This is a genomic window from Amycolatopsis sp. VS8301801F10, assembly GCF_046195355.1.
Lineage (GTDB): Bacteria > Actinomycetota > Actinomycetes > Mycobacteriales > Pseudonocardiaceae > Amycolatopsis.
Genome location: NZ_CP176065.1, coordinates 2,431,415 through 2,487,357, shown reverse-complemented (window position 1 = coordinate 2,487,357; position 55,943 = coordinate 2,431,415). Strand labels below are relative to the sequence as shown.

At 68.6% G+C, this 55,943-nt stretch carries 57 protein-coding genes and 1 tRNA gene (1 of these 58 cut by a window edge); 31 read left to right on the top strand and 27 right to left on the bottom strand.

Going from position 1 to position 55,943, the window contains the following annotated elements:
• The first annotated feature begins 13 nt into the window (after nt 1–13).
• Nucleotides 14–490, top strand: a complete 477-nt coding sequence (locus F9C11_RS12120; RefSeq protein ID WP_409184955.1) for a QsdR family transcriptional regulator — start codon at nt 14–16, stop codon at nt 488–490.
• A 9-nt stretch (nt 491–499) separates the two neighbouring features.
• Nucleotides 500–1,627, top strand: coding sequence for a hypothetical protein (locus F9C11_RS12115; RefSeq protein WP_409184954.1), 1,128 nt, complete (start codon nt 500–502; stop codon nt 1,625–1,627).
• A 1-nt stretch (nt 1,628) separates the two neighbouring features.
• On the opposite strand, the gene rsmI is transcribed toward F9C11_RS12115, so the two are convergent.
• On the bottom strand, nt 1,629–2,468 hold the full coding sequence (rsmI, locus tag F9C11_RS12110; protein WP_409184953.1) for a 16S rRNA (cytidine(1402)-2'-O)-methyltransferase: 840 nt from the start codon (nt 2,466–2,468) through the stop codon (nt 1,629–1,631).
• Nucleotides 2,469–2,522: 54 nt separating this feature from the next.
• Here rsmI and F9C11_RS12105 point away from each other — a divergent pair, with 54 nt between their 5' ends.
• Nucleotides 2,523–4,091, top strand: coding sequence for a dolichyl-phosphate-mannose--protein mannosyltransferase (locus F9C11_RS12105; RefSeq protein WP_409184952.1), 1,569 nt, complete (start codon nt 2,523–2,525; stop codon nt 4,089–4,091).
• 315 nt (nt 4,092–4,406) lie between these two features.
• Here the strand turns inward: F9C11_RS12105 and F9C11_RS12100 are convergent, their stop codons facing one another.
• Nucleotides 4,407–5,186: an AraC family transcriptional regulator gene (locus F9C11_RS12100; RefSeq protein WP_409184951.1), complete on the bottom strand. Its 780-nt coding sequence runs from the start codon at nt 5,184–5,186 to the stop codon at nt 4,407–4,409.
• A 55-nt stretch (nt 5,187–5,241) separates the two neighbouring features.
• Here F9C11_RS12100 and F9C11_RS12095 point away from each other — a divergent pair, with 55 nt between their 5' ends.
• Nucleotides 5,242–5,811: a class I SAM-dependent methyltransferase gene (locus tag F9C11_RS12095; protein WP_409184950.1), complete on the top strand. Its 570-nt coding sequence runs from the start codon at nt 5,242–5,244 to the stop codon at nt 5,809–5,811.
• 41 nt (nt 5,812–5,852) lie between these two features.
• Here F9C11_RS12095 and F9C11_RS12090 read toward each other — a convergent pair whose 3' ends face one another.
• Nucleotides 5,853–7,574, bottom strand: coding sequence for a serine/threonine-protein kinase (locus tag F9C11_RS12090; RefSeq protein ID WP_409184949.1), 1,722 nt, complete (start codon nt 7,572–7,574; stop codon nt 5,853–5,855).
• A gap of 217 nt (nt 7,575–7,791) precedes the next feature.
• Here F9C11_RS12090 and F9C11_RS12085 point away from each other — a divergent pair, with 217 nt between their 5' ends.
• Together F9C11_RS12085 and F9C11_RS12080 are read left to right on the top strand one after the other, a co-directional pair.
• A complete protein-coding gene (locus tag F9C11_RS12085) occupies nt 7,792–9,666 on the top strand; it encodes a propionyl-CoA synthetase (RefSeq protein ID WP_409184948.1) in 1,875 nt (624 codons plus the stop codon).
• A 118-nt stretch (nt 9,667–9,784) separates the two neighbouring features.
• Entirely contained in the window at nt 9,785–11,359 is a 1,575-nt protein-coding gene (locus tag F9C11_RS12080) for a beta-N-acetylhexosaminidase (protein WP_409184947.1), read from the top strand.
• Here the strand turns inward: F9C11_RS12080 and F9C11_RS12075 are convergent.
• The 4 genes from F9C11_RS12075 to adh all read right to left on the bottom strand — a co-directional run bounded on the left by F9C11_RS12075 (nt 11,336) and on the right by adh (nt 14,561).
• Nucleotides 11,336–12,025 carry an MOSC domain-containing protein gene (locus tag F9C11_RS12075; RefSeq protein WP_409184946.1) on the bottom strand — a complete coding sequence of 230 codons (690 nt, stop codon included), beginning with the start codon at nt 12,023–12,025 and terminating at the stop codon, nt 11,336–11,338. The two genes, F9C11_RS12080 and F9C11_RS12075, sit on opposite strands and share 24 nt — an antisense overlap.
• A gap of 26 nt (nt 12,026–12,051) precedes the next feature.
• Complete coding sequence (locus tag F9C11_RS12070) at nt 12,052–12,573, bottom strand: hypothetical protein (RefSeq protein ID WP_409184945.1); 522 nt, start codon at nt 12,571–12,573, stop codon at nt 12,052–12,054.
• Nucleotides 12,574–12,666: 93 nt separating this feature from the next.
• The gene (locus F9C11_RS12065) at nt 12,667–13,038 is read right to left on the bottom strand and encodes a DUF779 domain-containing protein (RefSeq protein ID WP_409184944.1); all 372 of its coding nucleotides are present in this window, start codon (nt 13,036–13,038) and stop codon (nt 12,667–12,669) included.
• The gene (gene adh / locus F9C11_RS12060; protein ID WP_409184943.1) at nt 13,038–14,561 is read right to left on the bottom strand and encodes an aldehyde dehydrogenase; all 1,524 of its coding nucleotides are present in this window, start codon (nt 14,559–14,561) and stop codon (nt 13,038–13,040) included. Before adh ends, F9C11_RS12065 begins: the two co-directional genes overlap by 1 nt.
• A 100-nt stretch (nt 14,562–14,661) precedes the next feature.
• Here adh and F9C11_RS12055 point away from each other — a divergent pair, with 100 nt between their 5' ends.
• Entirely contained in the window at nt 14,662–16,140 is a 1,479-nt protein-coding gene (locus tag F9C11_RS12055) for a GAF domain-containing protein (RefSeq protein WP_409184942.1), read from the top strand.
• 3 nt (nt 16,141–16,143) lie between these two features.
• Here F9C11_RS12055 and F9C11_RS12050 read toward each other — a convergent pair whose 3' ends face one another.
• Genes F9C11_RS12050 through F9C11_RS12040 form a run of 3 tightly spaced genes read right to left on the bottom strand, consistent with a single transcriptional unit; the run spans nt 16,144 to nt 18,769 of the window.
• On the bottom strand, nt 16,144–17,055 hold the full coding sequence (locus tag F9C11_RS12050) for an NAD-dependent epimerase/dehydratase family protein (RefSeq protein WP_409184941.1): 912 nt from the start codon (nt 17,053–17,055) through the stop codon (nt 16,144–16,146).
• 25 nt (nt 17,056–17,080) lie between these two features.
• Nucleotides 17,081–17,950, bottom strand: coding sequence for a YwqG family protein (locus F9C11_RS12045; protein ID WP_409184940.1), 870 nt, complete (start codon nt 17,948–17,950; stop codon nt 17,081–17,083).
• 48 nt (nt 17,951–17,998) lie between these two features.
• Complete coding sequence (locus tag F9C11_RS12040) at nt 17,999–18,769, bottom strand: class I SAM-dependent DNA methyltransferase (RefSeq protein ID WP_409186884.1); 771 nt, start codon at nt 18,767–18,769, stop codon at nt 17,999–18,001.
• A 167-nt stretch (nt 18,770–18,936) separates the two neighbouring features.
• Between F9C11_RS12040 and F9C11_RS12035 the strand changes: the two genes are divergently transcribed.
• From F9C11_RS12035 to F9C11_RS12010, 6 genes are all read left to right on the top strand, one after another.
• The gene (locus tag F9C11_RS12035; protein WP_409184939.1) at nt 18,937–19,377 is read left to right on the top strand and encodes a MarR family winged helix-turn-helix transcriptional regulator; all 441 of its coding nucleotides are present in this window, start codon (nt 18,937–18,939) and stop codon (nt 19,375–19,377) included.
• Nucleotides 19,378–19,387: 10 nt separating this feature from the next.
• The gene (locus F9C11_RS12030; protein WP_409184938.1) at nt 19,388–19,795 is read left to right on the top strand and encodes a hypothetical protein; all 408 of its coding nucleotides are present in this window, start codon (nt 19,388–19,390) and stop codon (nt 19,793–19,795) included.
• A 161-nt stretch (nt 19,796–19,956) separates the two neighbouring features.
• On the top strand, nt 19,957–20,742 hold the full coding sequence (locus F9C11_RS12025) for an SGNH/GDSL hydrolase family protein (RefSeq protein ID WP_409184937.1): 786 nt from the start codon (nt 19,957–19,959) through the stop codon (nt 20,740–20,742).
• The gene (locus tag F9C11_RS12020) at nt 20,739–21,308 is read left to right on the top strand and encodes a TetR/AcrR family transcriptional regulator (protein WP_409184936.1); all 570 of its coding nucleotides are present in this window, start codon (nt 20,739–20,741) and stop codon (nt 21,306–21,308) included. The genes F9C11_RS12025 and F9C11_RS12020 overlap by 4 nt, the downstream gene beginning before the upstream one ends.
• A gap of 210 nt (nt 21,309–21,518) precedes the next feature.
• On the top strand, nt 21,519–22,664 hold the full coding sequence (locus F9C11_RS12015) for a sensor histidine kinase (protein ID WP_409184935.1): 1,146 nt from the start codon (nt 21,519–21,521) through the stop codon (nt 22,662–22,664).
• Nucleotides 22,661–23,311, top strand: a complete 651-nt coding sequence (locus F9C11_RS12010) for a response regulator (RefSeq protein ID WP_409184934.1) — start codon at nt 22,661–22,663, stop codon at nt 23,309–23,311. The genes F9C11_RS12015 and F9C11_RS12010 overlap by 4 nt, the downstream gene beginning before the upstream one ends.
• On the opposite strand, the gene F9C11_RS12005 is transcribed toward F9C11_RS12010, so the two are convergent.
• Entirely contained in the window at nt 23,278–24,705 is a 1,428-nt protein-coding gene (locus F9C11_RS12005) for a phytoene desaturase family protein (RefSeq protein ID WP_409184933.1), read from the bottom strand. The genes F9C11_RS12010 and F9C11_RS12005 overlap by 34 nt on opposite strands.
• A 135-nt stretch (nt 24,706–24,840) precedes the next feature.
• Between F9C11_RS12005 and F9C11_RS12000 the strand changes: the two genes are divergently transcribed.
• Nucleotides 24,841–25,572, top strand: a complete 732-nt coding sequence (locus F9C11_RS12000; RefSeq protein ID WP_409184932.1) for a DUF2786 domain-containing protein — start codon at nt 24,841–24,843, stop codon at nt 25,570–25,572.
• A 15-nt stretch (nt 25,573–25,587) separates the two neighbouring features.
• Nucleotides 25,588–26,301, top strand: a complete 714-nt coding sequence (locus F9C11_RS11995; RefSeq protein WP_409186883.1) for a GNAT family N-acetyltransferase — start codon at nt 25,588–25,590, stop codon at nt 26,299–26,301.
• On the opposite strand, the gene F9C11_RS11990 is transcribed toward F9C11_RS11995, so the two are convergent.
• Entirely contained in the window at nt 26,298–27,227 is a 930-nt protein-coding gene (locus tag F9C11_RS11990; RefSeq protein ID WP_409184931.1) for a LysR family transcriptional regulator, read from the bottom strand. The genes F9C11_RS11995 and F9C11_RS11990 overlap by 4 nt on opposite strands.
• Nucleotides 27,228–27,433: 206 nt before the next feature.
• On the opposite strand from F9C11_RS11990, the gene F9C11_RS11985 reads away from it, so the two are divergent.
• Nucleotides 27,434–29,122 (top strand): 2-isopropylmalate synthase, encoded by a 1,689-nt coding sequence (locus tag F9C11_RS11985; RefSeq protein WP_409184930.1) that lies wholly within the window; start codon nt 27,434–27,436, stop codon nt 29,120–29,122.
• A gap of 46 nt (nt 29,123–29,168) precedes the next feature.
• Here the strand turns inward: F9C11_RS11985 and F9C11_RS11980 are convergent, their stop codons facing one another.
• Nucleotides 29,169–29,816, bottom strand: coding sequence for a response regulator (locus F9C11_RS11980; RefSeq protein WP_409186882.1), 648 nt, complete (start codon nt 29,814–29,816; stop codon nt 29,169–29,171).
• Between the two features lie 11 nt (nt 29,817–29,827).
• The gene (locus tag F9C11_RS11975; protein WP_409184929.1) at nt 29,828–31,159 is read right to left on the bottom strand and encodes a sensor histidine kinase; all 1,332 of its coding nucleotides are present in this window, start codon (nt 31,157–31,159) and stop codon (nt 29,828–29,830) included.
• A 169-nt stretch (nt 31,160–31,328) separates the two neighbouring features.
• Here F9C11_RS11975 and F9C11_RS11970 point away from each other — a divergent pair, with 169 nt between their 5' ends.
• The gene (locus F9C11_RS11970; RefSeq protein ID WP_409184928.1) at nt 31,329–32,522 is read left to right on the top strand and encodes an MFS transporter; all 1,194 of its coding nucleotides are present in this window, start codon (nt 31,329–31,331) and stop codon (nt 32,520–32,522) included.
• Here F9C11_RS11970 and F9C11_RS11965 read toward each other — a convergent pair.
• A complete protein-coding gene (locus tag F9C11_RS11965) occupies nt 32,476–33,378 on the bottom strand; it encodes a polysaccharide deacetylase family protein (protein ID WP_409184927.1) in 903 nt (300 codons plus the stop codon). The genes F9C11_RS11970 and F9C11_RS11965 overlap by 47 nt on opposite strands.
• Before the next feature lie 56 nt (nt 33,379–33,434).
• Here F9C11_RS11965 and F9C11_RS11960 point away from each other — a divergent pair, with 56 nt between their 5' ends.
• Genes F9C11_RS11960 through F9C11_RS11950 form a run of 3 tightly spaced genes read left to right on the top strand, consistent with a single transcriptional unit; the run spans nt 33,435 to nt 36,144 of the window.
• Complete coding sequence (locus F9C11_RS11960; protein ID WP_409184926.1) at nt 33,435–34,223, top strand: IclR family transcriptional regulator; 789 nt, start codon at nt 33,435–33,437, stop codon at nt 34,221–34,223.
• 47 nt (nt 34,224–34,270) lie between these two features.
• Nucleotides 34,271–35,362 carry an NADH:flavin oxidoreductase/NADH oxidase gene (locus tag F9C11_RS11955; protein ID WP_409184925.1) on the top strand — a complete coding sequence of 364 codons (1,092 nt, stop codon included), beginning with the start codon at nt 34,271–34,273 and terminating at the stop codon, nt 35,360–35,362.
• 11 nt (nt 35,363–35,373) lie between these two features.
• The gene (locus tag F9C11_RS11950; RefSeq protein WP_409184924.1) at nt 35,374–36,144 is read left to right on the top strand and encodes an alpha/beta fold hydrolase; all 771 of its coding nucleotides are present in this window, start codon (nt 35,374–35,376) and stop codon (nt 36,142–36,144) included.
• Between the two features lie 3 nt (nt 36,145–36,147).
• On the opposite strand, the gene F9C11_RS11945 is transcribed toward F9C11_RS11950, so the two are convergent.
• Nucleotides 36,148–36,879: an SDR family NAD(P)-dependent oxidoreductase gene (locus tag F9C11_RS11945; RefSeq protein WP_409184923.1), complete on the bottom strand. Its 732-nt coding sequence runs from the start codon at nt 36,877–36,879 to the stop codon at nt 36,148–36,150.
• A complete protein-coding gene (locus F9C11_RS11940; RefSeq protein WP_409184922.1) occupies nt 36,876–37,193 on the bottom strand; it encodes a hypothetical protein in 318 nt (105 codons plus the stop codon). The genes F9C11_RS11945 and F9C11_RS11940 overlap by 4 nt, the downstream gene beginning before the upstream one ends.
• Before the next feature lie 70 nt (nt 37,194–37,263).
• Between F9C11_RS11940 and F9C11_RS11935 the strand changes: the two genes are divergently transcribed.
• The 3 genes from F9C11_RS11935 to F9C11_RS11925 all read left to right on the top strand — a co-directional run bounded on the left by F9C11_RS11935 (nt 37,264) and on the right by F9C11_RS11925 (nt 39,766).
• Complete coding sequence (locus tag F9C11_RS11935) at nt 37,264–38,097, top strand: LysR family transcriptional regulator (protein WP_409184921.1); 834 nt, start codon at nt 37,264–37,266, stop codon at nt 38,095–38,097.
• Between the two features lie 52 nt (nt 38,098–38,149).
• The gene (locus F9C11_RS11930) at nt 38,150–38,689 is read left to right on the top strand and encodes a helix-turn-helix domain-containing protein (RefSeq protein WP_409186881.1); all 540 of its coding nucleotides are present in this window, start codon (nt 38,150–38,152) and stop codon (nt 38,687–38,689) included.
• Between the two features lie 189 nt (nt 38,690–38,878).
• Nucleotides 38,879–39,766: a carbohydrate-binding protein gene (locus tag F9C11_RS11925; protein ID WP_409184920.1), complete on the top strand. Its 888-nt coding sequence runs from the start codon at nt 38,879–38,881 to the stop codon at nt 39,764–39,766.
• Here F9C11_RS11925 and F9C11_RS11920 read toward each other — a convergent pair.
• Nucleotides 39,756–40,724 carry a LysR family transcriptional regulator gene (locus F9C11_RS11920; protein WP_409184919.1) on the bottom strand — a complete coding sequence of 323 codons (969 nt, stop codon included), beginning with the start codon at nt 40,722–40,724 and terminating at the stop codon, nt 39,756–39,758. The genes F9C11_RS11925 and F9C11_RS11920 overlap by 11 nt on opposite strands.
• Nucleotides 40,725–40,942: 218 nt before the next feature.
• Here F9C11_RS11920 and F9C11_RS11915 point away from each other — a divergent pair, with 218 nt between their 5' ends.
• From F9C11_RS11915 to F9C11_RS11900, 4 genes are all read left to right on the top strand, one after another.
• Entirely contained in the window at nt 40,943–41,500 is a 558-nt protein-coding gene (locus F9C11_RS11915) for a hypothetical protein (RefSeq protein ID WP_409184918.1), read from the top strand.
• A gap of 94 nt (nt 41,501–41,594) precedes the next feature.
• Nucleotides 41,595–43,355, top strand: coding sequence for a chitinase (locus F9C11_RS11910; RefSeq protein WP_409184917.1), 1,761 nt, complete (start codon nt 41,595–41,597; stop codon nt 43,353–43,355).
• A gap of 368 nt (nt 43,356–43,723) precedes the next feature.
• Nucleotides 43,724–43,981, top strand: coding sequence for a hypothetical protein (locus F9C11_RS11905; protein ID WP_409184916.1), 258 nt, complete (start codon nt 43,724–43,726; stop codon nt 43,979–43,981).
• Between the two features lie 137 nt (nt 43,982–44,118).
• Nucleotides 44,119–44,730 (top strand): hypothetical protein, encoded by a 612-nt coding sequence (locus F9C11_RS11900; RefSeq protein WP_409184915.1) that lies wholly within the window; start codon nt 44,119–44,121, stop codon nt 44,728–44,730.
• Between the two features lie 34 nt (nt 44,731–44,764).
• Here F9C11_RS11900 and F9C11_RS11895 read toward each other — a convergent pair whose 3' ends face one another.
• The 4 genes from F9C11_RS11895 to F9C11_RS11880 all read right to left on the bottom strand — a co-directional run bounded on the left by F9C11_RS11895 (nt 44,765) and on the right by F9C11_RS11880 (nt 48,017).
• A complete protein-coding gene (locus tag F9C11_RS11895) occupies nt 44,765–45,814 on the bottom strand; it encodes a DUF6119 family protein (RefSeq protein ID WP_409184914.1) in 1,050 nt (349 codons plus the stop codon).
• Between the two features lie 225 nt (nt 45,815–46,039).
• Nucleotides 46,040–46,414 (bottom strand): hypothetical protein, encoded by a 375-nt coding sequence (locus F9C11_RS11890; RefSeq protein ID WP_409184913.1) that lies wholly within the window; start codon nt 46,412–46,414, stop codon nt 46,040–46,042.
• The gene (locus F9C11_RS11885) at nt 46,411–46,647 is read right to left on the bottom strand and encodes an N-6 DNA methylase (RefSeq protein ID WP_409184912.1); all 237 of its coding nucleotides are present in this window, start codon (nt 46,645–46,647) and stop codon (nt 46,411–46,413) included. Before F9C11_RS11885 ends, F9C11_RS11890 begins: the two co-directional genes overlap by 4 nt.
• 248 nt (nt 46,648–46,895) lie before the next feature.
• On the bottom strand, nt 46,896–48,017 hold the full coding sequence (locus F9C11_RS11880) for a hypothetical protein (protein ID WP_409184911.1): 1,122 nt from the start codon (nt 48,015–48,017) through the stop codon (nt 46,896–46,898).
• Nucleotides 48,018–48,382: 365 nt separating this feature from the next.
• Here F9C11_RS11880 and F9C11_RS11875 point away from each other — a divergent pair, with 365 nt between their 5' ends.
• From F9C11_RS11875 to F9C11_RS11865, 3 genes are all read left to right on the top strand, one after another.
• The gene (locus F9C11_RS11875) at nt 48,383–49,717 is read left to right on the top strand and encodes a DUF6308 family protein (protein ID WP_409184910.1); all 1,335 of its coding nucleotides are present in this window, start codon (nt 48,383–48,385) and stop codon (nt 49,715–49,717) included.
• A 100-nt stretch (nt 49,718–49,817) separates the two neighbouring features.
• On the top strand, nt 49,818–50,429 hold the full coding sequence (locus tag F9C11_RS11870) for an LppA family lipoprotein (RefSeq protein ID WP_409184909.1): 612 nt from the start codon (nt 49,818–49,820) through the stop codon (nt 50,427–50,429).
• A gap of 652 nt (nt 50,430–51,081) precedes the next feature.
• The gene (locus tag F9C11_RS11865; protein WP_409184908.1) at nt 51,082–51,267 is read left to right on the top strand and encodes a hypothetical protein; all 186 of its coding nucleotides are present in this window, start codon (nt 51,082–51,084) and stop codon (nt 51,265–51,267) included.
• 425 nt (nt 51,268–51,692) lie between these two features.
• On the opposite strand, the gene F9C11_RS11860 is transcribed toward F9C11_RS11865, so the two are convergent.
• The 5 genes from F9C11_RS11860 to F9C11_RS11840 form a co-directional block, all read right to left on the bottom strand.
• Nucleotides 51,693–51,765, bottom strand: a tRNA-Ala gene (locus F9C11_RS11860).
• A 73-nt stretch (nt 51,766–51,838) separates the two neighbouring features.
• Complete coding sequence (gene glpR / locus F9C11_RS11855; protein WP_409184907.1) at nt 51,839–52,657, bottom strand: gephyrin-like molybdotransferase receptor GlpR; 819 nt, start codon at nt 52,655–52,657, stop codon at nt 51,839–51,841.
• Between the two features lie 161 nt (nt 52,658–52,818).
• The gene (locus F9C11_RS11850) at nt 52,819–53,478 is read right to left on the bottom strand and encodes a GNAT family N-acetyltransferase (RefSeq protein ID WP_409184906.1); all 660 of its coding nucleotides are present in this window, start codon (nt 53,476–53,478) and stop codon (nt 52,819–52,821) included.
• 3 nt (nt 53,479–53,481) lie between these two features.
• A complete protein-coding gene (glp, locus tag F9C11_RS11845) occupies nt 53,482–54,834 on the bottom strand; it encodes a gephyrin-like molybdotransferase Glp (RefSeq protein ID WP_409184905.1) in 1,353 nt (450 codons plus the stop codon).
• On the bottom strand, nt 54,831–55,736 hold the full coding sequence (locus F9C11_RS11840) for a UTP--glucose-1-phosphate uridylyltransferase (protein WP_409184904.1): 906 nt from the start codon (nt 55,734–55,736) through the stop codon (nt 54,831–54,833). The genes glp and F9C11_RS11840 overlap by 4 nt, the downstream gene beginning before the upstream one ends.
• A gap of 24 nt (nt 55,737–55,760) precedes the next feature.
• Here F9C11_RS11840 and F9C11_RS11835 point away from each other — a divergent pair, with 24 nt between their 5' ends.
• Nucleotides 55,761–55,943 carry the 5' end (the start) of a 5-formyltetrahydrofolate cyclo-ligase gene (locus tag F9C11_RS11835; protein WP_409184903.1) on the top strand. It continues 417 nt past the right edge of the window, so the window shows 183 of its 600 coding nt (coding positions 1–183); its start codon is at nt 55,761–55,763; its stop codon lies beyond the right edge, outside the window.

The following is a 55,943-nucleotide window of genomic DNA, read 5'->3' as shown; positions in this document are numbered from 1 at the left end:
AGACCGCGTCGACATGCGGGAGTTGGCCAGCGACCTCGGCGTCAGCCGCGCGACCCTGCACCGCTGGGTCGGCAGCCGCGACCACCTGCTGAGCGAAATCCTGTGGGCGGAAACGTCGGCGGTGCTGGATAACGTCAGTTATGCGGGCCGCGGCGGGGACGGCATCGCGGAGGCGATCGGGGCGTTCGTGCGGACGGTCAACGCGTCCGCACCGTTCCGCGCGTTCTTGCGCCGGGAACCGGAGCGCGCGCTGCGGTTGTTGACGACTAAGGCGAGCCTGGTGCAGTCGCGCACCATCGAGAAGGTGTGCGCGTTGCTGTCGGACGAGGTGGCGGCGGGGCGGCTGGAGTCTCCGCTGCCGGTGGCGGATCTGGCGTATCTGCTGGTGCGGGTCGGCGAGTCGTTCATCTATACCGACGCGATCACCGGGGACGAGCCGGACGCGGAAAAGGCTTTGGTGGCGGCGAAAATGTTGTTGCGCGGCCGGTAAGGTTCCTTGGTGACCCGCATTCAGTCCAGAATCCCCACAGCTCCGATCGAGCAGCTGGTGTGCCATCCGAATCTGCCTCTCGCAGCCGGGATCGAGCCGGACCGGCCCGCGGTGCACATCTACGACGCCTCGCGGAATCTGCGGGAAATTGGTGCCGTGGGGACGAATTCCGAGGAGTACGGCGAGGAATACCCCTGGAGCCGGAAGGTTCCCGTTCTGGCCTGGCATCCGGAACAACCGGAGCTGCTCGTGTCCGTCGGAAACGAGACCGTGCGCTGGAGCCCGGACGGCACTTCCGAGCTGAGCATCGGCGGCTACCGCTACCTGGCGTTCAGCCCCGACGGCCAGTCATTGTGGGCCTCGCCGGGCGAGCCCGAGGGGCCTTTCGGGATGTGCGTCAACTCAGACGTTATCGACCTCGGCACCGGGGCCAAGACTTCCGGCTGGCTCTGGGACACCGGAGTCGCCAGGCATCCGGCGGGCGGGCTGGTCGCCACGCTGCAGAGCGACCAAGGCGCGACCACGGTCTATTTCTCCCGTGAGGGCACGCGGTTCCGGGTTCTCGACCGAGCGCTCATTCTGGACGTCGACGGCTACCGGCTTCCGGTTTTCAGCTCCGCCGGGCGTTACCTGGCGGTCCGCGGCAACTCGTACGAAAACATGGTCGCGGTGTTCGAGTTCCCCTCGCTGTGCCGGGTCCTGACGACCTCGCTGGGCGGCTCGGTCCAAGGCTGGCCGCAGCACAACCTCGCCTTCGGTGCGCAGCTGTGGATCGGGACGCCGTCCGGATCGCTCATCGAGCTTGACGTCGAGCGCGGGCAAGCCGTGGAGCACGAACTGTTCGGCTCCGCGATTTCCGCGTTGGCGACCACCTCCACGGGAGACCTCCTGGTCGCCACTGGCGGCGAACTCGCGCTGGCGCCGGTCCCCACTGCAGCCGCGGATCCGGCGATCGTCGCCGACTTTCTTGCCAGCACCACGGAAATTCCCGACGACGCCGAGCCGCGCGACCACCTCGTGCAGACCGACGGCGTCCGCACCTGGCGGTCAGGCGATCTGGACGAGGTAACCGAAGCGACCCCGAGCGACCCGACCTGGCTGCAGCTGCAAGCCGTACTCAACGCCCGCAGGCGCTGACTCACTTCCGAGCCGCGAGCACCGCCGCGTAAAGCTCCTTCGTCGACACTCCCGCCGCCCCAGCCACCTCGGCCGCCACGGTCTTCAAGCGCTCCCCCGAGGCCACCCGCTCCGCTACCTCCGGCACCAGCTCCGACACCGATGCCTGCCGAGGCGCCGCGCCCTCCAGCACCACCGAGATCTCGCCGCGCACCCCCTCCGCCGCCCACTCCGCCAGCTCCGCGAGCGTGCCGCGTTTGACCTCTTCGTACGTCTTCGTCAGCTCCCGGCATACCGCGGCTCGCCGCGATCCGCCCAGCGCGGCGGCAGCGTCCGACAGCAGCGAAGCAATCCGGTGCGGCGATTCGAAGAACACGACAGTCCGGCGTTCGTTCACCAACTCCGCGAACCACTTCGTCCGCTCACCGGGTTTGCGCGGTGCGAAGCCCTCGAAGCAGAACCGGTCGCACGGCAAGCCGGACAACGCGAGCGCCGTCGTCACCGCCGAAGGTCCGGGAAGGCAGGTGATCGGCAGGTCCTCTTCGACGCAGGCGGCCACGAGACGGAAGCCCGGATCGGACACGCTCGGCATCCCGGCATCGGTCACCACCAGCACCGTCTCGCCGCCGTGCAGCGCCTCCAGCAGCTTCGGCAGCCGGGCGGTCTCGACGTCCTCGTAGAAACTGACCACCCGGCCGGCGGGCGACACGCCGAGCGCGGAAGCCAGCCCGCGCAGGCGCCGGGTGTCCTCGGCCGCGATCACGTCCGCCGAGCCCAGCGCCTCGATCAGCCGGGCGGACGCGTCGCCGGGGTCGCCCAGCGGGGTGGCGGCGAGGACGAGCCGTCCGGACGCAGAAGTCATGGCAGTCAGCCTAACCAGACGCCACCGGTGGATCAGGCCGTACTATCGGGCCCCGTGACCGCGCTGCTGACCCGTGCCGACGACGAGAGCGTGCGGCCGGACCCGGTCGACGCGCGCCGTCCTCCGACCGACCGCGAAGCCACCCTGCTCGGCCGGGCCATGCCCGCCGACCGGCTGCGCGGCTGGATCGTCACGATCGTGCTGACCGTGCTCGGCGGCGTCGTCCGGCTGCAGAATCTGGGCTTTCCCACTGACCACGACAGTCCCGTCTTCGACGAGAAGCACTACGTGCCCCAGGCCGCGCAGATGCTGCGCAACGGCGGGTACGAGGACAACGCCGGGTACGAGCTGATCGTGCACCCGCCGCTGGCCAAGGACTTCATCGCGCTCGGCGAGTGGCTCTTCGGCTACAACGGCTGGGGCTGGCGGTTCATGTCGGCGGTGGCCGGCACGCTGATCGTGCTGCTCACCGTGCGCATCGCGCGCCGGCTGACCCGCTCGACGCTGCTCGGCGGCATCGCGGGCGTCCTGGTGATCTGCGACGGCGTGCTGCACCTGCAGTCGCGGATGGGGATGCTCGACATCTTCATCGCGTTCTTCGTGCTCGCCGCGTTCGCCTGCGTGCTCTGCGACCGCGACCAGGTGCGGCAGCGGCTGGCCGTCGCGGTGCGCGAGGGATGGGTCAACGAATCGCAGTGGGGGCCGAAACTCGGCTTCCGCTGGTGGCGGTTCGCGGCCGGGCTGATGATCGGCCTGACCTTCGGCGTCAAATGGTCGGCGCTGTACTACATCGCGGCGTTCGGCCTGCTCACCGTGTTCTTCGACGTCGCGGCCCGGCGCGCGGCGGGCGTGCGGCGGCCGTGGGTCGGCACGATCCGGCGAGACGTCGCGCCCGCGCTGTGGGCGATCCTCGTCGTGCCGGTGCTGATGTACCTGGCGGCGTACTGGGCGTGGTTCGCCAGCGAGACCGCGACCGACCGGCACTACACCGAGATCAAGAACCTCGACCCGGGCATGTTCGGCTGGATCCCGCCCGCGCTGCGTTCGCTCGGCAGCTACACCGCGAACGTGCTGCATTTCCACGAAACCCTGGTGACCCCCAAGGACAATCCGCATCCGTGGGAGTCGAAGCCGTGGACGTGGCCGATGGGCCTGCGGCCGATGCTCTACTACTACGACGGCACCGTCACCGGCTGCGGCGAATCGCGCTGCCTCGGCGCGACGATGCTGATCGGCACGCCCGCGATGTGGTGGCTGGCCGTGCCGATGCTCGGCTGGGGCCTGTGGCGCTGGTTCTTCCGCGCGGACTGGCGCTACGCCGCCGTGCTGACCGGCTACTTCGCCGGCTACCTGCCCTGGTTCACCAACATCGACCGGCAGATGTACTTCTTCTACGCCACTCCGATGGCCCCGTTCCTGGTGCTCGGCCTGGTGCTGGCGCTCGGGCAAATCCTCGGCAGCGCTCAACGCGGCTTCGAACGCCGGGGCACCGGGCTGCTCGTCGTGTCGCTTTACGTCGGGCTGGTGGTGGCGAACTTCGCCTGGCTGTGGCCGATCCTCAACGGGGTCCCGATCACGAACGACCATTGGCAGGCGGAAATGTGGCTGCCTTCGTGGCGCTGAAGTAAGCGGAGTTTCTGCACGGAAAGGCGTCAGCCGACCTCGTTCGGAGGTTCCAGTGCGACCTCGGCCTGACGCTTGCCCAAGGCTTCCAGTTCGAGCGCGCGCTCGACCTTGGCCAACCGCTGTTTCATGGACTCGGACCGGGCGGCTTCCCGACCTCGCGCCCAGAATCGCTGAGACCAGGAACCCAGTACCGGAGGCTCCTCGACAGCGATCTCCAGATCGAACTCGCGGCGTGATCCTGTCCAGCGTCCACGTCATGACCGGCTCGGCGCGATCTGCGTGGCCGAACGCGCCACATCATCCAGGTGGAGGTCACGAACGACCATTGGCAGGCGGAAATGTGGCTGCCTTCGTGGCGCTGAAGTAAGCACCCGGCGGCACCCCGACCGCCCGGCGGAAGGCGGCGACGAACGCGCTGGCCGTCGTGTACCCGACCCGGTGCGCGACGGTCGTCATCGGCATTCCCCGCGCCAGCAACGGCAATGCCGCGCGCAGCCGGGCTTGCGTGCGCCAGGTGCCGAACGTCATCCGGCAGTCGCGGGCGAACGCGCGGGCCAGCGTCCGCTCGCTCGCGCCGACCTCCCGGCCCAGTTCGGCCAGGCTGCGCGAGTCGGCGGGGTCGGCGAGCACCGCGTCGGCGACGTCCTTCGCTCTCGGGTCGGTGGGCGCGGGCACGACGATCGGTGCCACGTCCATCGGCTCCAGGAGATCGAACGCGACCGCTTCGGCTCGGCGGCGGGCGTCGTCGCTGATGCCGTCCGAGGACAGGTGCTCCAGCAGTTCCCGCAGCAACGGCCGGACGAGGACGATGCGCGGGGACGGCCAGTCGACCGGGCACTGGTCCGGATGGGCGTAGATCCCGCGCAGCTCGGCGTTTCCGACCGCGCCGGTGCGATGCCGGACGCCGACCGGGATCCAGAGCGCGCGCGTCGACGGCAGCACCCATTGCGCGTCGCCGACCATCACCGCGGCGACCCCGCGCGCGGCCCAGACGAGCTGGTGCGCCGGGTGTTCGTGCCAGGGGAACCAGGCGCCGGCCGCGATCGGGAGGTCGCCGAGCAGCATCGCGCCGGTTTGACCGTACTGCGACATGAGTTGACAGCCTATCGCCTACCGGCCAGTGCGGCTCGTCCCTAGCGTCGGGGCCATGCCGATGAACCTGATGCACCGCAAGCTCTGCAGCTCGGAGAAGTGGGCCGCCATGGTGGCCGGAGTGCTGCCGGATTGGCTCGCCCGCTTCGACCTTGGCGACGACGTGCTGGAAATCGGGCCGGGCTTCGGAGCGACCACGCGGATCCTGGTCGACGCTTTGCCGCGGCTGACCGCGATCGAGATCGACCCCTCGTCAACCCGGCTGTTGCGGGAGAAATACGGCGACCGCGCGGACATCGTGGAGGGCAGCGGCGCGGAAATGCCCTTCGCCGACGACCGGTTCTCCGGGGTCGTGTGCTTCTCGATGCTGCACCACGTGCCGACCGATGCACTGCAGGACCGGATCTTCGCGGAGGCGTTCCGCGTGCTGCGGCCCGGCGGCACTTACTGCGGCGTGGACAGCCAGCTCAGCTTCGGATTCCGGTTGCTGCACATCGGGGACACGATGAACGTCCTCGACGCGAGCACGCTGCCCGGGCGGTTGGCGGCGGCGGGGTTTGAGCAGGTGCGGGTGGAATGCGAGCCGAAGAGGCGGCTGGAGTTTTCCGCGGTGAAACCGTCGTGAGTGCTGATCCCGGTTAGAACCGTGATCAGCACTCACGAGGCTCAACGCGGAGAGCGGCGCGGCACGATCTGGGTGACCGGCCCGTCCAGCGCCTTGCCCTGCCGGCTCAGCCAGCCGTCGACCTCGCGGCGCACCGAGTTCAGCGTCGGACGCCGGCGCGGCTCCGGGTCCAGCGACGCCGCCAGGATCCGCGCGTGCACCGAACGCTGCGGCAGGTGCGTGACCGGATCGGCGCGCGCCGCGGCCATCAGCGCGGCCATCGGCGTCTCGCGGGTGCCGCGCGGCGGCTGGCCGGACAGCGCGTAGCTGACCGTGGCGGCGAGCTGCCAGGCGTCCGACGCCGGGCTCGCCGGGGAGCCCATCGCCTGTTCCGGCGCGACGAAATCGGGCGTGCCGATCATCATCCCGGTGGCGGTCATCTTGGAATCGCCCTGGCTGCGGGCGATGCCGAAGTCGATCAGGTGCGCGATGCCCGCCGGGTCGAGGATGACGTTGGACGGCTTCACGTCGCGGTGCAGCACGCCCCGCTCATGCGCCGCGACCAGCGCGCCCGCCATCGTCGACCACAGCCGTCCGGCGGCGACGTCGTCGATCGGGCCCTGCGCGTCGACCACCTCGGCGAGCGGGCGGCCCTGCAGGTACTCCATGACGAGCGCGAGTCCGTCCGGCTCCTCGACCAGGTCGTACACGCGGACGCAGTTGGGGTGGTTCACCACGGCCAGCGCCCGCGCCTCGCGCTGCATGCGCTCCTCGGTGTCGCGGTCGGGCGCGTGCGCGATCTTGAGCGCGACGGTGCGGTTGAGCTGCGTGTCGACGGCTTCCCAGACCGTGCCGAACCCGCCGTGCCCGAGCTGGCGGACGCGCCGGTACCGGCTGCCGCCCGCGTTGCGCGAACCGGGCGGAGGCGGGATCGCGCCGGGCGCGGCGGCCAGCATCCCGGCGGGCGGCGGCTCCGGAGCGGACGCCAGCGCGGTGGCCGGGTACTGCTTGTTCTGCGGCGGAGGAGGCGGCGGCAGCTGCTCGCGGCGGGACGGCGGCGGCACCGCGGGCGGTTCGTCGCGGCGCGGCTCCGGCCGGTTGATCACCGACCACGGCGGCGGGCCGACCAGCGCGACCGGGATCAGCCCCAGGACGCTGAACGGCAGGAACCCGAGCCAGAAGTGCACGGCGGTGTTGGCCGACATGCCCGCGGTCGCGACCGCCATGACCACGAAGGGAATCCAGAAGAACCGCGACGGCCACTTCGGCCCGCGCCGGAAGGCGGTGCGCGCCTGCAGCATCACGAACAGCAGCGAACCGACCGGCAGCACGGTGAAGGCCAGCAGGTACAGCGCGTAGGACAGCTTGAGGCCGCGCGGGTAGAAGAGCGTCTCGAAGACGTTCGACCCGCCGCCGAGGTAGGTCTTCTGCACGCCGACGAACGAGCAGTAGTTCGTGCTCAGCGAGGACGCCTCGGAGGCGGACAGCCCGCTCGCGCTGCCCGCGTTGGCCGCGCGGAAGGTTTCCGAGATGCCCGAGGCCATCAGCCACGGCAGCACCAGCACGCTGACCACGCCGATGAGCCCGAACACGGTGAGCGTGGTCGTGTCGTACCGGTTGCCGGTCCCCTTGCGGACGATCGCCACGATCAGCGCCCCGGCCGCCGGGAAGAGCGCGACGAGCGCACCCGCTGTGGTCGTCGCCCACACCCAGTCGCCGGGACAGAAGCCCGGGCCGAACAAGGTGTGCGCGAGCGAGAGCAGCGCGCTCGCGATTCCGCTCACCGGCTGGTTCCCCTCACTGTCAGTGTTGTCCTCGTGCCGCTGCGCGGCCGATCCCCACGGTCCAGCTTAGGACGCACACGGCCTCCGCGGGGTTGCCGGGTCGGGGCCGGATCGTGATCCACTGCATCGATCTCGCCCGACCTCGCTGACCTGCGTTCCGCGGAGGGAAAGGCCATCATGAGGGCAGATTCGGCCGTCTGACGTCAAAGGAGACCTCGTGGGCGCGTACACCGAGACGTATCGGCGCAGTCTGGACGACCCGGAGCACTTCTGGCTCGAAGCGGCCCGGGCGATCGACTGGACGAGGCGGCCCACTCGCGCGCTCGACTCGTCCGCCGCGCCGTTCTACCGCTGGTATCCCGACGGCGAGCTGAACACCTCCTACAACGCGCTCGACCGGCACGCCGACGGCGGCCGCGGCGCGCAGGACGCGCTGATCTGGGATTCGCCGGTCACCGGCCGCAAACGCCGCTACACCTACGCCGAGCTGCGGGACGAGGTCGCGACCTTCGCCGGCGCGCTCTCGGCGCTCGGGGTGACCCGCGGCGATCGCGTGATCCTTTACCTGCCGATGATCCCGCAGGCGGTCATCGCGATGCTCGCCTGCGCGCGGATCGGCGCGGTGCACTCGGTGGTGTTCGGCGGGTTCGCGCCGAAGGAGCTGGCCGCGCGGATCGAGGACGCCAAGCCGAAGCTGATCCTGGCCGCGTCCTGCGGGATCGAGCCGACGCGGATCGTCGAGTACAAGCCGATCATCGACGCCGCCCTCGAGACCACCGAGCACCAGCCGGAGCACGTCGTGGTGTTCCAGCGCGAGCAGGCGCGCGCGAAGTTGTCCGGCTCCGACCTCGACTGGAACGAACTCGTCGCCGACGCGGACCCGGTGGATCCGGTTCCGGTGAAGGCGACCGACCCGCTGTACATCCTCTACACGTCCGGCACCACCGGGCGGCCGAAGGGCGTGGTCCGCGACGCGGGCGGGCACGCGGTCGCACTGGCGTGGTCGATGGGCGCGCTGTACGACGTCCATGCCGGGGACGTGTGGTGGACGGCTTCCGACGTCGGCTGGGTCGTCGGGCATTCGTACATCGTCTACGCGCCGCTGCTGGTCGGGGCCACAACGGTGCTGTACGAGGGAAAACCCGTCGGAACACCCGACGCCGGGGCGTTCTGGCGGGTCATCTCCGAGCACGGCGTGCAGGCGCTGTTCACCGCGCCGACGGCGTTGCGCGCGGTGAAGAAGGTGGACCCGGACGCGGACGAACTCAAGAAGTACGACCTGTCCCGGTTCCGCACCCTGTTCCTGGCGGGCGAGCGGCTCGACCCGGAGACCTATCACTGGGCGCACGACATCCTCGGCACGCCGGTCGTCGACCACTGGTGGCAGACCGAAACCGGCTGGCCGATCGCGGCCAACCCGCGCGGGCTCGAACCGATGCCGGTCAAACCCGGGTCGGCGACGAAACCGGTGCCCGGCTGGGATGTGCGCATCCTCGACCAAGCGGGCGAGGAACTGCCCGCCGGACGCGAGGGTGCGATCACGCTGAAACTTCCGCTGCCGCCGGGTTCGCTGCCGACGCTGTGGGGCGACGACGAGCGCTACCGCGAGGCGTACCTGTCGCGCTACCCCGGCTACTACCTGACCGGCGACTCGGGCTACCTCGACGAGGACGGCTACCTGTTCGTCATGGGCCGCACCGACGACGTGATCAACGTGGCCGGACACCGGCTGTCGACCGGTTCGATGGAGGCCGTGCTGGCGTCGCATCCGGCGGTCGCGGAATGCGCGGTGATCGGGGTCGCGGACCAGCTGAAGGGCCAGGTGCCGCGCGGGTTCGTGGTGCTGAAGTCCGGAGTGGACCTGCCCGAGGACCAGCTGCGGGACGAGCTGGTCGCGCTGGTTCGCCGGGACATCGGGCCGGTGGCGGCGTTCCGGGACGTCTCCGTGGTCGCCGCTTTGCCGAAGACGCGTTCGGGGAAGATCCTCCGCAAGACGATGCGCGGGATCGCGGACGGGCGCGACGAGGCGGTTCCGTCGACGATCGAGGACCCGGCGGTGCTCGACGCGCTGCGGGCGATCCTGCGGCCCTGAGCATCCCGGCGAACGGGACATCGGGGGACAGCCGACCCTTTCGGGCGTTGTCAGCGCCCCGGTAGTGGTCTATACCTCTTGAGGTCCGCCTTCTCCGCGACGCGACCGGAGGTATGCCGTGAGGAAGACCCTGTCCAGGGCCGTGCTTGGGGTGACCGTGCTCGGGCTCGCCGCGGTGGGAGTGCCCGGGCCGGCCGCGGCGAGTCCCGCGCCCAGCGAACGGCAGGTCACCGACCTCGTTCCGGCGCCGGTGCACGCCGTGGCGAAGGCGGACGCCACCTTCCGGCTCACGCCGCTGACGGTGATCCGCGCCGGCCACGGCACCGGCGAGGTCGCCTCCTACCTGCGCGGCCTGCTGCGGCCCGCGACCGGCTTCCCGCTGCCGGTCGTCCCGATGAGCCCGGGACTGTCCGCGATCTCGCTCGACCTCGGCCAAGCCGACCCGCGCGTCGGCGACGAGGGATACCAGCTCGACGTCACGAAGAACGGCGTCCGGCTGCGCGCCAACACTTCCGCCGGCCTGTTCACGGGCGTCCAGTCGCTGCGGCAGCTGCTGCCGTCGGCGATCGAGGCGAAGACCGTGCAGCACCGCACGTGGACCATCGCGGGCGGCAGCGTCCTCGACTACCCGCGCTTCGCCCACCGCGGCGCGATGCTCGACGTCGCCCGGCATTTCTTCACGCCCGCGCAGGTGAAGAAGTACATCGACCAGATCGTCCAGTACAAGGTCAACACGCTGCACCTGCACCTCAGCGACGACCAGGGCTGGCGCATCGAGATCAAGAGCTGGCCGAGGCTGGCCACCGAGGGCGGCAAGACCGCGGCCTACGGCGACCCGGGCGGGTACTACACGCAGGAGCAGTACCGCGACATCGTCGCCTACGCCGCGAGCCGGCACGTGACGGTCGTGCCGGAGATCGACATGCCCGGGCACACGAACGCGGCGCAATCGGTGTACGCGGAGCTGAACTGCGACGGGGTTGCCGTTCCGCCGCGCACCGACATCGAGGTCGGCTACAGCTCGCTGTGCATCGATTCGCCTACGACGTACCGATTCGTGGACGACGTGATCCGCGAACTCGCCGCGATCACGCCCGGCAAGTACATCGCGATCGGTGGCGACGAAGCGCATTCGACGTCCGCGGAGGACTACAAGGCCTTCTACGAGAAGGTGACCCCGATGGTCGCCAAGTACGGCAAGCTGGTCACTGGCTGGCACGAGATCGCGAAGACGCCGTTGCCGGCATCAGCCGTGCCGCAGTACTGGGACCAGGGCGGCCCGAACCCGGACCTGGCGGCCGCGGCCGCACGCGGGAACAAGTTCGTCATGTCGCCCGCGAACCACGCCTACCTCGACATGAAGTACACGGAATCGACGAAACTGGGCCAGGATTGGGCCGGTCTGGTCGAGGTCCGCGACGCCTACGAATGGGACCCGGCGGCGCTCGTTCCCGGTGTCGGCGAGAAGTCCGTGGCCGGGGTCGAAGCTCCACTGTGGACGGAAACCATCCGGACCAGCGACGACATCGAGTACATGGCCTTCCCGCGCCTGCCCGGCGTCGCGGAAATCGGCTGGTCGCCGCGAGCGTCCCGGACCTGGGACGGCTACCGCGCCCGAATCGCCAAGCAAGCGCCGCGCTGGGAGGCACAGGGGATCGACTTCTACCGCTCACCGCAGGTCGACTGGAAGTAACCCCTTCGCCCGGTCCACTTTGGACTTGATCCCGTCGCGATAGCTCTCCGGCAAGGCTTCCGTCGACAGCACCCGCTCAGCCAGCTCCAGCATCCGCCGCAGTTCGGGCGCCTGCGCGTAATTCGCGGACGCGACGAGAAACGTCTCCGCGACGGTCGGCCCCTCGGCCCGCTCCACGAGGTCGAGCGTCCCGGCCGTCGGGACCGTGCCCGGCCGCAGCACGCGCAGGTACCAGCCGCACCGCTGAGTGCTGATCATCGCGGGAACGACGTCCTTGCGACCGGTCCGCATCGCGAGCTTGAAACACGGATGCCGCGGCTGGGCGACCTGCACGAGCGCGTCGCCCCAGGCCCAGATGTCGCCGATCCGCACGTCGCTCTCGAGCGCGCCGTACACGGAGAGGTTTTCGCCGAAGTCGCCGTGCGCCACGGAGTAGCCTTCCGCGGTCCACACCGGATAGTGCTCGATCGGGTAGACGTAGACGGCTTTGTCCGGACCGCCGTGCACCGAAAGGTCGGCCTGGCGGTCACCGGCGAGGTTGAGTTCGGACAGCTTGAGCTCCGGCGCGTCGACCCGGGTCTTGCGAATGGCACTCAGAACGGGCTTGTCCCGCTGGTGGCCGAGGACGGTCGGTTCGCCCACGTAGACGTCTTTCAGCGACAGCATGGGATGAACCTAGCAAGTGACTCTGACTATTTGGACGGCTCGGGGAAGCCGGAGGTACGGCTCCGCACGTAGACCGTCTCCTCGGTGCCGGGTTTCACGAACGCCAAGAAGGTCGCGTGGGACGGGGTCTCAAGGTGGGTGTAGAGGTCGGCCTTCGCCTTGGGATCGTAAGTCCAGCCGAACTGCCGCATCTCGTCCGCGTCGAACGGCGGCCGCGGCTCGTCATACGGCGGCTGAGGATCGCTGACCGGCCACGTGCGGGTCGGCTTCGCCGGGTCATCGCCGTACCGTTTCAGGAAATCGTCCACACAGGACTTCGGCGCGACGAACGCGAAGGCCAGCCGTTCGGTGAGCCGAGGCTGGACGTCGAAGTGGAAATCCTTGACCGGACAGGACGGCAGCGTCATCTGGAACCTGGCCGAAGCTTCTTCCCAGCTGACGCCGCCCTCACTGCCCGGGTACGCTCGCGGGTCCGGCGGGCCGCTGCATCCAGCCACCAGTGCTGCGGCACCGAGCGCGGCAACCACCGCGGACAGCCTCGAACCCATCGGTTTCCCTCCGCCGTCGGCATGGCCCGCGCCGACAACCGACGGTGCCCCGGTGAGCAGGAAACACCCACTGGGGCACCGCGATCAACCGCTTTACCCGTTCAGCTCAGCCGACTCCTCGTCGCTGAACAACCGGGACCGGATCAGAAACCGCACCCCCTCCGGTGCCTCCAGCGAGAACCCGCTCCCCCGCCCCGGCACCACGTCGATCGTCAGGTGCGTGTGCTTCCAATACTCGAACTGCGGCCCGGACATCCACACCGGCACCGCGTCGATTCCGGCCACCGTCAGGTCGCCCAGGTGCACGTCGCGGGAACCGACCCGGAATTCGCCGGTCGGGTAGCACATCGGGGCGCTGCCGTCGCAGCATCCGCCGGACTGGTGGAACATCACCGGTCCGTGGACGGACACCAGCCGCCGCAGCAGGTCGGCGGCGGCTGGCGTCAGTGCGACCCGTTCGCCCATCAGAAGAAGCCCAGCGCCTGGTCGGAGTAGGAGACCAGCATGTTCTTCGTCTGCTGGTAGTGGTCCAGCATCATCTTGTGGTTCTCGCGGCCGATTCCGGACGCCTTGTAGCCGCCGAAGGCCGCGTGCGCCGGGTAGGCGTGGTAGTTGTTCACCCACACCCGGCCGGCCTGGATGTCGCGGCCCGCGCGGTAGGCGGTGTTGCCGTCGCGCGACCAGACGCCGGCGCCGAGGCCGTACAGGGTGTCGTTGGCGATCTTGAGCGCGTCGTCGTAGTCGTCGAACTTCGCCACCGACACCACCGGGCCGAAGATCTCCTCCTGGAAGATGCGCATCTTGTTGTCGCCCTCGAAGACCGTCGGCTGCACGTAGTAGCCGCCGGACAAGTCGCCGCCGAGGTCGGACTGCTCGCCGCCGGTGAGCACCTTCGCGCCCTCCTGCTTGCCGATGTCGATGTAGGACAGGATTTTCTCGAGCTGGTCGTTCGAGGCCTGCGCGCCGATCATGGTCTCGGTGTCGAGCGGGTTGCCCTGCTTGATCTTCTTCACGCGCTCGACCGCGTCGCCGAGGAACCGGTCGTAGATGCCGGACTGGATCAGCGCGCGCGACGGGCAGGTGCAGACCTCGCCCTGGTTCAGCGCGAAGAGCGCGAAACCCTCCTGCGCCTTGTCGTAGAACGCGTCGTTGGCCGCGGCGACGTCGTCGAAGAAGATGTTCGGGCTCTTGCCGCCCAGTTCGACGGTGACCGGGATGATGTTTTCGCTGGCGTACTGGAGAATCAGCCGTCCGGTGGTGGTCTCGCCGGTGAACGCGACCTTGCGCACGCGGTTGCTCGACGCGAGCGGTTTGCCCGCCTCGACACCGAAGCCGTTGACGACGTTCAGCACGCCCGGCGGGATCAGGTCGCCGATGATCGACAGCAGCAGGTGGATCGACGCCGGGGTCTGCTCGGCGGGCTTGAGCACGATCGCGTTGCCCGCGGCCAGCGCGGGGGCGAGTTTCCAGACCGCCATCAGCAGCGGGAAGTTCCACGGGATGATCTGGCCGACGACGCCGAGCGGCTCGTGGAAGTGGTAGGCGACAGTGTTGTCGTCGATCTGCGAAATGCCGCCCTCCTGGGCGCGCAGCGCGCCGGCGAAGTAGCGGAAGTGGTCGATCGCGAGCGGGATGTCCGCGGCGAGGGTCTCGCGGACCGGTTTGCCGTTCTCCCAGGACTCGGCGACCGCGATCTTCTCGAGGTTCTGCTCCATCCGGTCGGCGATCTTGAGCAGGATGTTCGCGCGCTCCTCGGGCGAGGTGCGGCCCCACGCGGGCGCGGCGCCCTCGGCCGCGTCGAGCGCCCGGTCGATGTCGGCCGCCGTGCCGCGGGCGATCTCGGTGAAGGTCTTCCCGGTCACCGGCGTCGGGTTCTCGAAGTACTGCCCGCCGGCCGGCGCGACGTATTCGCCGCCGATGTAGTGGTCGTAGCGGGTCTCGTAGTCGACGACGGAGCCGTCGGTGTTCGGTGCGGCGTATACGGCCATCTTGCCCTGCCTCGTTGCTGGTCGGTGACGGTCGGCGGCGACCGTAGGCCGGGCAACGTTGCGCCGACGTTGCAGCCTTGTGACCAGGGTCTCTACTCTCGTGCACGTGGCAGAGCCGCCCGAACCCGACCTGCTGCGCGATCCGGAGTCGTACGCGCAGCTGCTCCGGCATGTCCGCGAGGCCGTGCTGTCCGGGGCCACCGCGCCGCGTTCGCCGCGCTCGGTGGTGTCGGCGTCGTGGGAGCGCTCGCTGGCCGCCCACGTCGACCCGGACGCCGGCGAGGCCCCGCTGATCTGCGAGCCGGACGAGCTCACCGAACTGCGCGCGGAACATCCGCTGGCCCCGGTGCTGCCGTTGTTGCGCGAGATGCTGGTGAGCATCGCCGACGACGCCGAGCACATGATGATCGTGACCGACGCGAACGGGCTCATCCTGTGGCGCGAGGGCGCGACCGGCGTGCTGCTGCGCGCGGACCGGGTCGCGCTCACCGAGGGCACGCGGTGGAGCGAAGAGGCGATCGGCACGAACGCGATGGGCACGACGCTCGCGACCGGGAAGCCGGTGCAGATCTACTCCGCCGAACACCTCGTGCGCCGCTACCACACGTGGACCTGCGCGGCGGCCCCCGTGCGCGACCCGGACACCGGTGCGCTGCTGGGTTCGATCGACGTCAGCGGTCCGCTTCGGACGGTGCATCCGGCGATGTTGTCGCTGGTCACCGCCACCGCACAGCTCGCCGAGGGACGGCTGCGGGCCCAGCTGGCGGTCCGCGACGAGAAGCTGCGGCGGGCGAACATGCCGCACCTGGCGGCACTGCGCGGCCGCCCCGGCGCGCTCCTTTCAGCGGGCGGCCGGGTGCTGGCCGCCGAAGCGTGCACCCTTCCGTCCACTGTGGAGGTACGCAAGGGCGGCGGCACCGTGACGCTGCCGGACGGCCGGATCGCCACCGTCGACCCGCTCGACGAGGGCTACCTGCTGCGGATCGCCACGTCCGGCTCCGCACCCCGGCGGCGGTTGTCCCTCGAATACCTCACCGACGGTCCCGGATCGACCACAGTGGACGGTCGAGACGTGCCGTTCACCTTGCGGCACGCCGAATTGCTGACCCTGCTTGCACTGCAGCCGCGCGGTTTGTCGGCGGAGAAGCTGGCGTTGCAGCTGTATGGCGAGTCCGGCAACCCGGTGACCGTGCGCGCCGAGATCCACCGACTGCGCACCCAGCTCGGCACCGGGGTGTTGCAGACGCGTCCGTACCGCCTCGCCGCCATCGTGGACGCGGATTTCCTGCGCACCAAGGCCGCCCTGCGAGCCGGAGACGCCGCCGCGGCGGTCCGCTCGTTCCAGGGTCCGCTGCTCGCGGAGTCGGAATCGCCCGCGATCCTGGAGGAACGGGAGTCGATCAGCGCGCAGGTCCGGCAGCTGGCGTTGAACAGCCGGGACGCGGATACGTTGTGGGCTTTCTGGGAAACCTCCTGCGGTGCCGACGATGTGGCGATTCTGGACGCGTTGTGCGAGGTACTCTCGCCTTCGGACCCACGATTGGCGGCGGTACGCACGCACCGGGCCCGGCTGGGCTGATTCTTACCGTGCCACAGCGGTCTCCCGGATCGCCTCGTCCACCGGAGCCGGGTAGTTCAGCTCCAGATACAACTCCCGCAGCAACAACTCGTCCATGTGCTGCACCGTCAGCCCCGGCTGTTTCCCGCTCAGCCCGTTGAGGAATCCGCCGAGCTTGAACGCGCCGCGCACCAGCCAGGACGGCATCGGCCGCACTCGGCGCGGTCGTCCTGCTGCTGCCGCCAGCCGGGCGAACATGTCCGTCCACTGCAGGTTTTCCTCCGCCACCGGGATGTCCGCGCCCGAAGCCTGCTCCAGCGCATCCACCGTCGCGACGCCGACCCCGCGCGCACTCGTCGCCGCAGTCCCGCCGGGTGGCGCGAAGAGCGGCGAGTCAGAACGGACCCACTTCACGATCGGCACCGACCACTGTGGCACCCGATCCTCCGCGACGCCAAAGACAAACGGCACCTCGATCACCGCCACCGGCAACCCGGGCCCCGCCGTTTCGCGCGCGACGCGGGCCTGCTCCAGCCGGCTACGCACGTACGGATGCTTCGCGGCCAACCCCCACTCAGGGTGTACGCGGTCGAAGTACGTGTAGTACGACCCAAGCACCGCCGCGCGCGTACAGCCTGCTTCGCGCGCCGCGCGCAACAACGCGGCGACAGGTGCGACGTTGCCCGCGCGCAGCCGAGGCTCCACCGGTCCACGTCCGACCGCACGGTCGTCCATGCCACCCGCGAAGACGACACCGTCGTGTCCCTCGAGCGCTTCGCGCAGTTCGGCGTGCGAAGCCGTCGAGACGTCGAGCATCCGGTCGACTCCCGCACGTGCGGTACGCGCGACCGCCGTGGCCTCGTGCCCGCGGTTCCGCAGCTCGTCGAGCACGTGCTGGCCCAGCAGACCGCTGCCGCCCACCACCAAGATCTTCATCGGTCCCATCCATTCGGGCTTGTCGTCAGCCGCACTGCATCAGGCAGCGGGCCGCGTCGAACCGGCCTGCCCGCAGATCGTCGGTCCGGATCAGCCAGTACAACATCCCGGCGTCACCCCACCTCATGTCGGTTTCTTCGGCACTGTCGAACTGGGCGAGCAGCACCCAGCGGGCCGCTTCTTCCTTGAGCCGCGGATCGTCCCATCCGTCCTCCAGCACCGCCGCCGCGACCTCGTTCTCCACCGCACCCTGGACCGGCGCGGCGAGGCCGCCGACCTGATGGCGTGGCGAGCCCTGGTTGATTTCCCAAGTCATCTCGCCGAACACATCGGTGCCGGACCGCCAAGGACCAAGGACATCCTTGACCGCTTCGGCCAAGGACGCTCCGCTCGCGACCGTGGTGCGGTCCAGCAGGAGGTGCTCCCGCTCCGGGGCGGTGGCCGCGATCTCCGCGAAAACGTCCCGGCGCGGGTACGGCTCAAGACCGGACGGGGGCGTTCGTTCGGCGACCGGGGTGCCCGCTGGTACGAAGAGCACTCGATAGCCGTCGGCATCCCGGCGCAAGTGGTCTTCGTCGTCCGCGGAGGCGAAGCGTCCGTCGAAGCAGAAGAACAACAGCGTGCCCGCCTCCGGCAGCGGGATGGTCACGAACTCGCGCGGCAGCGTCGCGCAGTCCACCGCCGCGACGAACGTGAGCGGTCCTCGGTCCGCCCACACCGGCCATTCCTTCGCTTCCGGCAGCGCCGGATTACCGCCGAGCTGCCCGACGCGCGGACCCGTGCCCTGGGAAACGAGCCGGATCCCGGGTTGGAACAGCTCGATCCATTTCGCCGCCGCCTCAGCGGGCAGCCGGTCCTGTGCAAGAGTGCTGAGTCGATCTCTCCATGCCGTCACGCTGCCATGGTGGCGCAGGGCACCGACAAAAACGCCCGTGCGGCACCGTCACCTGTTCGGGTCTTTCTCCCAGACCGACACGTCTTTGGTGCTGTCCGCGGTGAATTCCGAGCGGTTCCAGTCCGCCCAGCGGTATTTCAGGCTCATCCCGGCGATGCGCGCCATGAGGTCCAGCTCGGCCGGCCAGGCGTACCGGAAGGGAATCCGGCGGAATCGCCCGGTCCCGTCCGGCGACACGGTGACGTGGTTCGACGTGAACCGCTGCGTGACCACGTCGTACTGGTCGAACCCGACGTAGCCGCCGCCGGGCTCCACCGCGAACGGGACGGTGTCCTGCCCCGGAGGAAGGCGTCGCAGGTCCGGCACGCCCAGCTCGACGAGGAACAACCCGCCCGGCCGCAGATGCGCGGCCGCGTTGCGGAAGACGTCGACCTGCCCCTCCTGCGTGGTCACGTTGCTGATCGTGTTGAACACCAGATAGACCAAGGAAAACTGCCCGGCCAGCCGAGTCGTCGTCATGTCGCCGAGCACGACTTCCACCGCGTCGCCGCCCGGCTTGCCGGCGATCCGCGCCGCCATCGCCCGGCTCAGCTCGATGCCGCTCACCGGCACCCCGCGAGCGGCCAGCGGCGCGGCGATCCGCCCGGTTCCGACGGCGAACTCGAGCACCGGGCCGTCGGCCAGGTCTTCGAGGACGTCCACCGCGGGCGTCACGATCTCGGGCGCGTTCGCACCGCCTGGGTCGTCGTAGCCCGCGGCCACGCTCTCCGGGAACCAGCCGTCCGCCGGGTCGTCTCCCGCGTTCGCCGAACCGGTCATGGTGGCCGACGCTACACCCGCGGCCATGCGCTCAGCATCCTGTTTTCGCCGCCGACGAGCACCTCGGCCAGCGCGGTTGTCCCGTGCGCCTAGCTGCACTTCGCCAAGCTCCAGGGATCCTTCGCCAGATAGTAGCCATGGCTATAGTTTCCATTTACAGTATCTACATGGAACCAACGCTGGGGTATCTCGTCTGGCGGCTGTCGATGAAATGGCGGTCCTCCGTCGACCGGGCGCTGGCCCCGCTGGGCCTGACGCACGCGCAGTACGTGGTGCTGGCGTCCCTCAGCGGTTTGTCGGCGCGCGGCCCGGAGCCGAGTCAGCGCCAGCTCGCGGACCACACCGGCCTGGAGCCGATCTACGTCTCGAAACTGGCCAGGGCACTGGAGAACGCGAAACTCATCGAGCGGCCGGTGCATCCGGACGATCCGCGGGCCGTCCGGCTCGTGCTGACCGACCGCGGCCGGAAGACCGTCGCCGAGGCCATCGCGATCGTGCAACCGCTCATGGCCGAGCAGACCGCCGGCATCGGCGGGCCGAAAGGCAAGCAGGCCAAGGAGTTCCGGGAAACCCTGCTCGCCCTCCTTGGCGAAAACCCCTCACGGTAAGGAATCAGCAATGACCGCGTTCAACGCTCGTACCGTCGTGATCGCCGCCGCCGCTTTGACCGCGCGGCGGGACACCATCCTCGGCCAGGCAGGGCTCAGTTTCGCGGAGTCGCTCGCCCTGCGGGCCGTCGCGGCCGGATCGGCGACGCCGGAGGAAGTGGCGGCCGCCGTCGTGACGCCCAACGTGATCGACGAAGCGCAGGTGTCGGCGGCGCTGGAAAAGCTCGCCGCGGCCGGGCTGATCGACAGATCGATCTCCGCGACGACGAAGGGCGAAGCACTCAACGCCCAGCTCAACGCCGCCAACGCGCGTTCGTCCGCCCTGTTGCTCGACGGGATCGACGAGCGGGACCTGGCCGTCGTGACGCGAGTGCTCGAGCTGATCACCGAGCGTTCGGCGACGCCCGTGGCGCTGTAGGCGAATTCCCCTTGTCCCGCCGTGTGGAGGAAGGCGTCGGCGACCGGGCATAAGCAGCGCCGCGGCATTCTCTCCGGCGCTCACGCACCCCGAGGTAGACACCGTCTACTTACTTTGATAGACAGTGTCTACAAGATGAACCAGGGGTTACGGAGAGCGGAATGGGTTTCCACACGTTCGTCGCCGTCGGCGACAGCTGCGCGGAGGGGCTGGACGATCCCTACCCGGATCACAGCCAGTACCGCGGCTGGGCGGACTACGTCGCCGGGCGGCTCGCGCGCGACGAGACCGCGTTCCGTTACGCCAATCTGGCCGTTCGCGGACGGCGGCTCGACCAGATCACCGCGGAGCAGCTGCCCGCCGCCGAGCGGCACGGACCCGACCTGATCGCGCTTTTCGGCGGCGGCAACGACGTGATGAGCCGCGGCTGGGACGCCCGCACGGTCGCGCGTCGCGTCGACACCGCGATCCGGCGGTGCACGCAAATCGCGCCGACCGTGGTCACCTTCACCTTGAGCGACATCGCGCATCGCATGCCGCTGGGCGGGCGGATGCGGCCGCGGGTCACCGCGCTCAACGACGCTATCCGCGAGGCTTCGGTCAGCTACGGCGCGAAGCTCGTCGACCTCTGGCCGGATCAGGCCGCGCACGATTCGCGGTACTTCGGGCCAGATCGGCTGCACCTGTCGCAGGCCGGGCACTTGCGTGTCGCCGGCCATGTGCTCGACCGGCTCGGCGTCGCGCACGACGGCAGTTGGCTGCAGCCGCTGCCCGGCGCTCCGGCCCCGGGCAGTGCGCTCGCTGACCTGCGCTGGCTGTGGCAGGAAGTGCTGCCGGTCGGGATTACCCGGCTGCGCAACCGCCTCACCGGACGCTCCCCCGGCGACGGCTTCCTGCCGAAGCGCCCGGAGCTGCTGCCGGTGGCCTTCTCCGAAGCTCAGGTATGAGCGCGCGACAGCGGTTGATCCGCACTGCGGCAGACCTGCTCGTCGGCTCCGGCGTCGAGGCCGTGACGTTGCGCGGCATCGCGAAGGCGGCTGGCGTGTCGCACGGTGCGCCGCTTCGCCACTTCTCGGGCCGCGCGGAGCTGCTGTCGGCCGTCGCGACGCTTGGCTTCACACAGCTGCTCGACCGCGGCGCACAGTTGCCCGACGGCACCCCACGCGAGCGCGTCACGGCGGCCTGTCACGCGTACGTCGACTTCGCGGTCGCCAATCCCGCCATGTTCGAGCTGATGTTCCGTCGCGACCTCATCGACCCGGAAGAGCCAGGGCTGGTCGCGGCCAGCAGTGCCGTCTTCGACACCTTCGCCGAGTTAGTGCGGCTCGACCGCGCCGAAGCGGACGACGACCGACTGCGGCCGGGTACAGATCCACGGTTGGTCGCAGCGTCGCTGTGGGCCGCGTTGCACGGTCTCGCGCAGCTGTGGCTGTGGGGCGGACTGGCCGGAGCCAGCTTCGCGCCTTCGCCGGAATCGGCGTTGGCAGTGACGCTCGACGCGTATCTGGGGTGAAGCTCAGCGGAGAGCCCGGAGCCTCCCCACCCCTGGCTCTCCGCCGAACAGCGGGAATGGATGACCATTCAGAGCCGACGGTAATCGCTCGAGCCCTCTCGCGGAATCCGCCGTTGGCCGCACCCGGGGGTAAACCCTGGCGGTAGGCGGCCTGCCGCGAGCGCGGTACGGAATTGGGAAACCGCCGGTCAGGCGGGTAGTTTCGGGCGCGTGAGGCGGATCCTGCGGGCCCGGCCGCTGTGCACGGATTCGCTGCTGGCGGCCGCGGTCGGACTATTCCTTTTCGTCGGCGCGGCCGTGCACCACGGCTCGCTCGGCGACCGGCCGGGACCGTTCGGACTGCTGCTCGCGGCGGCGGGCGCGGTGCCGCTGGCGGTCCGGCGGCGCTACCCGATCAGCGTGCTGCTCGCGGTGACCCTGCTGGTCGGCGCGTTCGCGCTGGCCGGATACCGCGCGACGCTCGGCCGTCCCGACCTGCTGATCGCCGCGTACACGGTGTGGGCGCGTTATCCGGTGCGGCAGGCCTGGCCACCGTCGCTGTTCGCGATGCTCGGCTTCGAGGCCACGATGCTCGTCGGCGACAACTCGAACCCCATCGGCGACACGGTGATCGCGGTGCTGCAAGCGTCCGCGACTGTCCTGATTGGACACTCGGTCTACCTTCGCGGCCTCGCCCTGCACGCGACCACCGAACGGGCGGACCGAGCCGAGCTGGCGGTCGTGGAAGAGCGGCTGCGCATCGCGCGCGAGTTGCACGACGTCGTTTCCCACCACCTGTCGGTGATCTCCGTGCAAGCCAACCTCGCGCGGTACGTCTTCGACTCCGCGCCGGACACCGCGCGCGGCGCGCTCGACACGATCACCGGCACGACCACCGAGGCGCTGGACGAACTCCGCCGGCTGCTCAGCGTCCTGCGCCCGCCGCACCACGAGCCGGGCGAGTACCGTCCGCAGCCCGGCCTCGACGAGCTTCCCGCGCTGGTCAGCCGGGTTCGCGAAGCCGGGTTGACAGTGCGGCTGCGGGTCGCTGGAACACCGCGGACGCTGCCGTCGGGCCAGCAGTTGTGCGCGTACCGGGTCGCGCAGGAAGCGCTCACTAATGTCCTCAAGCACGCGCCGGATTCCTTCGCCACGCTGGAGGTCGAGTACCTCGCCGACGCACTGCGGCTGAGCGTGGCCGACTCCGGCGGCGGACCGCGCGCCGACGGCAATCCCGCCGGTCACGGCCTCGTCGGCATGCGGGAGCGGGCGCGTATGTACGGTGGCGAGATCGAAATCGGGCCTCGCGAACCGGCGGGGTTCGAAGTGGTGCTGACCCTCCCGTACCCGGACCGGATCGGCGGAGAACCGAAGTGACCAGTGTGCTCGTGGTGGACGACCAGGATCTCGTCCGCGCCGGCCTCGTCGCGCTGCTCGCCGCCGCGCCGGGCGTCGAAGTCGTCGGCGAGGCGAGGGACGGGCTGCAGGCCGTCGAGGAAGCGGCGCGGGTGCGGCCCGAGGTGATCCTGATGGACATCCGGCTGCCCAGCCTCGACGGAGTGTCGGCCACCGCGCGCATCCTCGCCGGGCCGGACAAACCGCGGGTGCTGATCCTGACTGTCTTCGACCTCGACGAGTACGTATACCGCGCGCTGCGGGCCGGTGCCGCCGGATTTCTGCTCAAGGACAGCCCGCCGGAGACGCTGATCTCCGGCATCCAGGCGGTAGCGCGCGGAGACATGCTGTTCGGCCCGACGATCACGCGACGGCTGGTCGAGGCGTACACGAGCGCGCCGCCCGCCGAACCCGCACCGGAACTGAGCGGCCTGACCGAACGCGAACGCGAGGTGCTCCGCCTGGTGGGCACGGGGATGCCGAACGCGGAGATCGCGGCTCGGCTGCTGGTCAGCGAGGCGACGGTGAAGACGCATCTCAACCGGCTGATGCCCAAGCTCGGGATCTCCAGCCGGGCACAGGCGGTGGTGGTCGCTTACGAAACCGGGCTCGTCCGGCCCGGACGGTAACCGAACTCGTTGCGCAGCACCCGTTCCGCCGCGTGGTGACCGGCCATTCCGTGCACTCCCGGGCCGGGCGGGGTCGCGGCTGAGCACAGGTACACGCCGCGCAGCGGGGTGCGGTACGGGTCCCAGCGCAGGACCGGCCGACCCAGTATCTGACGCAGCGTGACCGCCGCGGCCGCGATGTCTCCGCCGACGTAATTCGCGTTGTACGTCTCGAAATCGCTCGCCGGGATCGCGCGCGAGGCGAGGATCGTGTCGCGGAAACCGGGCGCGAAGCGTTCGATGCGGCGGATGACCGCGGCGGTCGGGTCGAGCGGATCTCCGTGCGGGACATGGGCGTAGGCCCAGATCGGCTGCTTGCCCGGGAGACCTCGAGACGGATCGGCGGCCATCGGCTGGGAGAGGAGCACGAACGGATCCCGCGCCCGCTTTCCCGCGGCTACCGCGTTTTCCGCCGCGTACACCTCGGCCCTGGTCCCTCCGAGGTGGACAGTGCCGGCGCGGGCGAGTTCCCTTTCGCGCCAAGGGATCGCTTCGGAGACCAGGAAGTCGACCTTCGCCGCTGCCGGTCCGTAACGGACTTTCTCCAGCGCGCGGCGGTACTGCGGCGGCAACAACGGCCCGGCTAGCTCCAGGACGCCTTTAGGCGCTAGGTCCAGCAGTACGGCGCGCGCGTGCGCTAACTCGCGTACGTCGGCGACGCGCGTGTTGGTGTGTACGCGACCACCGTGGGTCTCGATGTCGGCGACGAGCGCGTCGGTGATGTGTTGCGAACCACCGCGGGGAATCGGCCAGCCTGTGGTGTGCGCGAGATGGCTCAGCAGGACCACGATGCCGCCACCGATGAGTGACGGCAGTTTGCCGAGCGCGTGAGCCTCAACCCCAGCGATGAGCGCTGCCGCTTCCTTGCTCCGGAAGGAATTCGCTGCGAGGGCGCGCGACGCGATGTACGCCGCCGTACGCGGACGCGGTGGGTGGCGAAGGTCGCCGAGGAGCGCTTCGGTGATCTCGGCGGAATGCTCGATCAGCGGTGCCATGAAGCGCCGCCACCTCGCACCGTCGACTCCTAGCCGGGCACAGGTGCGGTCGAGGTCCGCGTACGCGATGGCGGTGGTCTTCTCGTCGATCGGGTGCGCGTACGGGATTTCGGGACTGCAGAGGTCAAGCTCGAACTGCCGGAGAAACGGCGAAGCCGCCGCCATCGGGTGGACCGCGGAGCAGATGTCATGGACAACGTCAGCGTCGAACAACCGCTTCGACCGCGCCCCGCCGCCCGGCTCGTCCGCCGCCTCGTACACCTCGACCGACAACCCGGTCCGCGCGAGCACCACGGCCGCGGCCAGGCCGTTCGGGCCCGAGCCGACGACCGCGACGTCCAGCGTGACCGGCGGAGACACGTCCCGAGCCTACGGCTGCGACGAACCGGGCGCCCAGTGTCACTCCCGAACACCTGATCGAATATTGTCGTACCCCACGCCTATCGTGCACCCCATGCCGGTCCGCACGGGCCGCGCCTGCTGGAGAGGGGGGTCATGCCCGACCACGACACGTTGCTGGAGCGCGTGCGGAAGCTGCTGGCCAAGGCCGAGGACCCGGCCGTCACGCCCGCCGAAGCCGAGCTGTACAACACCAAAGCCGCGCAGCTGATCGCACGGCACGGGATCGACAACGCGATGCTCGCCGCGTCCGGGCAGAGCGGCGACGACATCACGGTGCTGAAGCTGCCGATCTCCAATCCGTACAGCCGCGACAAAGCCAGCCTGCTCACCAGCATCGCGTATCCGTTGCGCTGCCGGACCTTGCTGCACCGAGCCGGCCAAGGGGTCGAAGAGGTCACAGTGTTCGGCTTCCGCACCGACCTCGCGCGCGTCGAGCTGCTGTTCACCAGCCTGTTGCTGCAGGCGAGCACGCAACTCGCGCGGGTGCGCCCGGAGGAGCGGGTGTTCCGCGAATCGCTGGCGGCGTACCGGCGGACGTGGCTGCACGGCTTCGCGCGCGCGGTGCACGAGCGGCTGACCGCGGCGGAGGAGAACGCGGCGCGGACGTATTCCGATGTCGCCGGCGGAAAGTCGGCGGAGCTGGTGGTGCGGGACCGGACGGCGCTGGTGCAGCAAGCCTTCGACCGCGAGTACGGCGACCTGCGCTCGGCGGCCCCGCGACGGTTGTCGGGGTCGGGGTATCGGGAAGGGCACCGGGCCGGAACCCGGGCGAATCTCGACCCGGCGGCGCTCGGGCGGCGGCGGTCGGCGCTTCCGGTGCGGTGAGTTGACGTGGATGTCGTGATCCGCGTCGAAGACCTTGCCACTCGGCCGGAGCTGCGCGTTCCCGCGCTCCAGCTGGGATTCGTCGGCGGCGAGTTCCTCGGCCGGGGTCTCACCGCCGGGCTGGCCAGTTCGCAGCGGATCGCCGCGCATTGGCCGGAGTTCTTCCTGGTCCTGCTCGACGAAGACGTTCCGGTCGCGCGAGCAGCGGCGATCCCAGTTGCCTTCCCAGCCCCGGAACGACCCGAACTGCCTGACCACGGCTGGGACGGCGCCCTCGCCTGGGCCGCCGAAGACCACCTGGACGGACGGGAACCGACCACGCTGGTCGCGCTGGAGGTCTACGTCGCGGAATCCGCGCGCGGGCGAGGCATCGCCGCGCAAGCGCTCGGAGAATTGAAGAACCGGGCGCGCCGAGCTGGGCTTTCCCGGCTGGTCGTGCCGGTGCGGCCGACCGGCAAGCCGCCCCTGGAGTCCATTGTGGACTACCTCGGCCGGGGAACCGACCCCTGGCTGCGCAGTCACGAGCGGCTCGGCGCGGAGTTCCGGAAGATCGCGCCGTTCGCGATGACCGTCACCGGCACGCTCGCCCAATGGCAACAGTGGACCGGCCTCCGCCTCGAAGACGGCCACACCGTCATACCCGGCGGAATCGCGCCAGTGCTGGCGTCGACGGAACAAGACCTGGGCGGGTACGTCGAGCCGAACGTCTGGTACGAACACCCGCTCTAAGCCTGCTCCCAACCAGGCAGCCAAACCCCTTCGCCCGGCTCCGGCCCAGTCACCAGGTACTCGCACAGTTTCCGCACGTCCGGATGCGCGGCCTCCCGCCGCCACAGCAGGGACATCGGGTACACCGGCGTCGGGTCGACCACCAGTACCCGGCGGAGGTCGTACTCGTCCGGCCAGAAGTACCGCGAGCCAGCGCCCACGAAGGTCGACAGCTCCGCCGACGTCGCGAGTTCGTCCAGCATCGTTTCGTTGCCGAAAACCGGGCCCGACACGTCGATGGTGAGGTCGAACGCCTCGGCCAGCTCCGCGTAGTACGCGCCCCATTCCGTGCTCGCCGACAGCCCCGGCATCCAGATCCGGTGGCCGACCAGTTTCGCGATCGGCACCGACGGCAGGTCCGCGAACGGATGGTGCGGGCCGACGAGCAGCTCGTGCGCGTCGTAGTCCACTACGGCGCTCGTCACGCCGCCGGGCAGGTCGCGTTTCCGCACTCCGCGGAAGGCCGCGTCGACCGAACCGGCCGCGACCGCGGCGACGGCGGCGTCGAAGCTCAGCTCGGCACCGGTGGTCACGACCTCCAGCTCCACTTCCGGGAACGCCCGATGGAAACTCAGCGCCAGCTGCGCCGACTTGGTCCGGCGGTTCAGCACGTCCACCCGCAGCGGCCGCTTCTCCGGACGCACCGCGGCGAGCGCGCTCTTCTCCGCATCGAGCAGCACCCGCGCGTGCGGCAGGAACGCCTCGCCGTCGCTGCTCAACCGGGCCCCGCGCGCGGTCCGGGTGAACAGCCGCACCCCGAGTTCGCGCTCCAGCGCACCGACCCGCTTGGACACTGCTTGCTGCGTGATCCCCAGCTCCGCGGCCGCTTCCTGGAACTGCCCTCCGTCCACGACGGCGACGAAGGTCCGCACGAATTCCAGCTCCACGGGGCAATCCTAAGCGCTCCGGCCGCCGGTCGCGGAGCCTTGCCTTAACCCCGCTACTTGTCTGAGGAGTTGTGCTACGCTCCGGCTCGATGTTCACGCGTTTCCTTCTCCTTCGCCGCCACGGCGGGGCCTGACCGGACCGGCCCCCCCGCCGTGGGCAAGCACGCGCGCCGGTCGGCTTTCGACCACCAGAGAAGGACCGCCAGATGAACACCGCGTGGAACCGGCAGCGCCCCTCCCGCATGCCCTCGCACCGCTACCGCGACGTCTACCAGCGCGTCGACGTCCCCCATACCGGCCGCACCTGGCCCGGGAACCGGATCACCGAAGCCCCGCTCTGGGTGCCGGTCGACCTGCGCGACGGCAACCAGGCGCTGGCCGAACCGATGGACCCGGCCCGCAAACGCCGGTTCTTCGAGCTGCTGATCAGCATGGGGTACAAGGAAATCGAGGTCGGCTACCCGTCCGCCTCGCAGACCGACTACGACTTCGTCCGGCTGCTCGCCGACACCGCCCTGGCCCCGGACGACGTCACCATCGTCGTGTTCACGCCGGCGCGGCGCGACCTGATCGAGCGCACCGTGGAATCCGTCCGAGGCATCCGCAACGACGTCGTGATCCACCTGTACACCGCCACCGCACCGACCTGGCGCACGGTGGTCCTCGGCCACGATCAGGCGTCGCTGAAAGAACTGATCCTCGACGGCGCCCGCGACGTTCTGCGCACGGCTGGCGACCTGCCGAACGTGCGTTTCGAGTTCTCCCCCGAGGTCTTCAACCTCACCGAACCCGACTACGTCCTGGAGGTCTGCGACGCGGTCACTGAGACCTGGCAGGCCAGCCCAGACCGTCCGGTGATCCTGAACTTGCCGGCGACCGTCGAGATCGCGACGCCCAATGTGTACGCCGACCAGATCGAGTACATGCACCGCAACCTCGCGCGCCGCGATTCGGTGATCCTGTCCGTGCACCCGCACAACGACCGCGGCACCGGCGTCGCCTGCGCAGAACTCGCCGTGCTGGCCGGTGCCGAACGCGTCGAGGGCTGCATTTTCGGCAACGGCGAGCGCACCGGCAATGTCGACCTGGCGACACTCGCACTCAACCTGCACGCACAGGGCGTCGACCCGATGATCGACTTCTCGGACATCGACGAGATCCGCCGCACCGTCGAGTACTGCAACCGGATCGAAGTCCACGCCCGGCACCCGTACGTCGGCGACCTCGTGCACACCGCGTTCAGCGGCACCCATCAGGACGCGATCAAGAAGGGCTTCGCCGAACATCACGCGCGCGCCGCGGAAACCGGCGTGCCCGCCCACGAACTGGATTGGCGCGTCCCGTACCTGCCGATCGACCCGGCCGACCTCGGTCGCGACTACGCCGCGGTGATCCGGGTGAACTCGCAGTCCGGCAAGGGCGGAATCGCCTACCTGCTGGAAAGCGAGTACGGCATCACGCTGCCGCGCCGGCTGCAGATCGACTTCGCACGCCGCGTCCAAGGCCACACCGACGATTCCGGCCACGAGGTGACCGCGACCGAACTGTGGCAGCTCTTCGAGTCCGCTTACCTCCAGCCGAACCCGGAAATCACGTTGTCCCGCTTCGAAAACTCGGCCGACGAGCACACCAGCATCGCTCTGCGCGTGGACGGGACCGAGCACACCAGCACGCACACCGGAACCGGGCCGGTCGAGGCGCTCACCGCGGCGCTCAGCGAGCACGGGCGGAAGGTGGACATCGTGGCTTTGCACCAGACGAGCATCGGTTCGGGCAACGACAGCGAAGCGTTGACTTTGCTGGAATACCGCACCGACAGCGGTACCCAGTGGACTGCCGGGCGTGATCGTTCGGTGCTCGCGGCCAGCTTGACCGCGGTGGTGAACGCCGCCTGACCGCGACAGCGGTGCGAGCGCAGACCGCACTGCGCTCGCACCGTTCTCAGCCGGTGCCGCGAAGGAACGCCAGCACCGCCAGCACTCGCCGGTTCGCGTTGTCCGTCGGCGGGAGGTCGAGTTTCGACAGAATGCTCCCGACGTGCTTGCCGACCGCGGCGTCGGACACCACCAGCCGCCGGGCGATCGCCGCGTTGGAATGGCCCTCGGCGATCAGCGAAAGGACCTCTCGCTCCCGCGCCGACAACCGGGCGAGCGGGTCGGCCCGCCGGCGCAGCAGCTGGCGCACCACCTGCGGATCCACCGCCGTCCCGCCGTCGACGACCTGGCGCAGCGTCCCGGCGAACTCCTCGACGTCGACCACCCGGTCCTTCAGCAGGTAGCCGACCCCGCGTCCTTCGGCGGAGTCGAGCAGTTCGGCCGCGTGGTGGTGTTCGACGTACTGGCTCAGCACCACCACGGCCAGCTCCGGCCGCGTGCGCCGCAGCTCGACCGCGGCGCGCAGTCCCTCGTCCGCATGCCCGGGCGGCATCCGGATGTCGGTGAGCACGAGGTCCGGATCGTGCTCGCGCACGGCGGCGTGCAGCCCCTCGGCGTCACCGACCGCGGCGACGACCTCGAAGCCGAACCGCTCCAGCAGACCGCACAATCCCTCGCGCAGCAGCACCTCGTCCTCGGCGAGGACGACCCGCATCGGCTCTTCCTTCAGCACGGCAGCTCCACTCGCACGACCGTCGGCCCGCCGACCGGACTCCGCACCCACATCCGTCCGCCCAGCACGGCCACCCGATCGCTCAACCCGGTGATCCCCGTGCCACGCGAAGAATCAGCACCGCCCGCTCCGTTGTCCCATACCTCAATGGTAAGAACCCGACCGACAATTTTGGCGGTCACTGACGCGCAGCTGGCCGCGGAATGCTTGGCGACGTTGGTCAGCGACTCGGCCACCACGAAGTACGCGGTGGATTCCACCGGCTCCGGCAACCGCGCCGGCACCGCCACGTCCACGGTGACCGGCACCGCACAGCCGTCGGCGAGTTCCTCCAGCGCGGCGGGCAAGCCGAGTTCGGCGAGTGCTCGCGGGTGGATTCCGTTGATCAGCTCCCGCAGTTCGACCATCAGCTTCTTGGCCTGGTCATGCGCGTCCGACACTGCCTTCGCCGCTGCCGAATCCGGCGGCAGATCGACCTTCGCGAGTCCCAGCTGCAAGCTCAGCCCGACCAGCCGCTGCTGCGCGCCGTCGTGCAGATCGCGTTCGATGCGCTTGCGTTCCGCGTCGAACGCCGACAGCAGCCGGGTGCGGGATTGCGACACCTCGGTCAGCTCGCCGCGGAGCTTCTCGGCGGCCCCGTCGGTGAGCAGTGAACGGGCCAGCATCGCGTGCAAGCCAGCGAATCCGGACAGCAGATAGCCCGACAGAACGAGCAGCACCACGCCGGCCAGCGCGTACGGCACTGCCCCTTCCGGAGTGGAAACCACAGTGAAGCCAACGGAAATCGTGTCGTCATCGCTGACGAGCAACGGGCTGGCCACCAGAACCACGGCGAACAACGCGACCATGCCAGCCACCGAATAAAGCGCTGGAATCGCGGTGCACAACAGAACCGCGTACCCGAGTTCGCGCCACGAGGCCGGTTCCGTGTACCGCGCCCGCAGCCGGGGCCACCAGCCTGGTTCGCTCACCGGTCCAAACGGGACAGGCACCGGGTTGAGGTCGACCATGCGCAGCCGCTGCCGTTCGACGCCGGCGACCACCGCCGCCCACGCCGGGCCCGCGCCCAGGAACACCAGCATTCCGAACACCGAGGCCACCGCGACGAGCCCGAGATCGGAGGTCTGCCCGTGCACGACGCGGTTGACCAGCACCGCGAGCGGCAGCAGGCAGAACCCGAACGGCAGGCCGAACAGCAGCGTCATCGGGCCGGTGCTGAGCCCGTACAGCAGCGCCCGCCACGGCCAGGAGGAAATCAGGAACGTCCGATGTGCCAAGGCATCGAGCACAGTGCGCGGTTTCACTGGCGGAGAGACGGTAGCCACGAGATCCAGGTTAGCCAGCGCAATGCCCGGCTTCGATCGGTTTGCCCCTAGTCTCGGAGGTAGGGCTAGGCATACCCCGGGGCGGATCGCCCGGTCGGCGAACCGCGGGATCAGCCACCGCGGTCCCGACCTTGACTTAGAGTTAAGTTTAAGTTTTATCTTCGGCGTCGTGACCGAAACGACTGCCGCCGGAGTACGGCGCCCACCGAGATCCCTGCTGGCGACACTGCTCGGCGTCAGCACCATGACCATCATGGCCAGCGCCACCATCACGCCCGCACTGCCGGGCATGCAACGGCACTTCGCCGCGCAACCGCACGCGGAGCTTCTCGTCCGGCTGGTGCTCACCTTGCCGGGGCTGGCGATCATGGTGTCCGCGCCGTTGCTGGCCAAGCTGAGCGGACGGACCGGGCGCGTGCCGGTGCTGCTCGCCTGCCTCGTCCTCTACACCGTCGGCGGCGGGTCCGGCCTGTTGCTGGATTCGCTCCCCGCGCTGCTCGTCGGACGGGCGGTGCTCGGGATCGGCATCGCCGGGGTGATGACCACGTCGACGGCGTTGATCGCCGACCATCATGCCCCCGAGGAACACGGCCGAGTACTCGGCTTGCAAGGCGCGGCAATGGGTTTCGGCGGCGTCGTCGCACTGCTGCTCGGCGGTTTGCTGGCCGCGCTGGACTGGCGGGGGCCGTTCGCGGTTTACCTGCTGGCGATTCCGATGCTGGCGCTCGTGCTGCGGTTCGTGCCGGAAGCACCGGTTCAGCCAGCCGATCCGACGGACACCAGCACGGCCGCGTCGCCATGGCAGCCTCGGTTGCTCGGGCTGTACGCGCTGATCTTCATCGGCGTCGTGGTCTTCTACACCGTTCCGACGCAGGCTCCGTTCTGGCTGGCCGAAGTCGGCGGTGCGGGACCGGCTGTCGCGGGAGCCTTGATCGCCGCGGTCAATCTGGTGATGACCTTGGTGGGACTGAACTTCCGCCGCCTGCGTGCCCGCTGGTCCTTCCCGGCGCTGGCCATCGCGATGTTCGCCGCGTTCACCGTCGGGCTGGTCGTGCTCGGCACCGCCGGTGCATTGTGGACAGCCGCGCTGGGCATGGTCGTGGTCGGCCTCGGCATCGGGCTGCAAAATCCGACCATCAACGGATGGCTGGTTTCGACGGCGTCCCCCGGTGCGCGGACCAGGTCGCTGGGATTGCTGACGTCCGCGTTGTTCCTCGGGCAGTTCTCGTCGCCGCTGATCGCACAGCCGGTGATCGATGCCGTCGGAATGGGGACGACGTTCGTCCTGTCTGGCGCGTTAGCCGCGGTCGTCGGCGTTATCGTGGCGGCGGTTCACTGGCGGCCCGCCCGGAAACATAGTTGACCACTTGGGCGTGCGTAGCGAACCAAACCCCGTCGTGCGAAGCGAGATGTTCCAGCAACTCAGCGAGAATCGTGATGCGGGAACGATGCCCGATGAGGTGCGGATGCATGGTGAGCTGGAAGAGGCCGCCTTCGGCCAGGGCGAGGGCGAACTCGTCGCGCCAGATCGGCAGCACTTCCCGCGGCGGGGTGTACGGACGCTGCGAGCCGAACCGATTCATCGTGAAATACGGCGCGTCGTCGCGGATCCATTCCACCGGAAGCTCGACAATGCCAGTCGGTTCGCCGTCGGCAAGGATCTCGTAGCAGTCGTTGTCCGCCATCAACGAGGAATCGTAGGTCAGGCCCAGTTCGCGAATGATCGAGAGAGTGTTTTCGGAAAAGTCCCACGACGGGGTGCGAATGCCGACCGGACGCGTGCCGGTGAGCCGTTCCAGCGTGTCCGCGGCCCGGAAGGTGAGGTCGCGTTCCGCCGACGGCGGCAGTTGCGCGTTGCTTTCGTGGATCCAGCCGTGCAACGCGACCTCGTGCCCGGCGTCCACATAGGACTGAGCCTCGCCGTCGTGCAGCAAGGCCGACACCGCGGGCACGAAGAAAGTCGCCGGCGCCCCGAACCGCTCAAGCAGCTTCAACACCCGCGGCACGCCGACCCGCGAGCCGTACTCGCCTTGCGAGAGCTTGCCCGGCAGCACCTGACCGTCGCGCAGGGAGATCGTCTCGTGGTCGGAATCGAACGACAACGCCACGGCGACCCGCGCCCCGCCCGGCCACGATTCCGGTCGCAACGGCCGCCCGGCCCGCACGCGGCCGACGTGGTCCCGCCAGGTTCGCTCGCTCCACTGCCACGGTTCGGTCATGCGGTCCTCCCCTGCGACGCGAGGCTTCATCGTATCGCTGTGCCACGATGAGGCACATGCACGACGAAGAGGCCGACAAGCCGGCCAGCGGGGTCCGGTCGATGAACAGCGTGCTCAGCACACTGCGCGTCTTCGAGGAAGTCGCCCAGCGCCAGCCGATCGGAGTATCCGAGCTGGCCCGCTGCACGGAGATCCCGAAGAGCACCGTGCAACGCGGCCTGATCACGCTTCAACAGGCGGGCTGGCTGAAGGTCGTGGACCCCGAACACGCCCGGTGGGGCGTCGCACCGCGGGTGCTGGCGCTCGGCCTGCGCGACTGCGGGAAGCCGGACCTCAAAGAGGTCGCCGAACCGGTCGTCAAACGGCTCGCCGCCGAGACGAACGAGACGGTCATGCTGGCCGAACGCGACGGCGACGACCTCGTCGTCGTCGCCAGCCAGGACACCGACCAGATCGTGCGGGTCGTGCTCGACGTCGGTACGCGGGTGCCGTTGCTCGCCACGTCCGGCGGCACGGCGATCCTGGCGCTGCTCGGCGAATCCGAGGTCGAGGAGCTGTTCACGCATGAACTTCCCGACTTCGCCCAGCCTCCGGATTTCACCGCGCTCCGCCGTGACATCGCCCAGACCGCGAAGCGCGGATACGCGCTCAACGGGTCGTCGTCGTGGTTCCGCCCGCAGGTGTCCTCAATCGGCGCGGCCATCACCGACTCGGCCGGACGGCCAGTGGCGGCGATCACCCTCGCCGTTCCCGACACGCGCTACACCCGCGCGCAAGAGAAGACCTTCGCGCCGCTGGTCGTGGCGGCAGCGGCCGAGGTCAGCCGCCTGCTCGTGAACAACTGACCCGCCTCGCGTGCCGCATTGCGAAATGAAGCGTACCGTATGGCGGCATGAGTGAGTTCAGCGCGTCCCGCGCGGAGTTCCCGGAGGCGACCCGGTTTCGGTTGCGCGGTGTCACTTTCCGCAACCGCGTCTGGATGTCCCCGATGGCGCAGTACGCGGCCGGCGCGGACGGCCTGCCGACCGAATGGCATCTGGCGCACTACGGCCCGCGCGCGATCGGCGGCGTCGGACTGGTCCTGGTCGAGGCCACCGCGATCAGCCCGGACAACCGGTGCACCGCGGCTGACCTCGGGCTGTGGAACGAGGAACAGGCGCTCGCGCACCGGAAACTGACGTCGTTCCTCACCGGTCACGGCGCGGTGCCCGCGGTGCAACTGAACGCCGTCGGCCGCAAGGGATCGCACCAGGTTCCGTGGGTCGGCGACGGGCAGAACAGTCCGGTGCCGGTCGCCGACGGCGGTTGGGAACTGATCGCACCGTCGGCGATCCCGTTCGGTGACCTGGCGATGCCGCGTCCGGCCACCGCGGCCGATCTGGACCGGATCGTCAAGCAGTTCGCGCACGCGACCCGGATGGCCGAGCTGGCCGGTTACCAGGCTGTCGAAATCCATGCCTCGCACGGTTATCTGCTGCACCAGTTCCTGTCCCCGCTGTCCAACCACCGCACCGACGAGTACGGCGGAAGCCCGCGGAACCGGATGCGCTTCCCGCTGCGCGTGGCCCGCGCGGTACGGGAGGCGTTCCCTGAGGACAAGCCGGTGTTCGTCCGCATCACCGCCACCGACTGGGTCGAGGACAGCATCACGCTCGAAGACGCCGCGGAGTTCGCCAAGGAACTGGCCGCCGTCGGGATCGATCTCCTCGACGTCACGTCCGGCGTGCTCGTGCGCGATCGCGGTGCGCGGCCGCCGAACCGGGAAGGCGTGAACGTCGAATTCGCCGCCGCGCTCAAGGAGGCGTCCGGGCTGGCCGTCGCGCCGGTCGGCCAGATCACCGATCTTGCGGCGGCGGGCCAGATCATCCGCTGGGGCAAGGCCGACGCCGTCCTGATGGGCCGCTCGCTGCTGCGCGATCCGTACCTCGCCTTGCGAAACCAGCCCAAAGACGCCTGGCCCGTCCGCTACCACCGCGCTTTCTGAGGAACTGCCCCATGCATCGCGAGACCCGTCGTCCAGACGGCACGAGAATTCATTACACCGCAACCGGTCCCGCCACCGGAACCGCGCTGACGCTCATCCACGGCTGGGGCTGCGACCGCGGCGACTTCGACCCGATCGTCAAACATCTCCCGCCGGAGGTCCGCGTGCTGGCCGTCGACCTCGCCGAGCACGGCGACTCCCGGTCGGACCGCGGCACCTGGACCATCGAGGAATTCGCCCGCGACGTGGCCGCCGTACTGGCCGCCGAGTCGGTCGATTCCGCTGTCGTAGCCGGGCATTCGCTCGGCGGAGCGGTCGCGGTCGAGACCGCCCGGCGACTTCCGGACCTGGTCACCCAGGTGATCGCGCTCGACGCGTTGCACTACCTGAGCTTGTTCCCCGCGCAGAGCGAGGAGGACGTCCAGGCATTGCTGCAACCGTTCCGGGAGGACTTCGCCGGGGCGATGCGCGGGATGGTCGAGGCCGGTTCACCGGAAGGCACCGATCCGTCCTTAGTGGACTCGTATATCAGGAAGATGGCTTCCGTACGCCAACCCGGCGGCCTGCTCGCACTCGAAGGCCTGGCGCGCTGGGACATGGACGCGGCGCTGCGCGAAGTCGCCCAGCCGATCGTGCTGTTCGCCGTGCGCTCGATCATCACCCAGGAGGCGATCGACCGCTACGGCGACCGGTTCCGGATCGAGCTGGTCGACCTCGGCAGCCACCACTTCCCGGTCGAATCCCCCGCCGAAACCGCCAAACTCCTGGCTGGCGAACTCTAGGAACTACGCCCGCCGTCCGCCGTCGACCGACAGCGTGGTCCCGGTGACATACGACGCGGCGTCCGAACAAAGCCAGACCACGGCCGCGGCGGCCTCTTCCGGCGTGGCCAGCCTGCCGAGCGGAGTGATCGCCTCCTGCCGGGCGATCGTGGCGGGGTCGTCAGCCCAGGTGTCGAACCCAGGCGTCCGCGTCGGCCCGGGGCACACCGCGTTGACGCGGATGCCGTCCGCCGCGTAGTCCACCGCCGCGACCTTGGTCAGGCCGACAATCCCGTGTTTCGCCGCGACGTAAGCCGGCGCGTTCGGGATCGCAGACAACCCGCCGTTGGAGGCGACGTTCACGATCGCGCCGCCCTTCAGATGCGGCAGTTCGTACTTCATGCAGAGGAAGGTCCCGGACAGGTTCACCCGCACGATGCGCTCGAATTCGGCGAGCGTCAGCTGGTCGATGCGGTTGCGAGACGACACTCCGGCGTTGTTGACCGCGAAGTCGAGCCCGCCGTATGCCTCGACCGCCTGCTCGATCGCGGCCCGCACCGAAGGCTCGGCGGAGATGTCGGCCTGAACGGCCAGCGCCTCGCCGCCGTTCGTCTTGATCAGCCCGACGGTCTCGGCCGCCGCGGCCTCGTCGAGGTCCAGCACGGCCACCGCGGCCCCGGTGCGCGCGAACTCGATCGCCGCCGCGCGGCCGATCCCGCTGCCCGCCCCGGTGACCAGCCCGCTTCGCCCGCTCACGACAGCGACTCGTGGTTCGCCCAGGCCACCCGATACGAATGCCGCGCCTTCCAGCGGTCGATCACCTCGTGCAGTTCGGGCGCGGCGAAGCTCTTGGCCAGCGTGTCGAGGTCGGCGACGGTGACCTGCACGATCGCCGTCGCGATGAGCGCCGGGATGGCGTCCTCGCCAGGGATCGGCAGGTGCCGCCGGGCCTCGACCGACTCGGCGAGCCCACTCGCGAGCATCGCCTGTTTGATATCGCTGAGGTACTGATCCAGCTCGGCGTCGGGGAGCGGCTGGTCGAACGAAACAATCATCGTATGCGTGATCATGCTTCAAGTTTTGCCCCTGGCACGGGGACTCGTCCAAGACCGGTTCGCTATTCGGCGATAACCTGAAGGCATGGCTGAACTGGAGACGCGTGAACTCGAGTACTTCCTGGCGGTCGCCGACGAGCTGCACTTCGGCCGCGCCGCCGTGCGGTTGTCGATCGCCCAGCCCGCGCTGTCGAAGGCCATCCAGCGCATCGAAACCCGGCTCGGCGTGCAACTGTTCACGCGCTCGAGCCGTCACGTGGAACTGACCGCGGCCGGCGAGGCGCTGCAGGAACACGGACGGCACGCGCTCAACGCGGTCAGCGCCGCCGCCCGCAATGCCCGCCGCGCCGGCGAGAGGCAGCTGCGGCTGGTGCTCAAACCGGGCGGGGACGCCGGGCTGCTGTCCGGAATCCTCGCCGAGTACTCCCGCGATCCCGGCGCCCACCAGGTCGACATCCTGTTCAGCGGCCCGGCCGACCGCTCCGACTTCCTCCTCAGCGGCCGCGCGGACGTCGGGCTCCTGTTCGTCCCGTTCGACGACTTGACCGGGCTCGCCTGCGAGACCCTGCACGCCGAGGACCGGGTCGCCATCCTGCCCGCCACGCACCGGCTCGCCCAGCGCCCGTCCGTTCGACTGTCCGATTTGGACGGAGAGACGCTGCCGTCGTGGAAGGGCGTGCCCGGGGTCGAAGGAACGGGGCCGAAGGTGGCCGACGTGGTCCAGCTGCTGCAGCTCGTCTCGCTGGAGCGGATGATTGGCGTACTGCCGCGGTCGCTGGTCGACCAGGTCCCGCCGGGCGTCGTCTGCGTGCCGCTCAAGGACGCTCCGCCCAGTCAGCTGGTGCTCGCCTGGAACGAGCAGGACCGGAGGCCGCAGGTGGCTTCGTTCGTCAACGCCGCGCTGGCCGCGGTCCGCTGAAGCCCCGGTGCGGTTGAAGGCCGCCAGCAGCGACAGTGTCATGCTGGCCTGCGTGGAGGACATCATCACCGCGATCGGACCCCGCCTGCGGCAGCTCCGGCGGCAACGCAACCGCACCCTGGAAGAACTCTCGAACGCGACCGGCATCTCCATCAGCACCCTCTCCCGCCTCGAATCCGGCCAGCGCAAGGCCACCCTCGAACTGCTGCTGCCGATCGCCCGCGCGCACCGGATCCCGCTGGACGAACTGGTCGGCACCGCCCCGCTGCAGCCGGTCACGCGCAGCGACCGGACTGTCGTGCCGCTTACCAACCAGCCCGGCCGGCTGCAGTCGCTCAAGATGATCTTCGACGCCGCCCGTTGCGTGCCCGCGCCGCGCACGCACCCCGGGCACGAATGGTTCTGCGTGCTCAGCGGCAAGGGCAGGCTGGTGCTCGGCGAGCACGACGTCGTCCTGAAAGCGGGCGAGGTCGCCGAATTCGACACCCGGATCCCGCATTGGTTCGGCAGCACCGGCGAGGGGCCGGTCGAAATCCTCAGCCTGTTCGGCAGGCAGGGAGAACGGCTCCGCGTCCGGGCCAGGACGCGCTGATTGCTCCGCTTGGCGGCATAACACTGCGCGCGCGGGAAAACCTATGCCCGCGCTGACCTGCACTGAGTGGAACACACCGTCGAAAGTCGGTGCCTGACCGCAAAAATTCCGACTTAACATCCGGGTCCCGCGGACGGACCCCCTTTTCCCTCCGCGCGTTTCCTTCGCCTACGACGAGGAGATGCACCGATGCGGAAACTCTTCGCCCTGCTCACTTCCGCCCTGGCGGCCGCGGCCGTCGTCGCCGGCAGCCCGCCGGTGTCCGCGGCCCCGGACAGCGGGGTGGTGCCCGGGCTGACCGGCGCCGCCGCGAAAGCCGCCGCCGGGGCCGCGGCGGACAAGTTCCTTCAGCTGCGCCGAGAGAAAGCCGGCCGCAGCGGCAAGCAGCGGCTCGACGCGCAACAGCACACCTTCTGGGGCCCCGAACCGCAATTGTCCAGCGGGGCGGACGGAATTCTCGTGACGCACAGTGTCGTCCCCGACCTCCGCCTCTCGAACAGCGCGGACGTCGTCTACGCCCCGACGGTCAAGCCCACCGGCCATTCCTGCATCGAGGTCGTCACCGCGTACGGACTCGGCCAGGGCGGTCAGGTCTGGGCCTGGGACTGGTGCGGGACGATCGGACCCGCGAAGGTCGTCCAGCTGGACAGCTCGTTCCTCTCCACTTATACGTCCACAGTGGACGGACATCCGGCTTTCACCGTGCAGGAAGTCCAGACCGACGCGGGCAGCAACAGCTGGACCGCCTCGCTCTACAACGTGAAGACCGGCAAGTGGGACGACCTGTTCACGCAAAGCGGCAGCGACCAGAGCACCCTCAACGAGGGCTGGGACATCTTCGAGCTGTACTCGACCGTCGACCCGTCGACCGGACAGGCTTACTACTGTTCGGACGCCAAGGGCAAGGTGTTCGAATCCAGCCAGCTGCAGCTGCGCATCGGCGGCCAGTGGACGCCCGCGACCGAGTCGAACTCGCCGTTGCAGCCGACGGCCAACCCGAACCCCAGCGATTACAGCTGCTCGTCCCTGCAATTCGAGGTGCCGACGCCGAACAGCAACTGGCGCGTCACCGTCTAGGCCCGGCCCCGGCCGGCAGGAGTGCGTGCCACCAGCGGTCAAACGCGGCACTGCACCCCTGCCGGTTGGCGTAATCACGGGCCACCTGCTGAGATATCTCACCCGCCCGATCCGCGACCGGCGTGCCCGGCCGGTAGCACAACCGCAGCTCCTGCCACAACGGCGCGCCCTCGATCGCCCGCACCACGATCCCGTCCCGCCGGTCCTCCCGGGTCGCCAACGCCGGCGCGATCGCCATGCCCTCGCGCACCAGGTCCAGCAAGGTAGCCAGGCACTGCGGCCGATGCGGCTGATCCAGCACGACCCCGCGCTGCCGGCAGACCTCCTGCAGATACGCCGACCACCGGGTCGTCCACGGCGGATCGTCCGCCCACGGATACGCAGCAAGCTCCTCCAGCGGGATTTCCCCGCTCGAGGCCAGGGGATGATCCTCAGCCAGAATCACGAAAACCGGCTCCCGCGCCTGTACCACGACGCTCTCGACGCCGTCCGGAACGATCCGGTCCGGAAGCGGCGCGAGGTAAACGAGCGCGAGGTCAAGCTCGCCGTCCGCGAGCGCCGCCAACGTCCGCGCCTCGTCCTGCTCCTCATACACCCGAACCGCGGGACACCACGGCTGCTCCCGCAACCACCTCGCCAACGCGAGATGCAAGAACCCGCTGTACCCGCCGATCCGCACCGCCCCCGCCGTCTCCCGCCGCGCACCAGCCCGCTCGGTCAGCGCAGACATCCCAGCCAGCACCGCCCGCGCGTCCGCGACGACGTCCTCGCCAAGGGCCGTCGGCACGCACCCCGTCGGCGAGCGCGCGAACAAACTCCCGCCGACCGACCGTTCGACGCGCCGCAGCAACCCGGACAACGCCGGCTGGGAAACGTGCAGCATTTTGGCCGCGCGAACGAGACTGTGCGCGTCGGCGATCGCCACGACCGCGCGCAGGTGGCGCAGTTCCAGCTCCATGACTCCTCCGGCCGCAACCCCTCGCCTGGTCACTGTAACGCCGAAGATCGTGAGGAATTACCGACGCGAGTCGGTACTCGGTCACTAACCGGCCCGTCCCGATTTCCGGACCAGCAGCTCTGCCCGATGAGGCACCCCTTGCCGGATTCGATTGCCCCTCCCCGGCAAACCCAGGACGCTCTGTGGCCTCACCGCCAACTCATTCAAGGGGAACTTTCGTGACGGCAAGGACAACCGCGACCTGGCTCGCCGCACCGGCGATTCTGCTCAGCCTGGCCGCATGCGGCTCGACCGACGTGGCCGGTTCGCCCGGACCGGCCGCCGCGCCGCCGAGCAGCGCTCCCCAGCCGTCCGCGGCCGAGACCGCTTCCGGTGCCTCGACCTACCAGATCGCGGTCGAACGCTGGGTCACTCAGATCCTGCGAGAGCAATACGAGGAAGCCTGCCTGTCCGGTGCTCCCGCGATGCCGCCCGGCAAGGACGCCAAGACGCTGTGCAAGAGCCCCGCGGCCCGCAAATCCGCCGAGTCGCTGCACGAGGCCTGGGCCAAGCCCGGCGTCGCCCTGCCGCCGCGGGGGAAAGTCACCGTGGACCAGGTCAGCGCGACTGGCGACGAGGTCACCGTGCCCGACACCGCGGTCAAGCTCGACGGCCGCACCCTGCACAGCCTCGAACTCATCGGAGCCACCGGGAACACGAGTTCGTTCAGCCTCGCGTTCAAGGTGCGCAAGCACGAGGGGGCCTGGTACGTCCAGGGCTTCGACATGAACGCGTGACAGCCGACTTTCGTCGGGCAGACAGGTCTGGACAACTGGCCAATTGGTCTAGACAATAATCGGTCAGGGGGTCGCACCGGACCGGAGGAACGCAATGAAGCGTGCTCGTTTCCTCGTCGTGCTCCTGCTGGCCGCAGCCGGACTTGTCGTCGGCGGGCCAGCACAAGCGGCGAACCTGCTCGCCAACCCCGGTTTCGAAGCCGGTTCGACCTCCGGCTGGACCTGCCCCGCGGGCTCCGCCGTGAAGACGTCAGTGCACTCGGGCGCCTACGCATTGGCCGTCACCCCCGGCGCGGCCGACCTCGGCCGATGCTCCCAAACGGTGCCCGTGCGGCCCAACACGACCTACTCGGTTTCCGCCTGGGTCCAAGGCGCACCGGTGTACCTCGGCGTCACCGGCGGCTCCTCCACTTGGACCAACGCCTCCGCGTACAGCCAGCTTTCGCTGTCCTTCACCACCACCGCGAACCAGACGTCCGCGGAGCTGTACCTGCACGGCTGGTACGGCGCAGGCACGTACTACGCGGACGACATAGTCCTCGACGGCCCCGGCGGCGACACCCCCGGCGCGCCCGGCGTCCCCGGCACCCCGACCGTCGGCACCGTGACCGACACGTCGATCGCCCTCGCCTGGGGTGCCGCCGCAGGCACCGTGACCGGCTACCGCGTCTACGAAGACAACACCCTGCGCGCCACCGTCCCCGGAACGTCCACGACGCTTTCCGGCCTCACCGCCTGCAGTTCGCACAGCTATTCCGTCACCGCCTACAACGACAAAGCCGAATCCGCCCGTACGCCCGCGGTTTCCGCGACCACCAGCGGCTGCACCAGCGCCGGCCTGCCAAAACACGCACTGATCGGCTACGTCCACGCAAGCTTCGCGAACGGCTCGGGTTATCTGAAACTCGCCGACGTCCCCAACGCGTGGGACATCATCGACCTGGCCTTCGCCGAGCCGACCTCGGTCACTTCCGGCGACATCCGCTTCAACCGCTGCTCAGCCACCGAATGCCCCGGCGTGGAAAGCGACGCCGACTTCATCGCCGCCATCCGCGCGAAGCAGGCGCAGGGCAAGAAGGTCCTGATCTCCATCGGCGGCCAAAACGGCGAAGTCCGCCTCACGACCACCGCCGCCCGAGACAACTTCGTCAACTCCGTCGCAGCGATCATCGACAAATACGGCTTGGACGGCCTTGACGTCGACTTCGAAAGCCAGTCCCTGTCCCTGGACTCGGGCGACACGGACTTCCACAACCCGACCACGCCGGTGATCGTCAACCTGATCTCCGCGTTGAAGACTTTGAAAGCCCGCTACGGAGCCAAGTTCGTGTTGACGATGGCCCCGGAAACGTTCTTCGTCCAGGTGGGCTACCAGTTCTACGGCGGCTCCGGCGGCGGCGACAGCCGAACCGGCGCCTACCTGCCGGTGATCTACGCCCTGCGAGACTCGCTCACGGTGCTGCACGTCCAGGACTACAACTCGGGCCCAGTGATGGGTCTGGACAACCAGTACCACACGATGGGCGGCGCGGACTTCCTGATCGCGATGACCGACATGCTGAAGTCCGGCTTCAAGGTCGCGAACACCGGCCAGACCTTCCCCGGCTTGCGGGAGGACCAAATCGCCGTCGGCCTGCCCGCAGCAGTCAGCGCAGGAAACGGCTACGTCTCCCCGCCTGAAGTCCAAACCGCGGTGACGTGTCTGGCCCACGGAACCGGCTGCGGCTCGTACTCCTTGCGGGGCGGACCGTCGCCTGCACTGCGAGGGTTGATGACTTGGTCGGTTAACTGGGATCGGTATTACAAGTGGGAGTTCCAGAACGCTCATCGGCCGTTCTTGGACGGGCTTGGATGAGCGGTCGCCTATAGGGCCGCCGAAACTCCCTGGTCCGAAATCCCTGTGGCGTCCGCCCACCGAGACGCGTTCAAGCGCCTTGGCGAATAAGGCCGTTGCGGTACTTCGCCGCTATCAGAGCAGCGAAAAGGGCTGTCCACTCTAGAGTGGACAGCCCTTGGCCTGCTGTGGAGCTGAGGGGAGCCTACCCGAACATAAAAGGCCAGGTCAGAGCCCTGGAAGAGCTCCGTGAGAAGCTTCCCAGCTTCGATACAGCCAAGCCCCATCGATCAAGCGCGACCGCCCCGGCCGCGCCCGACGACTCGGCCCCGATCAAGTTGAGCAGCTGATCGCCGACTACCGGTCCGGCGCGACGGTGTACGAACTCGGTGACCGGTTCGGCATCGAACGGCGAACGGTCAGCAACATCCTCCACCGGCACGGCGTGCCGATGCGCCGCCGCGGCCTCTCGCCCCGACCAGGTCGACGACGCCATCCACCTCTACAACCTCGGCTGGTCCCTTGCGCGAGTCGGCGGCCACCTCGGCGTCAACCACGCCACCGTGCTGAACAAACTGCGCGAACGCGGCATCCACACCCGAGACACCCACGGGCGTTGGTGCGTCGAAGCAGATGGTGTCCGATGACACGGCGACGACCTGCCCAGTTGCTACCGATGATCCGTTGTTACACCGCAGGTTCGGTGCCGGACACAAGATCACTTCGGTAGGCTTCAGCGTGAAACGAACCTGTTTCTCGGCACCTACCTCAAGGAGCAACCGGCGTGCACACTGGAAAGCTGGTCGCAGTCGTTGACCTGACGGACGACGCCAGCGAGGACCACTGGGCCCAAGCGACTTGGCACGCCGAGGTTGCCGCGCGCAAAGCCGCTACCCAAGCTGGATATTCCGAGGATCAGCTGTCTCGGTCCTATGTCGACTACCGGACTATTGCTGTAACATCCTCGGACGGGCGTAGTTTCGCGGCTGTTATCCGGCAACAGCGTGGCGGGCCTTTCTGGGGTGTAGCCCGCCCGCCGTCGGAGCGTGACCTGGCGATCTGGGAAGGAAAGCCGGTCCCACCAGAGTCAGCCGTCGTCGAATCGCAGCACGAGCCCATCTCGAAGATCGAGCGAGCATGGACGCGCATCGAGAAGCATGCAGGTGAGGTGTTCACGACGCTCCGGGGGAAAGAATTCACATACAGCGTGGGAGGCAGGCCGTCCCCGTGGCACGTAACTCTTGACCAGCTCCGTCGGAACATATCTCGAGGAGACCTGAGCCGCGCGCTGGCTGTTTGGCCCGTCGACGGCCCCAGCAAGCTTCCGGCTGTCGCCCAGCCGTCATATGTGTACGCGATCCTGAGCGACCCACGAATCCGCAAGGACGACTGGTGAAAGTTGCGTAATCCGGTTCGAGAACCGACTCAGGTCAGCCAACTTGGTCGGCGGCGGGCTTGTTGGCACAGCCGCCGGCTGAGCCCGTGCTGTGGATTCGTGAGATGGCAGCAATCTCCACACGAACACCCATGCCCTGGAGCGCTGTGGCCGCGTGCAGCAAGGAGACCTTGGCGAAGGCGAACAGGGACTCCGAGGTCAACGGCACCCCATCCTTGAGCATGATCGCGTAGACGATGGTCAGGGAACTCAGCGCTGGGTCCAGGGCGTGACCGGGTGCCAAGCGGTCGAGCTTGTCGAGGTACTTCGCCCGAGCCTCGCGGTCGTAGCGCAGAGTCTCGATCGCTACCCTGCCCTGCGCGAAGAGGTGGTTGAGAGCCGCCGTCTTGTCCGCCTTCTTGACACAGATGAACTGACCGTTCGGCCCGAGCACGTCGCCGAGTTCGAGTCCGCCGCCGCACAGGCGCTTCGTGCGGACAGTGTCCTTGTCGAGCAGCACGTAGCAGTCCTGCTCGGCGATCTGCTCGTTGTACCAGCCTTCGTCATGGCCGTCACCCTTCGTCCATGGCGGCAGGACGACGCTGACGGGCTGAGCCAGCAGTTCGGCAATCCTCTTCTCGATGGCGGTCAAGTAGTTAGCGCCGATCTCGTACCACCGGCCCTGCCAGTAGAAGTAGTGGACGACGTCATCGGACACCTCGGCGGTGAGCCAGTGGTCGGCGGGCACCTTGCGGCTGAGGCGCTCAGCGCCGTCGGTGTCGGCGAACATCTCGATACGTCCCTCACGGAGAGTCTGCAAGCGGCTGGCGTCTGGCCGGTGCCGAACCGCTGCGACGAGATCGTCAACGTCCAACTCGGTCATCTGCTGCACGTTGCCGGCGATTGAGACCTTGAACGACTCCGCGAACTCGGACCGATCGCGGCACTCGCTGGGCACGGCGAGCCCAACACGGTTCCTGTCGGCCTCACCGAGCATGGCATCGAGGCGCGTATCCAGGTGCTGAGCCCTCTGGGACTTCGGGTCGAGCGGGCGCACCTGGGCGATGACCTTGCCGAGCACCATATGCTCGATGACCTCGATCATTACACCTATGACCTACGAGCCTTCGAGAGCGCGCACACGTCGGAAGCCCTGGTTTGCCGTCCCTATCGCGAACTGGAACCGCGAGCACGATGCAGCCCCCGATAAGGACAACCGACTCAACGAACGTCGCTCCAGTGAACTGGTTGCCTGCACAGTCGAACGCGGCGGCTCCACCTGTCCAGCCGCCGCGTTCGAGCTACATTCCGCAATGCGTCAGGCTGACGACTACCGCCCAGCCGCCGCGCGCACGTGACCGAGCGCCGCCTTCAATTGGTCCGCAATCTGGTCGGAGATCGCCTCCAAACGCGCCAGTGCCGGCTCAACCTTCGACGCCGTCACAGACCAGCCCAGATCGAGGCTGCAGTCCGGTGATTCCAGGACTGCCTCGCGACTAAACTTACGCCACCGCGCACTTTCCGTTGCCGTCAGAGTTGACCTCTTGCCTTTAGCATGCCAGCGATACTCCTGAACAAACTCGTCGAGGTCCTCGCGCTTCAGGGGGTTTGCTTTTAGGGACAACCTCTTGTCCGAACGAAGGTCATAGACAAAGATCTCCTCTCCGTTCTTCGCTACCGGAGGTACCTGATCTAAGAAGATCACGTTCGCCTTGACACACCGGCCGCATAGAAGAGACCCGTCGGCAGTCGCAACAGTGCATGAACATTACAAGTTTCCAGAAGCCGACGCCGAATCGCAGCGCCTGCCCCAGCCTCGCACAACACGTTGTCCGGCAGAACCAGTGCAGCACGCCCGCCCGGCTTCAGCAACGAAACTACACGCTGAACGCAGTTCAGCTGCTTGTTGGCCGTCGCAACCCAAAATCTGCTCGACAATCGCCTCGAGTATTCGCCAACACCTGGACCTGCCAGATCAACTCGGCAGTCGAGGACGTGCCCATCGTCACAGCGATCAGCATGCCAAGCACTACGGAGCAGGCATAGTCAGACATTTAACTGACGACCATATGGGGGGACTCTCGGGTTTCCCCGCCAATCAGACTTCGCTGCCCCGCTCAAGGTAGCGAGAAACCCAAGGTGGTTAGGCCCGCAGCCCTGCGCACTCCAGGGCAGAGTGCAGTCAACTACTCCTTCGCTGGCCACAGGTCCCATCGGCCGCGGCTGCCCTGCCGCACCTCGGCGGTCGGATACTTGGCCTGAAGCTCCTGCAGTTTCGCCATCACCTCGGCAATTGGCCCCGGCGGGACGGTTGCGAGCGGCTGTGGTTTCGGCTGAGCAGGCTTCTTCTTGATCGGCTTAGGCGCGAAGGTCGATCGCAGCAACGGCGGCAGCATGGCCTGCCACTGCTCCGCGGTGAAGTCCGGCAACGCGTGCGGAACGCCCCAGCCGTGGCCGATCTGGTAGGCGGTAGAAGCGTGGCACCGCTCCCACCACCCTGGAATGAGCCGAGAGAGGGTTTCTGCCTGAGAGCCTTCTGCCGGCCGTGAGCGGAACAGGCAGAGCGAGATGTCGTACTCGTGCCACTCGGCTGGAGCCTGGCACTCCGAGCACATCCGCTCGACGTCCGGCACCGGCATGTTCAACAACGTGGTGAACCGCCGACGGTTATGCTTCCGCAGCTCCCGCAGCATGGGGTAGCGCCAGTAGCGCATGTGCTCGCCAAGGTGCTGCTTCCGCCGCTCAGCAGGCAGATACCCGCGCTCGTCGAGGACGTCCTCCGGATCCCCGACCCGCTCGCGAAGTTCCTCCGCCTCCGTCCGGCTTTTGGCCACCCGGCGTTCGGCGTCCTCGCGCTGCGCCGTGTTCGCCGGTTTGTCGGCCACGTGCTGGAAGAACGCGGCATCGGCCTCTTTGCGGAGAAGCTGAAGTCGGGCGCTCGCCCGGTCCTTGTCGTACGACTGCACAACAAGCTCGGCACGCTGCTTCTTCTCAGCTTCGTGCTTCGCATCCTGCTCTTCATTCCACCGCTGCACAAAGGCGTCGATCTCCTCGGCGGTCTGCTCGCGCCGATCCGCGCCGTTCTCCCACTCCTCAAGGATCGCCCACACCCGGCTCTCCTCCCGACTGTGCCGATCTTCCTCCCACCAGTTCCAGAGGAACTCGACATCGGTGTACATGCGTGTGGAGATCGATAACGCTTCGAGCAGTTGGGTTGCGGTTGAGCTACCGCCAGGCCGTCGAGTCCAGGTCACGCCGTTGGACGCGGTGACCTGCACCGGGCTGCCACCGTCGGGTTTGTTGGCCATCTGGCTTCTCCGTCGGCGATCGATGGGTCGATCTGCTACGGCACCGATGGACGGGCCGCCCACGTAACCGCGCTGCCGTTCCTAGCGACTTACCCGTATCACCGCAACCCGGAGGTGCCTGATGCACCGTCACGCTGTATGGCGTGCACTTGCCGTCGCCTACGGTGCCGTCGCCGCCGTCCAGCTCTACCTTGCAGTCACCACGGCCGTCGCCTGGACCTGGGTACTCGCCGCGATCTTCTTTGCGGCCGCGATCGGATCCGATACTGCGGCCCGACGCCACCGGCGCGCCCGGCGGGGCGTAACACCCGACTCGCTTGCGGCGACCTCAACGCACGAACGTCCGCATCCAGGAGGCATTCGTCGTGCACCCAGCCAGAACGACTACTCCTAACCACAAAGACTTCGCACGACAATACGAGCTCCTCGACCGCTGCGTCCACGGCGCGGACCGCCCTCGATCCGTCGCGTCGCTCCGCCGCTACTTCGGGCGTGATGGGCACCAGCCCTACACCGGCAGTTGGTACGCACGCTTCGCTGACGGCGGCGACCGTGCCAACGACGCGAACGTCGTCACCGAAGCCGACGTTCTGGCCCTCAATTTCCTTAGCATTACCGACCTCGCCCACGTTGCCATCGACGTCATGACCGTCTACCGGGACCAGATACGCGAGCTGCTCGGGCAGATCCCGGTCGACCTCCCAATGCATGAGGCACCCGGCAGCGTCCGGTCGCAAGCCAACATCGCCCGGATGCCCGCTGAACGAGCCAGCCTCCAGCGTCAGCTTGACGAGGCGAAATCCTTTGTCGACCAGGTCAAAGGCATGGCCTGGCCGCCTCCGGGCATGCTGTCGGACGCCCTGACCAAAGAGGATGTGATCAAGGCGAAGCTGAAATCGCTCGACGCGATCGACGCGACGATCGCCAAAGGCGAGCGCCAGTTGCTGACCTTGGACACCTCAGGCGAGCGGGTCAAGGCCGCGGTCGCAGTCGGCAACGTGGACACCGCCGAACACGTCGCCGTGTTCACGCCCGGCTTTACCTCGACCGTCGACGGCAGCCTCAAAGGCTACGACAACGACATGCAGAACCTGCTCACACAGTCGCAAGGGATCTCGAACGTGTACGGCAACCACGGCGGAGTCGCCGCGGTCACCTGGATCGGTTACGAGGCACCGCAGACTGCCGACGTGCTGAACCCCGACGAGTCCGTTGGCAGTGACAACCTGGCGAAGATCGGCGCGCACAAGCTCGACGGTTTCCTCAACGGTCTTGGCGCGTCCCACGACATCCACAACCAGCCGCTGCACCTGACCGCGCTCGGCCACTCCTACGGCAGCCTGACCACCGGAATCGCCCTCCAGCAACCGACCCCGGTCCACGACGCGGTGGTCTTCGGATCACCCGGCCTCGACATGCAGACCCCGAACGACCTCAAAGTGCCGCAAGGGCACCTGTTCTCAGAGTGGTCGGATCAGGATCCGTGCCACGCCTGGACATCGCCCACAACTTCGGCACCTCGCCCTACCAGGCAATCTCTGGCGGCTCGGTCGCCGGCATCGAACAGCTCTCCACCGGCGACGCCACCGGAGCCAGCGGGCAGTCCCTGCACGCCACCCACGAGCACGGACAATACTTGGACAACAACTCCACCAGCCAATACAACATGGCGAGCGTCGTCGCTGGCCGCCCGGATCTGACCGTGCACTACACGCAACCTTGGGACGTTCCGGCCGCGCCGCCCGCGCCAGGCGAGCCCGTCCCCGCGCCCCCGGGAACCGACCCGACACCGCCCCCACGATGACGAGAGCCACCTGCCAGCACATGAAGCGCACGCTTGCCCTGGCCGCCGCACTCTGCCTGACCTTCGAACTGAGCGCGTGCGGACCGGATGTTCCCCCGGAGACCACGGTGAACCAGAAAACCGAGCAGTTCAACGAGCTGATGAAGCGCCCCGACATCGATCAGGCCGTCGCCCGATACGAGGAGATGTACGCCAAGATCCGCGCCAAGGTCACCAAAATCGTGCCGAGCCTCAAGTGGACCTCGGCGAACCCCATGACCTCGGCGTCCTGCGGAAACGACTTCGCCGCGGTGAACGCCGACCTCCGGAGGGACGATGCCGAGGTCAAGAGCCTGGCCAGCTGGGTCGCACAAGGCAAAGTTCCCGACCCGCAGTGGGACTCCGTCCAGGCGGCAGTGAGCGACATCCTTCGCGGCTACGGCTTCGACTCGGGTCCCACCGTGGTGAAGAACCAGCCCTCCGACCACTACGTGACGTACCGCGCGCCGGACGGATCGGAAGTCACCTTCGGCAGCTCGGTCAACACAAGCGCCACAGTGCGCACCGGTTGCCACCTGACCGCTGAGGCGAAGAAACGCGGGACCCCCGCGGCAGTGCCGACGTACTGACAAGGGAGCGAAGGGAGGACTGCAGCGGATGGAGCGGGCTCGAGAACGGCGGCGCAGTCGAGACCCTTTCCAGCACGACCAAAACAGGCAAACCGCTTGTTCACAGGAGCCTTCTTCAAGAATTCCTCAATTGGTCTGTTCCTTGAGACCCTTGTGGTTCTGCCAAGCCACCAATGTGGTGACCGCACCGGTCACTATGACGCCCAAGATCGCGCCGATCACGCAACGACGACAGTTTCAGCTGCTGCGCGTACTACGCTGGTCGTCTTCAGATCAACCTCGTTCAGTTACGAGAACAGCGGCACTCCGTGCGGCTGTCAGCGACTGTGAGAACGGTCTGGGAAGCACATACCGAATCAAGCCTTCACCGGAGGCAACGTCGGAGAGGACGGCACCGATGCGATCCGCCCGGTCCATCTCGAACGTTTCAGGCATGGGGCGTTCCGGCAAAGTCGAGAGTGCAGCTGTGGCGAGGAGACGCCCGAGCACCTGAGACCGTTACGGGAGAGGATGGCGAGCCGCCGATTCCTTGCCGCCGACGCGACCACCTAGGTCGATAACGCGTACATCCCCACGATTACCCCTTTTCGCCCCGCAGCCGTTGACGAACACCCCACCCGCCGCCCTGCCTGTGACGGCCAGCCTTCCCCGGATGCGCGAACAGCCGCGGTTCACCGCTGAGCTGGGCTTGGTCGCGCTGCCCACGGCAGTACCGGTGGTCCGCATGTTCGTGGCGGACACGCTGCGCCGTTGGCGCGCGATGTTCATCGAGCCGGACATGGAAGACGTCGCTGCGGAACTGGTGACGCTCTCCGTGCAGGCCACCGGGCCAAGCTGAAAGAGCGTCTGCGCGACATCGGTCGACAGCGGCAGCGGCTCACTGAACGCCTGGCCGAAACGAGCAACGAAGTCTCAGGGGCTGCCCGGCTGGTCGAGCTCTCCCTCACCCTCCTCGATGATCCACAAGCGCTCTACCGGCGTTGCGACGACGGCTGCTCAACCAGGCCCTCTTCGAGCACGTCTTCATCGAGGAGGACATCACCGGCTACGCCATGAAAGAGCCGTTCGCCACCATGAACACAATCGAGAAGCGCCATCAGGACGCAACCAGCGATAAGCCCGACCCCGGGGGCAATGGAACTTCGTATACACATAGTGCGAGGGGTGTCCCCGGATCCGGAGACACCCCTCGCACTATTAACGGTCTTGAATTCTTACTAGCTGGCATGGACTTGGTCCAGTGTTCTAGTAAGCCCTCTAGGGTGGAGCTGAGGGGAATCGAACCCCTGACCTTCTCGATGCGAACGAGACGCGCTACCAACTGCGCTACAGCCCCTAGGAGCGTGAGCCCCTGTTGTTCAGTGCTTGGAAAGCTTAGCAGCGCCCTCCAGGCACCCAACAGCGGGGGGTCACTCTCCGACCGCCCGGCGGTAAGGACTCGCGCTGGGCTCGGCGAGTTCCTCGAAAGCCGGGTCCTCGTCGTCCAGATCCACGACCACTGCCTGCCGGCGGATGCGGGACATCGGGGACGGTTTGCGCTCCACGATGTCGCGCGGCACCTCGGGTGCGACGACCTCGACGTCCTCCTCTTCCTCCGCGAAGGAGTCGTACGCCTCGCGCGAAGGAGCAGCCGGGGCCGTCGCCGCGTAGCGGGCCATTCGGCGCTGCCGGATCTCGTTCTCGATGCGGACCTGGCGGCGGAGGTACACGAGGTAGCCGACGAGGGCGAGGTCCACCGCGGCGTGTGCCCACCACGCCAGCGAGAACGCGAATCCGGCGATGGCGGCCGTGACGACGGCGGCGATCAGCAGGATCACGACCACCCGCTGGCGGAACGCGTACTTGGCCCGGGCGGCGATCTCCGCCGCCTCCGGGTCGAAGCCGCCTCGGCCGGGCCGGTAGCTGCGGCGTTCGCGGCGCGGCGCGGCGGCGCGTTCGGCGCGCGAGGGCTGCGGGAGCGGCTCCGGTTCGGGTTCGGGCTCGGCGTCCAGGTCAGCGTCGAGTTCCGCCTCGAGTTCGGCGAGATCATCCTCTACCGAAGGATTCGCGTTGTCGGACACGGCGTCGTCCTCCTGTCCCTCGTTGCGAGCACTGCCCCTTCGCACTACCCGGGCGGCCAGCGCGGAGGTTGGCGTCCGCGCGACTTGCTGGCGTTTGCGAGCCACCATGGGCACGAGAACGACGAGCCATGCCGCGGCGAGCGCGACGATGATCACCGAACTGGGCATCTCCCGTCACCTCCCCCGATCCTCTGCTGTAGTCACGCTAGCCACAACAGTCACACAGGAGGCGCAGACTCGCCGGGTTCGATCACGAAAATGCATCACCGCATTAGGTGAATCTCACAGGATGTGGTAACGCGTGATCGAGGCGGGACGCGTAGTCACCGTCAGACCAGGTCGGCGCGTCCGGAGGCCACCAGGCGGGACACCAGGCCGTCGCCGGTCTCCTCTTTCGTCACGGCGAAACAGAGGTGGTCACGCCAGGCTCCGGCGACGTCGAGGTACCGCTCGAACAGCCCTTCCTGCCGATATCCGGCCTTGGTGAGCACGCGGATGCTGGCGTTGTTCTCCGGCCGCACGGTCGCTTCCAGCCGGTGCAGCCCGGCGGCATCGAAAGCGTGATCTGTCACGAGCGCGACGGCCGCGGTTGCCACGCCTCCCCGGACGATCTCGGACGACACCCAGTACCCGATCCAGGCCGACCGGAGTGCGGCGCGGATCACATTACCGACAGTGATCTGCCCCGCGAACTTTCCATCCACCGTGATCGTGAACGGCAGGCACTGGCCCCGCCTCGCCAGCCCGCGCAGCGCCGCCCACTGCGACGGCCACGACCAGAACGCGTTGCGGTCGGCCCACGGCCCGATCCCGGTCGGCTCCCACTCCTCGAGGTGCTCGCGGTCGCGCAGCCGGACGCGGCTCCACTCGCCGGCGTCGCGCAACCGCACCGGGCGCACGGCCAGCACGCCGGCCGGGATCCGCAGGGGACCGAGCGTGGCGGGCCAGCCGGGGTGCCGGTTTTCGACCGAGTCGGCGAGTGCGGCCACGGATCAGGCGCGCTGGGCGAGGAAGGTGACCTTGACCTGGTCGCCGGCGGCCACCTCGGTGAGGTCCTCCTCGACGGTGATGAGGCAGTTCGCCTCGGCCAGCGACGCGAGCAGGTGCGCGCCCGACGTGCCGAGTGGCTGCACCAGGTACTCGCCGTTCGCCTCGTCGCGCAGCAGCTGGCCGCGCAGGTAGCCGCGGCGGCCCTTCGTCGAGGTGATCGACGACAGCAGCCGCGCCCCGACCACCCGGCGGTGCGGGTTGCGGGTGCCGCGCGCGGTGCGGATCAGCGGCCGCACCAGCACCTCGAACACCACGAGCGCGCTCATCGGGTTGCCCGGGATGAGGAACGTCGGCACCGAGTCCGGGCCGAGCCTGCCGAAGCCCTGCACCGACCCGGGGTGCATCGCGACCCGGGTCAGGTCGATGTGCCCGAGGTCGGACAGCGCGGCGTGCACCTCGTCGCCGGACGACCCGCCGGCCCCGCCCGCGACGACCACGATCTCGGACATCAGCAGCCGTCCTTCGACGACCTCGCGCAGCCGCTTCGGGTCGCCCGGCACGATGCCGACCCGGCTCACCTCGGCGCCGGCGTCGCGCGCGGCCGCAGCCAGCGCGTACGAGTTGACGTCGTAAACCTGGCCGACCGACGGCGTGCGGTCGATGTCCACCAGCTCGTCCCCGACCGACACGATCGACACCCGAGGCCTCGGGTAGACCAGCACCTTCGCGCGGCCGACCGCGGCCAGCAGCCCGACCTGCGCCGAGCCGATGGTGTCGCCCTTGCGCACCGCGACGTCGCCGATCTGCACGTCCTCGCCCGCCCGGCGCACGTATCCGGCTGACGGCACGGACCGGTTGATGGTGACCTTGGCCTGGTGGCCGTCGGTGTAAGCGGTCGGGACCACGGCGTCGGCGAGCGTGGGCAGCGGCGCGCCGGTGTCGACCCGCACCGCCTGACCGGGCTGCAGCCGCCGCGGCTGACGCGAGCCAGCCGGGATTTCGCCGACGACCGGCAGCTGGACCGGTTCCTGCCCAGCGGTCTGCACGTCGACGCTGCGGACCGCGTAACCGTCCACCGCCGCCTGGTCGAACCCGGGCAGCGCGTGCTCGGCGACCACTTCCTCCGCGCAGAGCAGCCCCTGCGCCTCGGAGATCGCGACCCGGACCGGCCGCGGGCGCACGGCGGCGTCGAGGGTCAGCGCGATCTGCTCGTCGACCGAGCGGAACTCTCCGGTCTCGGCGGATTCTTCCGTCGGGACAGCGATTTCTGCCGATTCCGCCGCGGCGACGGCCTGAACCGCGGGTTCGGTCGCCGTGGTGTCGTCAGTCGGGGTGGTGTCGAGGGAGTCCGTCATGGGCGATCGTTTCCGATCCGTTCGGTCAGCCAGGTGCGCAGCGACGGCCCGTAATCCGGGTCCTCGAGCGCGAAATCGACGGCGGCGCGCAGGAATCCGCCCGGGTTGCCCAGGTCGTGCCGCCCGCCGCGGTGGACGACGATGTGCACGGGGTGCCCCTCCTGGATCAGCAGCGCGACGGCGTCGGTGAGCTGCAGCTCGCCGCCCGCGCCGGGCTCGATCCGGCGCAGCGCGTCGAAAATCGCCCGGTCGAGCAGGTACCGCCCGGCCGCGGCGTAGGTCGAGGGCGCGTCCTCCGGCTTGGGCTTCTCGACCATGCCGTGGACCTGCTTGACGTCCGGGTCGTCGGTGTCGGTGACGTCGAAGACGCCGTACGGGGAGATCTGCTCCTTCGGGATGTCGAAGGCGCAAAGCACGCTTCCGCCGTGCTGGGCGCGGACGGCCGACATCCGCTCGAGGACCCCGGCGGGCAACACGAGGTCGTCAGGCAGGAGCACGGCGACCGCGGTGTCCTCGTCGGTGAGGTTCGGCTCGGCCTGCGCGACCGCGTGCCCGAGCCCGAGCGCCTGCTCCTGGATCGCCACCTCGACGTCCAGCAGCTCCGGCCCTCGGCGGACCTTCGCCAGCAGCTCGGTCTTGCCCTTCTCCTCGAGCGTCTTCTCCAGGTCCGGCTTCGCCTCGAAGTACCGGACGACGGCTTCCTTTCCCGGCGAGGTGACGATCACCAGCCGCTTCGCGCCCGCACTCGCCGCCTCGGCCGCGACGATCTCGATTCCCGGCGTGTCGACCACTGGCAGCAGCTCTTTGGGCACCGCTTTCGTCGTCGGCAGGAATCGCGTGCCGAGGCCTGCGGCAGGCACGATGGCGGTTCTGAAGGTCTGGGTGGTTGAGGCGCCCGTCATGGGCGCAAAGCCTAACCTGGTCTCATGCACGAGCCGGGCAATGAGACCCCGAGCAAGGCGGAGTGGCGGACCCGAATTCTCCGCGCCCGCGCCGAACTGCCCCCCGAAGCCCATGCCCGCGAGGCAGCCGCACTGGCGACCGCGGCGTCGTCGATCCACGCGGAAACGGTGTGCGCGTACCTCCCGTTCGGCACCGAGCCCGGCCAA

What these genes read in the sequence shown, in the direction of transcription:
- F9C11_RS12120 (WP_409184955.1), top strand. Translation starts at nt 14, where the DNA reads ATGCGGGAGTTGGCCAGCGACCTCGGCGTCAGCCGCGCGACCCTGCAC.
- rsmI (WP_409184953.1), bottom strand. Translation starts at nt 2,468, where the DNA reads ATGACTTCTGCGTCCGGACGGCTCGTCCTCGCCGCCACCCCGCTGGGC.
- F9C11_RS12100 (WP_409184951.1), bottom strand. Translation starts at nt 5,186, where the DNA reads ATGTCGCAGTACGGTCAAACCGGCGCGATGCTGCTCGGCGACCTCCCG.
- F9C11_RS12095 (WP_409184950.1), top strand. Translation starts at nt 5,242, where the DNA reads ATGCCGATGAACCTGATGCACCGCAAGCTCTGCAGCTCGGAGAAGTGG.
- F9C11_RS12075 (WP_409184946.1), bottom strand. Translation starts at nt 12,025, where the DNA reads ATGCTGTCGCTGAAAGACGTCTACGTGGGCGAACCGACCGTCCTCGGC.
- F9C11_RS12070 (WP_409184945.1), bottom strand. Translation starts at nt 12,573, where the DNA reads ATGGGTTCGAGGCTGTCCGCGGTGGTTGCCGCGCTCGGTGCCGCAGCA.
- F9C11_RS12065 (WP_409184944.1), bottom strand. Translation starts at nt 13,038, where the DNA reads ATGGGCGAACGGGTCGCACTGACGCCAGCCGCCGCCGACCTGCTGCGG.
- adh (WP_409184943.1), bottom strand. Translation starts at nt 14,561, where the DNA reads ATGGCCGTATACGCCGCACCGAACACCGACGGCTCCGTCGTCGACTAC.
- F9C11_RS12050 (WP_409184941.1), bottom strand. Translation starts at nt 17,055, where the DNA reads ATGAAGATCTTGGTGGTGGGCGGCAGCGGTCTGCTGGGCCAGCACGTG.
- F9C11_RS12040 (WP_409186884.1), bottom strand. Translation starts at nt 18,769, where the DNA reads ATGACCGGTTCGGCGAACGCGGGAGACGACCCGGCGGACGGCTGGTTC.
- F9C11_RS12035 (WP_409184939.1), top strand. Translation starts at nt 18,937, where the DNA reads ATGGAACCAACGCTGGGGTATCTCGTCTGGCGGCTGTCGATGAAATGG.
- F9C11_RS12030 (WP_409184938.1), top strand. Translation starts at nt 19,388, where the DNA reads ATGACCGCGTTCAACGCTCGTACCGTCGTGATCGCCGCCGCCGCTTTG.
- F9C11_RS12025 (WP_409184937.1), top strand. Translation starts at nt 19,957, where the DNA reads ATGGGTTTCCACACGTTCGTCGCCGTCGGCGACAGCTGCGCGGAGGGG.
- F9C11_RS12020 (WP_409184936.1), top strand. Translation starts at nt 20,739, where the DNA reads ATGAGCGCGCGACAGCGGTTGATCCGCACTGCGGCAGACCTGCTCGTC.
- F9C11_RS12000 (WP_409184932.1), top strand. Translation starts at nt 24,841, where the DNA reads ATGCCCGACCACGACACGTTGCTGGAGCGCGTGCGGAAGCTGCTGGCC.
- F9C11_RS11985 (WP_409184930.1), top strand. Translation starts at nt 27,434, where the DNA reads ATGAACACCGCGTGGAACCGGCAGCGCCCCTCCCGCATGCCCTCGCAC.
- F9C11_RS11980 (WP_409186882.1), bottom strand. Translation starts at nt 29,816, where the DNA reads ATGCGGGTCGTCCTCGCCGAGGACGAGGTGCTGCTGCGCGAGGGATTG.
- F9C11_RS11965 (WP_409184927.1), bottom strand. Translation starts at nt 33,378, where the DNA reads ATGACCGAACCGTGGCAGTGGAGCGAGCGAACCTGGCGGGACCACGTC.
- F9C11_RS11960 (WP_409184926.1), top strand. Translation starts at nt 33,435, where the DNA reads ATGCACGACGAAGAGGCCGACAAGCCGGCCAGCGGGGTCCGGTCGATG.
- F9C11_RS11955 (WP_409184925.1), top strand. Translation starts at nt 34,271, where the DNA reads ATGAGTGAGTTCAGCGCGTCCCGCGCGGAGTTCCCGGAGGCGACCCGG.
- F9C11_RS11950 (WP_409184924.1), top strand. Translation starts at nt 35,374, where the DNA reads ATGCATCGCGAGACCCGTCGTCCAGACGGCACGAGAATTCATTACACC.
- F9C11_RS11940 (WP_409184922.1), bottom strand. Translation starts at nt 37,193, where the DNA reads ATGATCACGCATACGATGATTGTTTCGTTCGACCAGCCGCTCCCCGAC.
- F9C11_RS11935 (WP_409184921.1), top strand. Translation starts at nt 37,264, where the DNA reads ATGGCTGAACTGGAGACGCGTGAACTCGAGTACTTCCTGGCGGTCGCC.
- F9C11_RS11925 (WP_409184920.1), top strand. Translation starts at nt 38,879, where the DNA reads ATGCGGAAACTCTTCGCCCTGCTCACTTCCGCCCTGGCGGCCGCGGCC.
- F9C11_RS11920 (WP_409184919.1), bottom strand. Translation starts at nt 40,724, where the DNA reads ATGGAGCTGGAACTGCGCCACCTGCGCGCGGTCGTGGCGATCGCCGAC.
- F9C11_RS11910 (WP_409184917.1), top strand. Translation starts at nt 41,595, where the DNA reads ATGAAGCGTGCTCGTTTCCTCGTCGTGCTCCTGCTGGCCGCAGCCGGA.
- F9C11_RS11895 (WP_409184914.1), bottom strand. Translation starts at nt 45,814, where the DNA reads ATGATCGAGGTCATCGAGCATATGGTGCTCGGCAAGGTCATCGCCCAG.
- F9C11_RS11880 (WP_409184911.1), bottom strand. Translation starts at nt 48,017, where the DNA reads ATGGCCAACAAACCCGACGGTGGCAGCCCGGTGCAGGTCACCGCGTCC.
- F9C11_RS11870 (WP_409184909.1), top strand. Translation starts at nt 49,818, where the DNA reads ATGACGAGAGCCACCTGCCAGCACATGAAGCGCACGCTTGCCCTGGCC.
- F9C11_RS11865 (WP_409184908.1), top strand. Translation starts at nt 51,082, where the DNA reads ATGCGCGAACAGCCGCGGTTCACCGCTGAGCTGGGCTTGGTCGCGCTG.
- glpR (WP_409184907.1), bottom strand. Translation starts at nt 52,657, where the DNA reads ATGCCCAGTTCGGTGATCATCGTCGCGCTCGCCGCGGCATGGCTCGTC.
- glp (WP_409184905.1), bottom strand. Translation starts at nt 54,834, where the DNA reads ATGACGGACTCCCTCGACACCACCCCGACTGACGACACCACGGCGACC.
- F9C11_RS11840 (WP_409184904.1), bottom strand. Translation starts at nt 55,736, where the DNA reads ATGACGGGCGCCTCAACCACCCAGACCTTCAGAACCGCCATCGTGCCT.